Below are 55,438 nucleotides of genomic sequence, written 5' to 3'. Positions count from 1 at the left end.
CGTCGTCGAGGGTCAGCAGTTCTTCGCCGGTGACCATCGACACCGGGCAGCCGCTGGTCTGGGTCTGGGCCGCAGTGTCGGCGCTGTCGCCGTTGGGGTTTTTCGACTGGGCCGGGGCGTCGTCGTGGGGTTCGTGCTCGCTCAGGCGTGTAGAGGGCTGGGATTTTTCCCGCGCCACGGCGGCTGGATTGCTGACGGACAGGGGGGCAGAGTGTTCGGGGGTGATGTGCAAAGGTCCGACAGGCGTCGGTTTTAAAGGTCCGCGCTGGCTGACCACCAACGGTTTGAGCACATCGGCATGCTGATTGAGCCGGTCAGGGGCGAGTTGGCCCAATCTCAGGCTCGACGCCAGCAACCACTCCCGGGCCCGCTCGGAGCGGACCCGGCCCAGCACGTTTCCGCTCATGCGCAGCCCCAGGCCCAGCCCCCCGGTCAAACGCATCAGCAGGAAATTGATCAGTACCGAGGCGCGCAGCTCTCCGACAACTTCGGCCACGTACTGAGGCGGCAACATTCGCACCCAACTGGTGAACGCGGCCACGTGGACGAAGAGCAACGGCTCGTCGCTCAACACCATCAGCCCTTTGGCGATCGCCTCGGAGGACGCCCTCAGTAGCTGTTCAAGCTCGACTTGAGTCAGGTACTCCAACAACTTTTCGCTGTTGGCCTGCAAGTCGGCCAGCAGCCCGAAAACCTGTTTAACGTCGTCCCACAGCTGATGCAGGGCATTTTTGAAGCCGCGCCAATCGGCTTGCTGCAACGCGCTGTAACGCTCGAGAAACCCGGCCTCGGAAAACTCCGTCCACAGCGGTTGAAACTGCTCCCACTCCGCTTTCAGCCAGCCCTCGAGTTCGTCGATCACGCCTTGGTAAGACGCGTACAACGCCTTGACGTGATCAGCCGTGACATGGGGGAAAAAGGTGATGCGATAACGCTGGCCTCGCCAACACTCAGGGACTTCCAGAATGCCGCTGGGGCCGATTACGTGATGGATCGGCTCACCGAAAGTTTCCTGCCCTGGCTCGCCCCCAATGACCGGTTCCAGCATCACCGGCGTGTCGCCAATCGGCACGAAGCGCGCCGCCTGGAACATGTGCACCAGCGTCAGCGGCCCCTCCGCCGGACAAGCCACCACCGTGGCGCTGATGGGTTTATCCAGGTTTTTCGGCGCGGCCAGGGAAACCTCATTGCCGACCTTGAACACTTGCTCAAGATCCAGCGCCCAACCGGCCCAGAAGCTTTCAGCCCAAGAGTCGTAGTCGTTCAGGCAGGTTCGAAAATCCCGGAAAACTGCTTCGACATCCGGCTGCTCGGGGTCCATGACTGCCATCACCAGCGAACCAATGACGTTGCCTTGGGCAAGGGTTTTGTCGTAGTTGGGCATGCAGGCAGCTCGCGGCGCAGGAGTGGGCGCGAGACTCTGCCTGCGATGGCGAGAGAAATAAGTCAGGAAAAGAGGGAATGGATGTAGGGCGATTCGCTAAATTTAGACGCTTGGCGTGGAAAACCCGCCGATGACTATAAACACCGAGCCATCAGCCACTGCCCTTTCCCCCAAGCCTCAAAGCGCTCCAGCACGTCCCAACCCAGCTTGGCGTAATAATCACGTTGGCTGTGGGTGTGCAGGAACAAGGTGATGATTCCAGCCTCTCGCGCATGGTTGCATATGCCTTCGATCAACTGCGCTGCAAGCCCTCTGCGTCGAGCCTCTGGGGTGATGAACACACACGCCAGCCATGGGCCCAGCTCTGGCCGGTCAGGCAGGTCGTGGCCGGCCAGTGAAGCGCCGCCGAGCAACTGGTCGTGTTCCATGGCGATCAGGCACTTCCAGCGGCCATCGTGCTGCCCCGCAGCGAATTCCTGCTGCCAACTGGCGAGCGATTGCTGGGCAAATTCATAACTGAATTCCCGATGGAGCCACTCGGCCATCTGGTCGCTTTTATCCATGTGGTTAGTGAGCCAATCCATTTGCAGCATTTGAAACACTCCTTGTATTTAGTCAGCCGGCCACTGACCCGCTTTGCTCGAAAGAAGACACCCGCGTGCAGAATCCCTTAACCCGTTTATGATCCGAGAGTTTCACAGTGTCCGAATCAACGCTTCGGCGTGCAGACGAAACACGACATAAGCTTCATCAAAGCTCGGGCGGACATTGCCAAAAATCAGCGGCATGAGCTTCGCGTCGTACTGGCTACGAATCAGCGCATCCGAACTCGCCTGATGGAGAGCGCTCCGCATGACATCTCCCGGATCGTCAGCAAATGGAGGAAACTGCCGACCAAATTCGAGCGCATCAAACTCCACCAGACGTTTGAAACCGAGAGCGGCTCGTTCGCCAACAGCGGGATCGCCACGGCTTATGCAGTAAACATCATAGATATGCCGCACCAATGTATCGTCCCATGGCTGAAGCATGGCTCCGGCTTGGTGTTGGGCATAGCGGCGAAGAAACGAAATGACTTTCTCCGCAAGCGTTTCCTCGACCGCTACGCAGGCAATATCGTCCAATCGCCCAGACCTTGCGGCGAGTCGATTGACCAGGTATTCCAGCGGCTGCTGAGTCACTTCAAACTGTGGGATTCGCGCAGTCAGCTCAAGACTTAGATAAGGGCGCAAACTGGTGTCGTGAGGGTATTGCGGGGCATATTGCCAACGACTGGCGAAGTATCGGTTTTCATTCCGGGCAACACGCGCTTCCACGATTTCCTCAAAACCGAGACCGGCGAGGACATGACAGACCTGAGCTTTCAGGTTGCTGAGATGCCGCTTCTGAGCCGAGGCACTTAACGCATCAGGCTCGTCCAAAACGATCTTTAAGTCGACGTCCTCAGACATACGCTCGATCAGTTGGTAAGCCTTCGATAGGCTTGTACCACCGCAAAACACCAGGCGAACACCTGGAAACCGCATCCCCATCAGAGCTTGCAAAGCATCCGTCACGTGGACGTCTTTTTCAAGGATGCTAGCCGTAAGTAGTCCGACATCAACCTCAGCCAACACCGCATCGATTAACTCGACCTGTTCAGGCGTGATGATTTTCATAAACGACGTACCGACCACCGAAGCCGAGCTTGCGATTAATACGCCGTGACCCCGTGTCAAAAACGATGCCGGCGGGTAGCTGCAAGCTATCGCTGGCGTTGTATTCACGCACTGCGCGTCCCGCCGTGATCTTCACGCCAAGCTTTTGCAGAACCAAAGGTGCCAGGACTTCAAGGGGGCGAACCGGTATCGGCTTGCCCGTAAGGACACTGGCCTTGGCCTTTGCGAACACACCCACGCCGAGCTTGACCAGTACGCCGTTGGCCACCAGATGACGCAGCGCTCGGGATACCTGCGCGGGGCTGCCAAAGTCGGAAAACTCGGAGCGTAGAAACACATCGTCCTTTCGCAAGGCGATTGACCTTTTAAGCCGCTCTTCGATAACCATGACTTACCTCCCGGCAGCACCTAACAAAAATTAACTCTCAACAAATTGTTTTATAAGGAGATTTAAATACAAATAGTGCTCACAATTCGCTCAGTATAAATCAGAGTCAAAACATCGGCCAATGCAGCCTTGAAACAGGATCGCATGCACAGCGCACAATTCATTTCAGGCACAAAACCTGTGGGAGCGAGCTTGCTCGCTCCCACATTGGCTATTTCTTGCACAGGTCATTGGTTTTAGATGCCTACCCGCGCGCATTCTCGAGAAATACCCGCCTGCAACCCTTCAACCTATCGTAATCTCGCACCTGTATAAGCCCAGCCCCGCAACCGGCCGAGATCTCACCCCGATGCCCTCCATCTACCAACTCAAGCCCGCCTTTCAAAATCTGCTGCGCCCCATGGTTCAACGCCTCTACAACAACGGTGTCACCGCCAACCAGGTCACGGTGCTCGCCGGCATCGTTTCGGTATTGGTCGGCGCGGTCATCGCCTGGTTTGCCAACCATCCGTGGATCTTCGTCCTGGTGCCGATCTGGATGATCCTGCGCATGGCGTTGAATGCCGTGGACGGCATGTTGGCGCGGGAGTTTGGTCAGCAATCGCATCTGGGCGCCTACCTCAATGAGCTATGCGATATCATCGCCGACGCTGCCCTGATCCTGCCTTTTGCCCTGTTTGCCGATACCAGTCTGTTGCTCGTGTTGTTGGTCACGCTGTTGGCGCTGTTCAGCGAATACGCCGGCGTGCTCGGGGCGATGGTGGGGGCTTTGCGGCGGTATGACGGGCCGATGGGCAAGAGTGATCGCGCCTTTGTGTTGGGCGTGCTGGCGACCGGCATTGCCCTGGGTTGGCTCGGGGCGCTCTGGGTAGATGGTGTGATGGCGGTGGTTGCCGCCCTGCTGGTTTATACCTTGGTCAATCGGGTCCGTCATGGCCTGAGCCAAGTGAAGGAAAACGCTCCCTCAGCATAAAGGAACTTGCAATGCGCGAAGCCCAGGAACTGACGTTCACCACCCACGATGGCGTGGAGTTGTTCTACCGGCACTGGCCGGCTGTCGACGCGGCGGCGGGTGAGCCCCGCCAGGCTGTGTTGTTGTTTCATCGCGGTCATGAACACTCCGGGCGCATTGCGCACCTGGTGGATGAACTGGACCTGCCCGGGTTCGACTTCTTTGCCTGGGACGCACGCGGCCATGGCCAGTCGCCTGGCGAACGAGGCGACAGCCCGAGCTTTGCCGCCAGTGCGCGGGATGTGCAGACCTTCTGCGATCACATCGGCGTGGCGCATCAGATCGACGAAGCAAACATCGCCGTGGTCGCACAAAGTGTCGGCGCGGTGATCGCGTCCACCTGGGTCCACGACTACGCGCCGCGCATTCGCTCGCTGGTGCTGGCGTCGCCGGCGTTCAAGGTCAAGCTCTACGTGCCATTCGCCCGTCCGGGCCTGGCGCTGATGCGCAAGTTGCGTGGCAACTTCTTCGTCAACAGCTACGTCAAGGCGAAATTCCTCAGCCATGACCCGGAGCGCGTGGCGTCCTACGACAGCGACCCGTTGATCACCAAGGCCATTTCGGTGAACGTGCTGCTGGGCCTGTACGAAGCCGCCGACCGCGTGGTGGCCGATGCCCAGGCGATCCAGGTGCCAACGCAGTTGTTGATCTCCGGCTCGGACTTTGTCGTGCACCGCAAACCCCAGGAGCAGTTCTTCGAGCGCCTGGGCAGCCTGCACAAAGAGAAGCACATCCTGCCGGGTTTCTTCCACGACACCCTCGGCGAGAAGAACCGCGCGCCGGCCGTTGCCAGTGCCCGCCGCTTTATCCTGCAGAACTTTGCCCGACCGCTGGACCGCCCTTCCCTGCTCGACGCCGATCGCCTGGGCGCGACCTGCGCCGAAGCCGAAACCCTGGCAACGCCGCTGCCGCACAACTCGTTGCGCGACCTCTACTGGCGCATGACCCGCGCCAGCATGCGCTTTGGCAGCAAGTTGTCGGCCGGGGTGAAGCTGGGCTTCGACACCGGGTTCGACTCCGGCAGTACCCTGGATTACGTCTACCGCAACCGCCCCACCGGCACCTCGGCGCTGGGCAAGATGATTGACCAGAACTACCTGAACTCCATCGGCTGGCGCGGCATTCGCCAACGCAAGCTGAACGTCGAGGAATTGCTGCGCCTGGCGATGGCCGAATTGCGCGCCCAAGACCGCGAGGTGCGCATCGTCGACATCGCCGCCGGCCATGGCCGCTACATTCTCGAAGCGCTGCAAGGCGTCAGCCCGTTGCCCGAGTCGATCCTGCTGCGCGACTACAGCGACATCAACGTGCGCGACGGCAGTGCGCTGATCGTGGAAAAAGGCTTGGGCGATATCGCCCGATTCGTCAAAGGCGATGCCTTCGACCGCCAGGATCTGGCAGCGTTGGAACCGAAACCAACCCTCGCCGTGGTGTCGGGCCTGTACGAGTTGTTTGCCGACAACCAACTGGTCGGTGGCTCCCTCGCCGGCCTGGCCGAAGCCGTGGAGCCTGGCGGTTTCCTGGTCTACACCGGCCAGCCGTGGCACCCGCAACTGGAGCTGATCGCCCGTGCCCTCACCAGCCACCGCGCAGGTCAGGCCTGGGTGATGCGTCGACGCACCCAGGCAGAGATGGATCAATTGGTTGAGGCGGCGGGCTTCCGCAAGATCACCCTGCGGGTCGATGAATGGGGCATTTTCAGCGTTTCGCTGGCCCAGCGAGTGCAGTAATGAGCGCCGTCATCGCCTCGGCCCGCGAGCCCGCACTGCTGAAACCGGCGGTGCTGTGGCTGCTGTTGCTGGCGCCGCTGTTCTTCACCACCTATGGCTTCGCCACCTGGGTCACGTCCCAGCGTGACGACGTCGGCACGCTGGTGTTCGCCTGGGAAAGCCACATGCCGTTCATGGCCTGGACCATCGTGCCTTACTGGTCGATTGATCTGCTGTACGGCCTGTCCTTGCTGTTGCCCACCAGCCGCGAAGAACTCAAGCGCCACGCCTTGCGCCTGCTCACGGCCCAGGCGATTGCGGTCAGTTGCTTCCTGCTCTGGCCGTTGCGCTTCACCTTCCCCCGTCCGGAAATGGACGGGGTGTTCGGTTGGTTGTTCGAAGTGCTGGCGGGTTTCGACAAGCCGTTCAACCAGGCGCCGTCGCTGCACATCGCGTTGCTGGTGGTGCTGTGGGTCTGTTATCAGCGGCATCTGCAGGGCTTCTGGCGCTGGGTGATGCACGGTTGGTTCGCGTTGATCGGCGTGTCGGTGCTGACCACTTATCAACATCACTTCATTGACCTGCCCACGGGCGCGCTGGCCGGTTGGCTGTGTGTCTGGCTGTGGCCGCTGGACCGTCCGAGTCCGCTGCTGAGTGCGCGGCTGGCGGTAGATCCTGCCCGCCGACGCTTGGCCTTGCGTTATGGCTTGGGCGCGGCGGCGCTGTTCATCCCGGCGTTTGCCTTCGGCGGCGCGTGGCTCTGGCTGATCTGGCCGGCGGTCGCGGTGCTCATGGTGGCGCTGAATTACCTGTTGTTCGGTGCCGACGGTTTCCAGAAGCGTGCCGACGGCCGCTTGAGTCCGGCGGCGCGTTGGTTGCTGGCGCCTTATCTGGCGGCGGCGTGGATCAATTCGCGCAGTTGGACGCGCAGGCATCCGCAGCCGGACCAGGTGGCGGATAACGTCTGGCTGGGGCGCATCCCCACGCCGATGGAGCTGAAGGACAGTGCGTTTACCGGGGTGCTCGACCTCTGCGCAGAACTGTCCATGGACAGCACGGGCGTCGCCTATCGCTCATTGCCGGTGCTCGACCTGACCGCTCCGACCGCCGAGCAATGCCTGAAAGCGGCAGAAGCCATCGAAAGCCTGCGCCAGCACGGACCGGTGCTGGTCTGCTGCGCCCTGGGTTATTCGCGCAGCGCCACGGCGGTAGTTGCCTGGTTGTTGCACAGTGGGCGGGCAGCGAACGTTGACGCGGCGATCGTGCAAATCCAGCGCGCTCGACCGCGTATCGTCTTGCACGCGGCGCACCGTCGCGCGCTGGAACAGTTATCCACAGCACAGGGGGAATATCCATGATCACTGATATGGAGCTCCACACCGTGGCGAGTCTGTTGCGCCGGGGCCATTCGCTGGATCAGCTGTCCACCGGGCTGACGCTGCTGGCAGCGCTGGTAGGACTGGGCCAATGGCTGGTGGGCGTTATCGATCCGTGGTTGCTGCTGTTGAGTGCCGTACTGATCGTCCTCGGCGTGCTGGAGAAATACTGGGCGCTGCGCGTGGCATTCGATGCCGATCTGTTCCAGCGCATGGCTGACAGCACCCAATCCCTGGCCGAACGCACCTATACCTTGGACCAGGCCCTCACCTCGCTGGGCCTGCAACCGGCCGCACGTGCAGGCCGTCTGTGGACCGAACGCCGGCACGGCGCGTTGTTGCTGCTGCGCCGGCAATCGCGGTTGCTGGCTGCACAAGTTGTCTTGACGCTGGGCTTCATCCTGGCCAGTCCCTGGCTAGCTTTCTCAGGATAAGGAATCCTCATGTTCGAACCCGTGGTCGCCAACCTCATCACCTCCGCCGCCCGCATGGTCACGGGCGCTCGCAGCCTGTGGCTCGGCTGCGCGCCGACGCCGGTGCAGCGGATCTACTTCGCCAACCACAGCAGCCACGGTGACTTCGTGTTGCTCTGGGCCTCGCTGCCGCCGGCGCTACGCAAGCTCACCCGCCCGGTGGCGGGAGCCGACTATTGGCAAACCAGCCCGGTGCGGCGCTACATCATCAACCGGGTGTTCAACGGCGTGCTGGTGGACCGCGAGCGCAAGGATCCTTCCTACAGCCCATTGCAGCCGATGCTCGATGCGCTGGAAAACGGCGACTCGCTGATCATCTTTCCGGAAGGCACGCGCAATCCGGAGGAAGGCCTGTTGCCCTTCAAGAGCGGGATCTATCACTTGATGAAGAATCACCCCGAGGTCGAGGTGATCCCGGTGTGGATCGCCAACCTCAACCGCGTCATGCCCAAAGGTCGGGTACTGCCTCTGCCGCTGTTATGCACCACCAGTTTCGGCGCGCCGCTGTGCATCGAAGAAGGTGAAAGCAAAGAGCAATTTCTTGAACGCAGCCGCGCCGCGCTGCTGGCACTGGCCCCGGAGCACGTCTGACATGGATCGATATACCCTGATGTTGTTTGGCGGGATCGGCGCCATTCTGGTGCTGGCTTCGTTGATCGGTTTCATTCTCAGGCTGCGGACCAAAGGCGCGCCGAATTCCGTCATCGACAACCTCAATGCGCGGATCAATGCCTGGTGGATCATGGTGCTGGTGATCGGCATCGCGTTCTGGCTCGGCAACGCGGCGGTGATCCTGTTGTTCTACGCGGTGTCGTTCTACGCCCTGCGAGAATTCCTGACCCTGACACCGACCCGGCGCAGTGATTATCCGGCCCTGGTGGCCGCGTTCTACCTGGCGCTGCCGCTGCAATACCTGTTGATCTACTACGACTGGTACGGGCTGTTTTCGATCTTCATCCCGGTGTATGTGTTCCTGCTGCTGCCGATCCTGGCGTCTCTGGGCGGCGACAGCACGCACTTCCTGGAGCGCGCTTCCAAGGTTCAGTGGGGCTTGATGATCGCGGTGTTCTGCATCTCCTTCGTCCCGGCCCTGCTGACGTTGGACATCGCCGGTTTCGAAGGGCGCAACCTGTTGCTGATCGCGTATCTGGTGATCGTGGTGCAGCTCTCGGATGTGTTGCAGTACGTCTGCGGCAAGCTGTTCGGCAAACACAAGATCGCGCCGAACCTGTCGCCCTCGAAAACCGTGGAAGGGTTTGTCGGCGGCATTTTCCTGGCCTCGCTGATCGGTGGCGCGCTGTGGTGGATCACGCCGTTCAATCCCTGGCAGTCGTTCCTCATCGCCTTGCTGATCAACTTGCTGGGGTTCGCTGGCGGCATCGTCATGTCAGCGATCAAGCGCGACCGCGGCGTCAAGGACTGGGGCCATATGATCGAAGGCCACGGCGGCATGCTCGACCGGTTGGACTCGGTCTGCTTCGCGGCGCCGATCTTCTTCCACCTGGTGCGGTACTGGTGGACCTGAAAAAGCCTGTGACGAACACCTAAACCTGTGGGAGCGAGCTTGCTCGCGATAGGGCCAGGTCAGTCAACATCGATGTTGACTGGTCCACCGCCATCGCGAGCAAGCTCGCTCCCACAGGGGTTTGGGTGTGGAGGGAGAATCAGTCGAGGATCAGGTGCGGCAAGAACCGGCTTGAATCCTTGGTGATCAGGCTGTTGTCTTCCCGCACGCCAATGCCGGCGGCCTGGTCGCCGATGACCCAGGAGCCGATCAGGGTGTAGCTGTCGCCAAAGCGTGGCAGTGGCGCGAATTCCTGGAGGATGAATGGGGCGTCGGTGTAGGGGCCGTCTTCTTTTACGATCAGGCCATCAGCGGTCTGCAGCTCGATGTTGGCACCTTCCCGGGAAAAGAACGGCTTGCGCACCCAGCCCTTGGGCACCGCTTTGCTCGTGTCGGTATCCAGGTGGGCCGCGAGCAGGTTCGGATGGCCTTTATTGAATTCCCACAGCAGCGGCAGGATGCCTTTGTTCGAGATGATCGACTTCCAGGCCGGCTCGAAAAACTGCGTATCGCACTGGGCAATCGCTTCACCAAACGGCTCGTGGAAGATGAACTCCCAGGCATGCAGCTTGAACAGGTGCGGAATCCAGCGTTCTTCCAGGTCAACAAAACGCCCGTCACTGTTGAGGCCGATGTCTTCGATATCGATGTGCCGCGATTCAATGCCGACTTTTTCCGCGATCAGGCGCAAGTAGTCCGTGGTGCCCTTGTCTTCCACCGAGCCTTTCATCGAGGCGAAATAAAACGGCTCTTTGAGCTGTAACTGGGCAAAGGCCTGGTGCAGCTTGGTGTCGATGCTGTTGAACTGGTCGGCATGCTTGGGCAGCAAACCGCGCTCGATGCATTGCTCCAGCCAACCCCACTGGAACGCCGCGGCCTCATAGAGGCTGGTCGGCGTGTCGTAGTTGAGTTCCAGCAGCTTGGCCGGGCCCGTGCCGTTGTAGGAGAAATCCATGCGCCCATACAGGTGCGGGTGACCTTCGAGCCATGAAGTGCGCACCAGGTCGAAGAACGGCGCGGGAATGCTCAGGCGCTCCAGCAATTCTTCGCTCTGGACCACGCGGGCCACGAGGTCCATGCACATCTCATGGATCTCGCTGGTCGGGTCTTCCAGGTCGTCCTCGATCTGCTTGAGGGTGAACTGGTAGTACGCGCTTTCGTCCCAATAGGGCTCGTCGTCGATGGTGTGGAACAGAAAGCCGAGCTGCTCGGCGGTCTGTTTCCAGTCATGACGTTCTGCGCAATGGATCTTCTTCATGGCGCTGGTTCCTCAACCGCCGGAGCTGCTCGAACCGCCCCAACCGCTGCGGGCACTGGACTGGCTGCCGAAGCCACCGCGAGACGTGGACGAAGCGACGGACATCGCCTTGCTGCTCTTGACGGAGTCGGTGTAGCTGCCATACCGCGCCTGGTTGGACTTGGTAAAGGTCGAGCCACTGGACACCCGCTGGCTGAGCGTCGAGGACCCGAAGTTGCCGCGATCATCACGGTAACGGTAGACCGGCTCGGAGTAATAACTGCTGCGGTGGCCGCTCAACATGTTGCCGATCAGCATGCCGGTCAGCAGGTTGCCGAAGCCTGAACCACCCACGTTCGCTTCCGAAGCCGGCAATTGAGCCCGGGCGGCGTCGACCTCGGTTTGCGTGACCTCGCCATCGGCGCTCAACTCGAAACCGCCCAGCTTGGGGATGAACTTGCCGGCCGAGTCCTGCTGGCACCAATCGGGAACAAAGTCGGCATCGCAATCGGCCTGGCTGTCGTATACCGGGGCAATGCGACGATGCTCAGACAAGGCGCTCATGTAGGCGTTGGAACAAATGTCCACCGGCAGCTTTTCATCGACACATTGCTGGACGGACTGGAAGTTGTACTTCTTCTGCAACTTGTAGGTTTTTTCCGTTGGCCCGCAGCCGGATATCGCCAGGGCGACCGACGCGGCCAGCGAAAGCTGGACGTACTTGCTTCGTTTCATCGGGTTCTCCGTGGCGCAATCAGTTCGTGGAAGGCGTCATGCACGCGGCGTTCAACATGCCGACGCTGATGGCCACGGCAGCGATGTAGATACCGGCGGCGATTTCACCGTTCTTGATGCGCGCGGAAGCGCCCTTGAGCACCAGGCTGGTCACCAGGAACGCCAACAACTGAACGACAGCGGCGATCACTGCCCAGACGACGAAATCCAGCAGGCTGATCGAGTAGGCAATCACGTTGCTGGCCGGGATGGCGAAACCAATGAGGGCACCGCTCAGGGCGATGGCCGCAGCCACGTTGCCCGAACGGATCAGTTCGAACTCTTTGTGTGGCGTGACATGGATGTAGATGAACTGAAACAGCGCGAACAGCACCGCGGCGCCGAGGATGTACAGGACGAAGCCGAACACGGCGGCCTTGTTCAGGGAAATGGAGAGCGCTTCAAGCATGGACTTCTTCCTTATTCAAAGAGTGTTCAGGTCAGTGGTGTACAGCGAAATACCCAGCGAAGTGCTCAGGCTGACGGTGCCTTCGGCGTCCTCTTCGACAGAGAACAGCAGGAACTCCCGGCGATCCGTCAGGCCAGTGTCGCGGGCGTACAGCATCGAACGGTGCTCGACGCTGTAGGACTCATCCGGGTTGCTCACGCGCTCGCTCAACGTCACCAGTTCTGTCTGGCCAGCCTCGGTGCCCCACTCGCGGGTGTACTCGACGCCGTCGTGGGTGTAGGTCGGCAGGCCGATCAGGCTTTCGGGGCCGGCCAGGCGACGCAACTCCGCTTCACTGTTGATCGTGACGTAGCTGAGGTAGTTGAACAGGATCACCGACTCGACCTGCCCGGCGATATCGCCACTGGTGTGCACTTGCAGCCAGTAGTCCTCGTCGTTCATGTAGCAGCGCGACAGCCAGTTCGACTGCCCGAGGTCGACGATGCCCAGGCTCCAGATCTGTTGGGAGGCCGGGATGACCACGGTGCTGTTGCCGTCGAGCAACAACTTGAGCGTGGAGTCGAACATGACCTGCTTGCCGGAGGCCAGGCCCAGCGGCCCGGTGACAGGCGCGCTATTACCGGCTGCCGTGTTCGCGTTCGGGGCCTCAAGCCCCATCAACTGTTTAAACCACCCCATGGGAAATTTCCTTGAGACGCGTGGAGGCGATGTAGAAGAGTTCTCCGCCCACGACGCGGGTGGCGCCGGGCGGGTTGATCGACGGGTGTCGGGCGCCCTTGGCGCGGTAACCAATCAGCGTAGCGTTGTGCTGTTCTTTCATCCGGGCATAAAGGTCGCCGAACGTCGCTTCAAACGCCTCGGGTAGCTTCATCAGGTACTGGGTGGCGCCTTGGCCGACACAGAGCAATTCATTGATGACCACGGACGAGCCCGGGTCCTGGGAGGCACGCACCAGCATTTCGATGGCCATGCTGGAGGTGCATTCCAGGCTCGGCGCATAAGCGCTGGCGAGGGCGGCGATTTCGCTGTCATTGAAGTGCGCGACCACATGCCCGGCGGGCTCCAATTGATTGACCGCCAGCACGGTGGCCAGGGTCAGGTCGTCGGAATGAGTTCGCACCAGCACGCGTTCGGCACCCGGCACGCCGGCACGCTGCAACAGCGCGACGGAGGACAGGCTGTCGCCCTTGATGAACGAGGTCTTGCCGGGCATGGGGTTTTCTTCAAGATCGCAATCGCAGATGACGATCAGGTTGTCATTGGACGTTTCGTCCTGCAGCAGCAACTCAATGACCCGCTCGCTGGAGGCGCCCTCCCAGCCGATGAGAACCGTGTGGCCGACCTTGCCGGTGAAATCGCCTTTGCCCTTCATGCCTTTTCTCCATACATCAATGACGCTGCTGGTGGTTTTGCCGATGACCGTCGTCAACAGGGCAATGCCCCCGAGCATGATCCAGGTCGCCACAAAAATTCGCCCGGCGGATGTCTGTGGCAACAGATCGCCATAGCCGACGGTGAGCGTGGTGGTGAGATAGAAGTAGATAAACGTGGCGGCGGCGATGAGGTGTTGCTCGCCCAGCAGCACCAGGCCGATCCAGGCCGTGGACAGGTGCACGCCCAACGCTATGGCCAGGCCCGCCCAGCCGAACCGATGGAAGAAGGACGCAGCGTACGTGCGCAACAAAAGGAAAATCGACATTCGTCCCTGACTCCGTGGGGCTTCGTTCCTGGCGGGATCATCGCTCTGGCGTCTGAGGGCTCGAGCGTAGTGGCCGGACAGCATTAAACCTGCTGTGCGGCTTGGATAAAAGTGCTTTGGTGACAATAAATCGGACGATTTTCTGGAAAGCAGGACTCAGACACAAAAAAACCGATGCCGAGCACAAATCCCTCGCCACAAGGTCTGTGCCTGGCCTGGCTTGCCTTGGCGGGTCTTCACCAAGGCAAGCCCTATCCGATTACTCAGCCGATTTTTTCTTCAAGCGCTCCAGGATCGCATTGGCACTGCCTTCGTTCGGCGTGATGCCGGCGTCGCGCAGCTTGCGCTCCAGGTCGGAGCCGGTCGAAGCCTCGGCCAGTTCATCCTGGGCTTGCAGCTCGGCGGCGCGTTGCTGTTGCTTGGCCTGTAGGCGGTTGAGCGTACCGACGGCGGTTTCCAGCTTGCCATTGGCGCCGCCGCTGGCGATCGAAGCACTGACCTGGGCCTTCTGCACGCTTTCGCGGGCCTTGGCCATGTCCACTTGCTGACGCAGGCTTTTGATCCGGCTTTCGGCCTTGGTGATGTCTTTGCGCATGTTGTCCGCGTAACCGCCGAATTCGGTCGCGTGCTTCTGCTCGGCGTCCAGTTCGTTGGTAAGGGTCGAAATGGCTTCGGCCACTTCCAGCGCCAGGTCTTCGCGGTTGGCCTGGATCGCGGCCAGGGCCTTGGCTTCCAGGTCCTTGATCTTGGCGTTGTATTCGCCGACGCGATCAGTCGCCAGCTTGTGCTTGGCCATGATGGTGACCAGCTCACGCTTGGCGTTGGCCAGCGCGCTGTCGGCATCGCGAATTTCCTGGTCGAGGATGCGCAGGGCCTGTTGGTCGACGATCGATTCACCGACTTCGCTGGCACCGCCACGCAGTGCGGTGAACAATTTGCTCCAGATGGACTGAGTCATTGGATAGTTCCTGTTCGGTGAATTAAATGAAGAAGCGTTCGAAGGCTTCGCTGGCGCGCTGGACGTTGTCGACGAGGGTTTTGACCTCGGTCACGACGTTGGTCAGGCTGGAGTCGGAGCTCAACGCACCGAACATGTTGTAGACGACCTGTCCGTTGGGCATGGTCTCGATGCCGATGGACGACAGCGGGAACATTTCCCGGCTGCGCAGCACGGCATCGTTGAAGGCCGCGACGTCGCTGATCGATTCGACGTCCACCAGGACGGTATCGACGATGATCTGGTCGCCCACCACCGCGATGTAGATCGGCAGGCCACCAAAATCATTCATTTCCAGCTTGATGCTGGACTCGGAACCTTGAACGAGAGAAAGAGTGATGTCGTTCGCGACCACTTCGTCCAGGGCCTGAAGGGCGCTGTAGAGGCGATCGATGTTCCAGTTATTACCTGCGCTCATGTAATCCTCCGACATGAATGAGCCAGCCAGAATCGGTTGGCGTAGCTGTTTCTCCATCTGCTTGAGCAGGCTTCGGTTTTCGGGAAGCACCCAAGTCTCGTGTTTCACATACCCGGCGGCACTCAGGCCCGCGCGCATCTGCTTCATGTAGAAGCTCGACGGTTTTTTCGCGGAGGGTTTGGCGCGCTCTCCCGTGCGGCTCGCTGAATCGGTCACAGACCCGTCTGACGGATCTGATGGAGAGCTGGTTGACATGGTACTGACCCCACTGTGAAAAACTCACGCGTGAGAAACACTACAGGTACTTTCCAAACCTCACAATAGCTCACGCGTGAGATTTTTTTAGCGACTCATCCTCCCTGTGGGAGCGAGCTTGCTCGCGATAGCGACCTACCAGACACCTCGATGCCGAATGTGCCGCCGTCATCGCGAGCAAGCTCGGCTCCCACAGGTTTTTTGAGCGTTCACAGATCAGGCGTCCACCATCGATCCTCTGTGGGAGCTGAGCTTGCTCGCGATGGCGGTGGGTCAGCTTGCATTGATGCTGGATGCAAGACCGTCATCGCGAGCAAGCTCGGCTCCCACAGGTTTTTTGAGCGTTCACAGATCAGGCGTCCACCATCGATCCTCTGTGGGAGCTGAGCTTGCTCGCGATGGCGGTGGGTCAGCTTGCATTGATGCTGGATGTAAGACCGTCTTCGCGAGCAAGCTCGCTCCCACAGGGGGATCTCCCCAGGCGGCGACATCAGTTGTGACTGCTGATGGCGCCTTACGGATAGCTGAAGCTTTTGACCAACGTCAGCTCGCCCACCGCCCGCATCGGCACGACGAACGTTTCCATCTTCTCGTTCGGCGTGCCCTCTTCGGTGATCACGGTAACTTGTGCGGTGGTCAGGGCTTGTTGCGCTTGCTCTCCACCGCCCTCGCCCTCTTCGTCGACCTCCTCACTGCGATAACCGCCGCCGTAGTAGTTCACATACACCAGGTACTGGCCTTTGATCGGCGCGGGCATGGCGAAGATTTCCGGGCCGTAGCCGGTGGTGACGTCGACGTCGAGAGCGGCGCCGTTGGCGGCGGCGCGGTCGCCGTACCAGATGTGGGCGCCGTCCGGGGTGACCAGGTGCAGGTCCAGGTCGGTGCCGTCGCTGTCCCAGGTCAACAGGACCCGCAGCTTGGCCGGTGTGGCGCCGCCGCTGGTGTTGAGAAATTGCGTGCGGTGGCGCTGCTGGCCATCGGCGCTGCGTACTTCAACGCTGTTGCTGCCGTTGGGGAACGAGAACGGCCGGTCGAAGCGACCTTCCTCGTCCAGCTTCAGCGGCAGGCTGACGCCGTTGACGATGAGTTGGCCCGGTACGTTACTGTCCTTGGGTGCGCTTTTGATCTGCCCGGTAATGCGTGCGGTGTTGGCTTGGCCCGGGGGCGTGTTGACCGACGAAGCCGGGTAGTTGACGGTCTGGCTGAAACTTTCGCCTTCACCGCCCGGCGCACCGCTGCGCCAGCCGCCAATCGGAGTGTCGAGCTTGATAGTGTCGGCGGCCATGGCCGAGGGCAACGCGGTCAGGGCGCAGAGCAACAGCAAGACCTGTGGATAACGGAGTGTCATGGTCTATTCCAGCAAGAGGTGACGGGCAAGCCCTTCGATATAGGTTTCGTCCTGGCCGTTGGGATGAGCTTCGAAGGCCAGGTGCAGATATTCATGCGTCAGGTCGAGACGATCCTGCAGCGACAGCACGCCGCGCACGTAGATGCGCTGGCGCTCGCGGTCGACATAAGGCCGGCCAAAGGCGACGCGGCAGACGGCGAAAGCGCTGATTTCGTTGTAGCCCACTTCACTTTCCAGCCGCTCGCGCCAGCCCCGACGCTGTTTCAGCAACCAGTCCTGCGCGGCGGGCAGCGCCTCGCAGGATGCCACCGGGTTGTCCCAGCGGCTGAGGCTGGCGCGCGGGTAGGCGTGCAGCAGGATGGCGTCGTAGCGCTGGCCGGCGTTGGCTTGTTCCACCGCTTGTGCCCAGGACAGTTTGTCCGGCCCAGGCTGGTCGGAGTGGTAGGTAACATCGGTGCCGGCCAGGACCAGGTCGCTGGTCCAGGCGGCAATGGCGCGGGTTTCGGGCGCCGCCGGGCGTGGCGCGACGCGCTGGCGATGGCTGCTGTCGTCGATGCTCAGGCAATCGCCGTTACGCTGGGCGTTCTGCAGCAGGTAGGTGCGGATCGCCACGGCCAGGGCCTTGGCCGCCTCGGCAGGCTCGGCCTTGGCTTCGCGCTGCAAGACCCGGGCGACGTATTCCTCCCGGTCCAGACGCGCCACCAGCTTGCCGGGCATCAGGAACAGCTCGCCATCGCTGTGGATGTCCAATTGATTGCCATTGGTAAATTCGACGCGGTAGTCGCCGCGCAGTTGACCCGGCGAGGCCGGACGGTCACCGGACATCACCCGCTGCAACGGATAGCGGGCAAACAGGCCGACTTCCACGCAACGTCCGGTTTCCGCCGGCCAGCGCGCTGGCAATGCCGCCGCCAGACCTTCACCGTAGACCTTCAGGACCTGCTGGCTGGTGCCGCGGCCACCGGCCCACACCGGGGTGCCATCGGCCAGCCAACCGGCGAAACCGCCCTGTCGCGATGAAGGCCCCTGGTCACCCAGCCAGCTCCAGGTCTTGACCCGCAGGCGACTGCCCAATTCGCCGACCAGCCGCCCGTCGGCCGCGCTGAGCGCCACATCCAGCAGCACCCGTCGCGCCTGCTCCTGGGCCGGCAGCGTAGCCAGGGCCTTGAGTAACTGCACGACGGGCACTTGCGTCTGGGGTTGCAAGGTCGGCAGATCCAACAACCATGCCGGCGCCTGACGGGCCTGCCAGTAATCGCGCCAGTTCGAGGCCGACAGCCCGAGCCGCTGTGGCTCGAAATACAAGCCACAGGATTTCACCAGGGCCTGGTCACGACCGATGCTCTGCCCGGCGTTGCAGCAATAGACTTCTTCCTTCGACTCGCCGCGGCACTCATAGACCGGTTCGCGAGCGTCGGTGTCCACCAGCCAGGCGTAGACAAACAGCTTCCACAGGCTGCCCAGTGGCGCCTGCAAAGTGTCGGGCAATGGTTGGCGATCCAGCACCTGGGTCTGGCTCACGCGCAGCAATTGACCGTCGAAGGCCAGGCGCAACGGCTCGTCCTGCGCTGTTGCCAGCGCAGGGATCAAGCACAACAACCACCCAACCCACAGCCTGCGCATGTCAGTTGACCGTGATCTGACCGAGCGCCGGTTTCTGTTCCCGCGCCTGATGTTGCGGCGCGTAGACCTGGGTGAAGCGCACCGGTGGCAAGGTGAACTGGCCTTTCTGGGAGAAGCGCACCAAGTGCCGCAGGCGCAGCTCGCCACTGAGGGCATCCACCGGCACCGCATACGCCATCTGGCCGGGCTCGAAGCGGGCTTTTTCCAGGGACGTCGGCTCGCTGTCGGCCTTGCCCATCAACTGGATGCCCCAGGTAGTGCGCTCCACATCGGCGCCCGGCGGCAGCGGCACTTCGAGCATGCCGTAGCGCAGAGGCGTCGGCGCCTTGCTGTTGATGATCACTTCATCCAGGTAGAGGCTGTCGCTGGACAACGGTTTGTTGCCCACGGCTTCAAGCTTGAAGGTGAAGGCCTCGTCGCCCGGCACCAGACGCGACAGGCGACGGGTGATGGACACGGCCATCGGTGCTACCGGCGGTTGCTGGCTCTGGAAGCTCAGTGCCGCTTGCAATGGACGCTCCTGGGCGCCGGTCAGGGTCAGCATCGTTGGAAGCTGCGCGCCCTGCCACTGCCAGTAGGTTTCACCGGTCGCGCCCTGCTTGGCTACCCAGCCTTCGCCCGGTGCCAGGGCCACGGCCGGTGCTGCCTGTTCGATGCTGCGCTGCAACCAGGTCAGGGCCAGGGCCCGTTCCAGGGTGGACTGCTGCGGCAACACACGCTCCAGCAATGCCGTGGCGCGGGCCTGATCGAAGCTCTGCAACGACAGCACCAGGGCCTCGACGAACGGCTGCGAGCTGAGCTCCAGTTGCTGTTGCGCGGCATCGGCTTGACGACTGAAGGCCGCCGGCAACGGCACCTTGGCTTGTTTCGCCAGGGACGCGGTCAGGACACGGGCACTGGCCAAGCCAAGGGCCGAATCCGGGGCGTTCATGACCAGGCTGTCTTCGCCGCTGTCCAGCACGCTCTCGGTACTGTCTTCACTGGCCTTGGCCAGGTCGTCCATCAAGCCGCTGAGCAGGGTGTTCACCGGCAGTTGCATCTGCTTGGCGAACGACAGGATCAGCGCACGCTGCAGCAGCGGCGTATCGCCGGCCTGCTTGGCGTAGACCTCCAGCACCCGTTGCCAGTGTTCCGGCGGCAGGCTCAGGTCCAGGGCCTTGCTGGCGTGCCAGTCGGCGTAATAGGCATAGGCGGTGAGGAATGCATCCGGCTCACCGTCCTGGCCCCACCAGGTAAAGCTCGCCGAGGGGCCGGCCATCTGCACCAGGCGCAAGCGGCTGTTCTGCATGATCAACCGCAAGCGGTCGCGGATCTGCGGGTTCGACGCCAGGGTCGGATAGGCGATGCTCAATGGCAACAGACGGCTGGCGGTCTGCTCGACGCCACCGTACGGATAGCTCAGCAGGTCATCCAGGGCCGAACGGAACAACGCTTGCGGGCTGTCATCCAGGCGCAGGCGAATATCGCTGGCGTCGGCCGGCAGGGTCAACGGGGTGTCACCGCTCGCCACATCAAGGCGCTGGTTCTGGGTGACTTGCCAGCCATTGCCGCTGGCGTTCAAGCGCATGGCCAGGGCGTCCTGGGTTTCGCCGTTCAATTGCAACTGCACGCTCAAGTCGCCACTGCTCAGTTCCAGGGCCGGCAGCGCCACATAGTTGATGCCGTTTTTCAGGTCCACCGCCATGCGCTGTTCAGTGCCGGCGTAGCGGATCAGCAGCTCGGCCTTCAGTGGTTTTTCAGACTGGCTGAACGCGAACAGGCCCAGTTGCGGCTTGTCGCCCGTGCGGAAACGGGTCGGGCCGCTCCATTTCAGGTACAGCGGTTTTTCCGAGGCGATGAACTGCTTCTTCTGGCCCACTTGGCCGTCGTCGGCAATGGCCTTGGCCGTGATGCGCCAGCGAGTCAGCGAGTCCGGCATCTTGAAGGTGAAACGGGCCTTGCCGTTGGCGTCAGTGACCAGCTCCGGCTGCCATGCAGCGGTGTCGACGTCTTCACGACGTGGCCGCTCCAGTACCTTGACCCCGCGTTCGCTGCGGTTGGCCTTGCCCGGCGCGCCAGGGCTGCCTGGCAGTGCCACGTCGTAGCTGATGAACGACAGGCTGGCACTGGTGCGCACGTTGTTGCGACGCGGGTGATAGAAGAACTGATCGATGGTCGGGGCCACTTCCGGTTGCAGGGCGTAGACCATTTCGTCCACCACGCTGACCGTCAGGTGCGCCGGGATCGCCTTGCCAGCGAACTGGGTACTCAGGTCCACGGTCACCGTGTCGCCTGGGCGGTAGGTGGCTTTGTCAGTGACGACGGCAACGTCGATCTGCGGCGTGACCACCTTGATACCGGCGTTCTGGAAGCTGTACTGACCGCCTTTGGTGTACAGCACCGAGAAGGTCAGGTTCGGCGCGAAGTTATCCTTCACGGCAATGCGCGCGCGGTATTGGGTGTCGCTGAGCTTTTCCATCTTCAGCCAGTCGCCGCCCTTGGACAGCAGCGCCGTGGCCTCGACCTTGTCCCGCTCAAGCGACAGCAGCGCGTCGCTGACCGGCTCCGGGAAGGTGATCAGCGCCAGCGCTTCGTCACCGGTCTTGTATTCAGGCTTGTCGAAGACGATCTCGACAGTGCCCGGCACGGCCTTGATGCCTTCACCGGTCACTGCATGGGCGGCGGCGCCAATGACCCGGCCGTGGTCGTCCTTGAGCGTCAGGTTGTAGGTGCCAGGGCGATCGAAGGTCAGGCTGAAGCCCTTGTCCTTGGCCGCCAGTTTGCCTTCGCCGGTGCTCTGGTCTTCCAGGCGCACCCAGGCGTAGCTGCCTGGCGTCACGGCTTTGGCTTGTTCGTTGCCGCCTTCGTTGGCGTAGCTGAACGACACCTTCTGGCCGGTGGCGCTGAACCGCTGGGGAGCGCTCAGGCGGAAATTCGCCGCGCCACGGTCGATGAGGATTTCCTTGGTGGTCTTGACCCGATACGCCGCGCCATCGCTGGCAAACACGGTGAGCGTGTAGCGGCTCGGCTTGTCGGCGGCCGGCAAGTCGAGGGTCGCGTTGCCCTTGGCATCGGTGGTCACTTCGCTGCTGGTCAGCTCGACCGGGAATTGCCCCAGGTATTGCAGCTCGTTATCGACCATCGACAATTGCTGGGCGCGCAGGCTCAGGCTCACCGTGGCATTCACCACAGGTTTGCCGTCCGGGTACAGCAGCACAAGGTTGCCCTTGACCGGCTCGCCGGTGCGGTAGTCCTGCTTGGCCAGGTTCAGGGCGATCTCGAAGTGCGGCTTGATGTATTCGGCGACACGAAAGGCGCTGCTGTAGAGCTGGTCCTTGTAGCTGAAACGCAGCTCATAACCGCCGGCCACGGCGTTTTCCGGCAGTTGGAAACGGCCTTGGGTGCCGGCCTTGGAGTCGAGCTTCAGGGCCAGGGTTTGCAGCTCGGTACCGGTGGCGTCCAGCACGCTGACATTGACGTCGGCGGCGCTCGGTTGCACCGAATCACGGGCGTTCTTGAACTCACGACCGACGATTTTCAGCGATACCCAATCCCCTGGCCGGTATAGCGGCCGGTCGGTGAAGGCATAGAGCTTGGTGTCGTAGATTTCGCTGTCGTAGTAGAAGTTTTCCGAGACGAATACCCCGCCCTCCTCATCTTCACCGATGACGAAGGAACGCTCCGGGCTGACGTGCTTGAGGCGCAGCAGGCCGTCTTCATCGGTGGCACCGCTGCTCATCACGCCCAGGCCGTCGGTCCACAGCACGTTGACCTTGGGCACCGAACGCCCTTCATGCTTGCGTGCGGCCCAGACCAGCAATTCATCACCGGCAATCTTGCTTACCGCCACGGTGTTGGAGACGAAGACCATGGTGGTCGCGCGGTATTTGCCGATCAGCGCTTCCACCAGGTACAGGCCTGGCTTCAACTGGCCCAGCGGTACATAGACGTTGCCCGGCGCGACGCTGACGAAGTCACTGGACGAGCCGGCCAGGTTGACGCCCGCGGGCGGCTGGATCGGCTTGGCTTCCCAGAGCGGATAACGGAACTGGCTGACCACCGGCAAGCCCGGGATCAAGGCGAATTGTGGCGGTGCGTCGTACGGGGTCGGCGCGACCAGGGCATCACCGACACTCAGTTCCGGCACTTCTTCAATGACTTGCAGGCGCGACTCATAGGAAAACGCCCGTTGCATCACCCGACGAGACTTGCGGTACCAGTTGTCCCACAGGTACGCGAGGGTGTTCGACAGGCCTTCGCCCTTGAACTGGCCGTCGCTGACCACGCGGTGCAGGTTCTTCTGGCGCTTGAGGAAATCCAGCGGCTTGTCGATGCGATAGACGCGGATATCGGCGCCGCCGTAGGGCTCCATGCGGAATCGACGGTAGTCGCGGCCCGGCGCTTCGAGGCGAACCATGGCCTGCTCGTCGCTGGCAAAGCTGCTGTCGGCCAGCAGGAAGAAACTTTCACCGGACACCGGCGTGTAGCCGCTGGGCTCCACCGTATCTTCGGCGTTCACGACAGGTGCCAGCAACAAGACAAACAGCAGGGGCAATTTTGAACACAAGCGCAGCATGCGGGCACCGGTCATTGGGAGAGAAAGTTGAGTCGATAGACGCCGATGAAGTTGGGGTTGGCTGCGTCGGGTATCCATCGGGTGTCCTTCCAGTTCATGAGTTGTTGCAGGCTTGCGGAGCGCATGCCGTTGTCGGTAGGGGTTGTGGTGCCGGTGTGATAGGCGATGTAGCGGCCCATCCAGATCATCAGGTGCTGGTCGTCGCCCTGATCGAAGAACATCAGGTCGCCGGGACGGGCCTGGGCGACATCGCGGCCCACCAGGTGACTGTTGAACTGGATCAGCTTGATGGCGTTGACGTAGGGTCCGACCTTGCCGCCGCCCTGCTGCCATTGCTGGGCGAGGCGCCGTTGCGCATCGCTCAGTGGCAGTTCCGGCGGCAGGTAGCGATTGGACAGGCCATTGCTGCGCAGCCATTTTTCATCGTGGACCTTCAGCGCTTCGTTGGCGGCAAAGCGCACCAGCCCGGCGCAGTCCTGCTGATACCAGCGCGGGCTCGGGCCTTTGGTCAGCTGTTCCTGGGCGATGCGCACGAACCAGGCACGAAAGACCTGGGATTGCTGCACGTCCAACGCCGGCGCCTCGACGGCAAGCGCAGGCCCGCCGAGCAGCAACGCCAGCAGCAGCGTCAACGCGGGGTTGCGGATCAGTGCTGTCACAGCGCTTTCCATTCCAGCGGCAGCCACTGCCAGTGGCCATCCGGCTCGCTGCCTTCAGGCAACGTCAGGGCGTATTTGCCGTAGCCGCCGAGGGTGCGCAGTTTCGGGATCAGGTAGGTTTGCGCGGCGTTGTAGAACACCGGCTCCATGTCCTGGGGCAAGCTGTCGAGGGTTTCGCGCTGCATCAGTTGCGCCATGGAGTCCGGGCCGAAGTAGACCGGCATCAGCAGGTCCTTGGGCACCACGTCGGCCATGGGCGGGAAGCGTTTGTCGAGGGTGCCGAGGGCCTTGTCCACCAGTTTGTCATCGAGGGAGAACAGCAAGGTCGAACCGTGGCGCGCCAGGCTGACCCGCAGGAAGGCCTTGCCGGTAATCGCGTCAGGCTGTTCCGCTTCCTTGGCCAGGTAGGGACCGAAATTGGAGCTGACCTGACGCAGCCACTGGTGCGTCGGGCCTTGCTGCTTCTCGACCACCGGGAATGCATGCTCGGCAACGTTGTTTTCATAGGCACCGACCATCGAACCGAACAGGTTGCCCAGGTCGGCGTCGAGCTTGCCGTCGTCTTCATTCAGGCTCGCCACCAGCAGCGGCGTGTACAGGCGCGAATCGGCGTACCAGCACAGGCCTGCTGCGCCGGCCACATGGTCGACCATGGCCTGGGCGGCTTTTTCGTCGGCACCGAGTTTTACCAGCAACGGTTTCTGTTGCTCGGCGGCCAGGGGCAAGGCCACGCAGGCACTGGCGCCCATGGGCATGGCTTGCCAGATCGGCTTGAAGTCGAAGTCCGGCTGGTTTTCCAGCTCGTCCATCGCCAGGAAGCTGTGCCAACCCTTGTCGTCCATGTCGAAACGCAAGCCGGCGAAGTTCGGGATGAACCGCTGGTAGCCCATGGCGAGCACGCTGGCGTTGACCGAGATGCGTTGCTTGACCTCCGGCGCCTTGGGCGGCAGGCCGAAGGCTTCGGGGAACAGTTTGTCGCCATTGAGCAAGGCAGCCAGGGCGGTCGTCGAAACGCTGCCCGGCTCAACCGCGGAGCCGCTGGCTGGGTCATACAGCTTGGTCGGGTTGGACAGCACCACCAGCTTGTCGCCATGGGAGGCGAAGACCAGGGATTTGCTGGCATTGTAGCTGAGCTGGTAGAGCGCGACGTCGTCACCGCCTACCTTCAGGTCGCTGAGCTTGCTCAACTGAGTGTCGTCCAGGGCGACTTTCGCCAACGGCTCCAGGACCTTGGCCAGGCCACCACGATCCATCACCAACAGGAAATCCTTGAGGCGACCGTCCGCACCGCGCCACAGCGCGACATCGGCCGGCTGGTCGAAAAGTTCTTCGATCAGGCTGTCCTGCAGCTTGAGGTCATGCTCGTAGATGATCCGGCGCAGGCTGCCGATCAGCCCGAGACGGTCGGCATGGGCCTCGTAATAGAAGACGAAGTCCTCGGTGAGCGTGGCCTTGAGGAACGGCACCGCCAACAGGTCCTTGGGCAACTGGCTCAGGGAATGGGCCTCGAGCAAGCCGTCGGGACGGCTCAAGCCGAGTTTCTCCAGCGCCAACTCCATGGGCGGCGCCTTGGGCTTGTTCATGAACCAGCCCAGCCCGGCGGCCACACCGCCTACCAGGCACAGCCCGATCAGTATCGCCGGCCAGCGGCGCACAGGTTTGGCGACAGGTGTCGGCGTGGTCGGGGAAGCAGTGTTGTCGCTCATATTCACAAGGGCCTGTTCATCCGTGGAGCGGATACTTAGTAGTTGAAAGTCTTGACCAGCAACAGATCGCCAATGGCGCGCAGGGGCACGACAAAGGTCTCGCGTTTTTCATTGACGGTGTTTTCGTTGAGCACCAGGTTGATCTGCGAGGTGATCACCTCGTTCTCGTTACTGGTCTCATCGAAGTTGTAGCCACCGCTGCCGTAGTTGCCCCAATAGTTCACGTAGACCAGGTAGGTGCCGTGCATCGGCGCGGTCATGGTGAACATTTCAGGGCCGGGGCCATCGACGCCATCCGGGTCGAGACCACCGCCGTTGCTCAGCGCCGGTTGGCCGAAGAACGCATGTTGGCCGTCGGGTGTGACGATATGCAGATCGAGTTCGGCCTTCGGATCGTCCCAGCCCAGCACCACGCGGATCTGCGCCGGGGTGCGCAGGTTGTTGGCTTCATAGAATTGCACGCGCTTGAGGGACTGGCCTTCTGAGCTGCGCACCTCGACGCTGTTGGAGCCGGCGCCGAACGCATACGGCCGGGCGAAACGGCCGTCGTCGTCGGTATAGAGATTCAGTGGATTGCCGTTGACCGCCAGGCTGTGGGGCTGGCGAGCCGTGCCCATGGCCTTGAGCCGGCCCTCGATCATTGTGCGATTGCGCTGCACGCCCCGGTCGATGGGCGGTGTGGGATAGGCGACTTGCGGGTTTTCGGTGCGATCAAGCAAGCCGCTGTAGCGCCAACCGCCCACCGGCTCCGACATCTCGGCAGAAGGCTGCGCCCACGCCAGCGGCGCGCCCATCAGCACGATCAATAAAGAAAGAAAACGCACGTATGCCTCCTGCCATGCACGACGCAACCCGGCGCCAATCCTCAGCGCGCTTGTCATTATTCAGGTTTCGTCTGAAGGCCCCGTCGCAAGGGGGCCGTAGATGGCGCGAAGGTTAGCGATTCGGCGGATTATTAACAATCGGGGAACGCACGATTCTGTGTGGGAAATCACGTACTGAGGGGGGCGTGAGCCGAATAGAGGGTCTATTCGGCTCACAAAATGAGCCGAATAGCGCTATTATTCGGCTCATTCATCTTTGGACAGGCGCATGACACCCCATTGGATCTGGCAACAGCCCGACTGGCCCGACTTCCGCTGGCAAGCTGAAGCATTGGCCCCCCTGCTACGCGAATGCGTGCAGACACAAGGTCAATTGCTCGGAATGACGGGCGCGGTCACGGCTTCGCTCAGTGCCCAGAACGAACTGGATGCCTTGCTGCAAAACATCGTGACCTCTTCGGCTATCGAAGGAGAACAATTGAATGTCGGCTCGGTGCGCTCGTCCCTCGCTCGCCGCCTGGGCCTCGAGCACGTCGACGACACGCCGGTCAACCAACGCAGCGAAGGCTTGGCGAACCTGTTGCTGGACGCGACCCGGCACTTCAACCAGCCCCTGACGGTCGAACGCTTGCTGGAATGGCACGAGTGGTTGTTCCCTGATCAAACAAGCGACCTTGCCTATCGACAGATCCGCGTAGGCGCGCTGCGCGGTGACGAACCGATGCAAGTGGTTTCGGGCAGGCTGGACCGACCTATCGTTCACTTCGAGGCGCCGCCTCGCCAGGGCCTTGAACAGCAATTGCAAACGTTCGTCGACTGGTTCGAAGCCAGTCGCCATCAGGTCAGCCTCGATCCGCTACTGCGTGCCGGCATTGCTCATTTCTGGTTTGTTACTCTGCATCCATTCGACGATGGCAATGGTCGCCTGACCCGCACCCTGACCGATTTGGCATTGGCCCAGGGTGAGGCTCAGGCGATCCGTTTCTACGCCATGTCCGTGAGCATCCTGGACGACCGCGCCGGTTATTACCGAATCCTGGAAAACAGCCAGAAAGCCACGCTGGATATCACCGGCTGGCTGACTTGGTTCCTGCAGACACTGTTGCGCAGCCTGCATAAAGCGATGACACAGATCGAAAGCGTGCTGGGCAAGACCCGGTTCTGGCAGGCCCATCGCGCTTCGGCACTCACGCCTGAACAGTCCAAAGTGCTGAACCGGTTGCTCGATGGCGGCGAAAAAGGCTTCGGGCAGGGGATCAGCGCCACTCAATATCAAGCCGTGGCCAAGGTCTCCAAGGCGACAGCAACGCGACACCTGGCGGAACTGCTGGAGAAAGGTTGCCTGGAGCGGATGCCCGGCGGCGGGCGCAGCACCCGTTACCGAATAAACTATCCCGCTGATTGAGATCATTTGTGGCGAGGGGATTTATCCCCTCGCCACAGGTTCCGACATCCTTGCTGATCGGGGTGACGCCCGGCGGTCCTGATTTGCCCCAATACCCCATGTCTGCTAGTGTCGCGCCGGTTTAACAGTCAACCGGAATAGCCGCCATGGCCCGCAAAAAAGCTGCACTGGATTTCGAACAATCTCTGGCCGACCTGCAAACGCTGGTCGAACGCCTGGAGAACGGCGAATTGTCGCTGGAAGACTCGCTGACCGCCTTCGAGCAAGGTATCGGCTTGACTCGTGACTGCCAGGCAGCGCTGGCCCAGGCCGAGCAGAAGGTGCAATTGCTGCTCGAACGTGACGGTGAGCTGACCGAAGAGCCTTTCGACGCGGAACAGCCTGAATGATCGGCGCCTATCAGGCCAGCAGCCAGGCCCGGGTCAATGCTGCACTGGAGACGTTGTTCAGCGCCCCGAGCCCGGAGCTGGCGCGCCTGTACGAAGCCATGCGCTACAGCGTGATGAACGGCGGCAAGCGTGTGCGGCCGCTGTTGGCCTACGCCGCGTGCGAAGCCTTGGGCGGCCAGGCCGAGCAGGCCAACGGCGCCGCCTGTGCGGTGGAGTTGATCCACGCGTACTCGCTGGTGCACGACGATTTGCCGGCCATGGACGACGATGACCTGCGGCGCGGCCAGCCCACTACTCACAAGCAATTCGACGAAGCCTGCGCGATCCTGGCCGGCGACGGCTTGCAGAGCCTGGCCTTCACCGCCCTGTTGGATCCAGCCCTGAGCGATTGCCCGGCGCAGGTTCGCCTGGACATGGTCAGCGCCCTGGCGCTGGCGGCAGGCCCTGCCGGAATGGTCGGCGGCCAGGCCATCGATTTGGGCTCAGTGGGCCTGAAGCTGGACCAGAGCGCCCTGGAATACATGCACCGGCACAAGACCGGCGCCTTGATCGAGGCCAGCGTCCGGCTCGGTGCCCTGGCCAGCGGCCGGGCCACGCCCGCCCAGTTGCAAGCCTTGCAGACCTACGCCCGAGCCATCGGCCTGGCGTTCCAGGTGCAGGACGACATCCTCGACGTCGAAAGCGATACCCAGACCCTGGGCAAACGCCAGGGCGCCGACATCGCCCGCGACAAGCCAACCTATCCGGCCCTGCTCGGCCTCGACGCCGCCAAGGCCTACGCCCTGGAGTTGCGCGACCAGGCGCTGGCCGCGCTGCGACCCTTTGACGCGGCGGCCGAGCCGTTGCGCGACTTGGCGCGCTATATCGTCGAACGACGCAGCTGATACAGGGTCAACCCATTCATAAGTGCGTATCGGCCAAGTTCCGGCCTACGCGTGGGCAGCTTGCGATGCATAAGGTAAACTGCCGCCTCTTTCTATACCTATAACGATTCGCCTGATGCCCACGACGTTTCAAGAGATTCCCCGCAAGCGCCCGACCACGCCCCTGCTGGACCGCGCCAACACGCCGGACGGCCTGCGTCGCCTGGGTGAAGCCGAGCTGGAAACCCTGGCCGATGAGTTGCGCCTGGAGCTGCTCTACACGGTCGGCCAGACCGGTGGGCACTTCGGCGCGGGCCTGGGCGTCATCGAGCTGACGATCGCGTTGCATTACGTGTTCGACACCCCGGACGACCGGCTGGTGTGGGACGTTGGGCACCAGGCCTACCCGCACAAGATCCTTACCGGTCGTCGCGAGCGTATGGGCACGCTGCGCCAGAAGGACGGTATCGCCGCCTTCCCGCGCCGCTCCGAGAGCGAATACGACACCTTTGGCGTCGGCCACTCCAGCACCTCCATCAGCGCCGCCCTGGGCATGGCGATTGCCGCACGCCTGCAAAACAGCGAGCGCAAGGCCATTGCCGTGATCGGCGACGGCGCACTGACCGCGGGCATGGCCTTCGAGGCGCTGAACCACGCGCCGGAAGTCGACGCCAACATGCTGGTGATCCTCAACGACAACGACATGTCGATCTCGCGCAACGTGGGCGGGTTGTCCAACTACCTGGCGAAGATCCTCTCCAGCCGCACCTACGCCAGCATGCGCGAAGGCAGCAAGAAAGTGCTGTCGCGCCTGCCCGGCGCCTGGGAAATCGCCCGCCGCACCGAAGAATATGCCAAGGGCATGCTGGTCCCCGGCACGCTGTTCGAAGAACTGGGCTGGAACTACATCGGCCCCATCGACGGCCATGACCTGCCTACGCTGATCGCCACCCTGCGCAACATGCGCGACCTCAAGGGGCCGCAGTTCCTGCACGTGGTCACCAAGAAAGGCAAAGGCTTCGCCCCGGCGGAAGTCGACCCGATCGGCTACCACGCCATCACCAAGCTCGAACCCCTGGACGCTCCGGCGGCCGCGCCGAAAAAGGCCGGTGGACCGAAATACTCCGGCGTCTTCGGCCAATGGCTGTGCGACATGGCCGCCGCCGACCCGCGCCTGGTGGGCATTACCCCGGCGATGAAGGAAGGCTCGGACCTGGTGGCCTTCAGCGAACGCTACCCGCAACGCTATTTCGACGTGGCAATTGCCGAGCAGCACGCCGTGACCCTCGCCGCCGGCATGGCCTGTGAAGGTGCCAAGCCGGTGGTGGCGATCTATTCGACGTTCCTGCAACGGGCCTACGACCAACTGATTCATGACGTCGCGGTACAGAACCTCGACGTGCTGTTCGCCATCGACCGCGCCGGCCTGGTGGGCGAAGACGGCCCGACCCACGCCGGCAGCTTCGACCTGTCGTTCCTGCGCTGCATCCCCGGCATGCTGGTGATGACCCCGAGCGACGAAAACGAGTTGCGCAAGATGCTCACCACCGGCCACCTGTTTAATGGCCCGGCGGCAGTACGCTACCCGCGTGGCACCGGCCCGAACGCGACGATCTCGACCGACCTCGAGCCGATCGAGATCGGCAAGGGCGTGATTCGCCGCCAGGGCAAGCATACCGCCCTGCTGGTGTTCGGCGTGCAACTGGCCGAAGCCCTGAAAGTCGCCGAGACCCTGGACGCCACCGTGGTGGACATGCGCTTCGTCAAACCCCTCGACGAAGCCCTGGTGCGCGAGATGGCCGGCAGCCACGACCTGCTGGTGACCCTCGAGGAAAACGCCATCATGGGCGGCGCCGGTGCGGCGGTCAGCGAATTCCTGGCCCGGGAAAACATCCTCAAGTCGGTGCTGCACCTGGGCTTGCCGGACAGCTATGTCGAACACGCCAAGCCGGCGCAGATGCTCGCCGAATGTGGGTTGGACGAGGTGGGAATCGAAGCGGCGGTGCGCCAGCGGTTGCTGTTGCTGGGCCTGTAAGTTCAGCCCACACAAGCCCCTGTGGGAGCGAGCTTGCTCGCGATAGTGGAAGATCAGTCAATAAACCCATTGGCTGACACACCGCTATCGCGAGCAAGCTCGCTCCCACATTGGTTTTGTGTGAATCAAGCATGATTGGAACCCCATGAAACTCCGCCTCGCCCTCACCCTCTCCCTGCTACCCACCCCCGACCTGCTGGCCGACACCTTCGAGCGCGACCAGGCCCTGAAGCTGCCCGACATCGTGATCAGCGCCAACCGCCAGGTCGAGGCCCGCAACGACAGCAGCGCCGCCAACACGGTGTTCACCCGCGAGGACATCGAGCGCTTGCAACCGACCAGTGTCACTGACTTGCTCAGCCGTGTGCCAGGCGTGCAGGTGGCACCACTGGGTGGGCGCGGCAGCCTTCCGGGGATTTACATTCGCGGCACCAAATCGGCCCAGAGCCTGGTGCTGGTGGACGGTCAGCGCATCGGCAATGCCACCTCCGGCGACAGCAACCTGCAACGCCTGAACATCAACCAGATCGAGCGCGTGGAAGTGCTGCGCGGTTCGCGTTCGGTGATCTACGGTGCCGATGCGGTGGGTGGGGTGATTCAGATTTTCACCCGTCGCGGCAACGAGCAAGGTCTGCAACCGCGCCTGCATGTGGGCGTTGGCAGCCACCAGACCTGGGAACGCAGCCTGGGCCTGTCCGGCGGCGACGACCAGACCCGCTTCAACCTCGGCGCCAGCCTCGACGAGAGCGCTGGAAGCAATCGGACCCGCGAGTCCTATGCCAGCGACCGCGACGACGATGCCAACCGCAACCAGTCTTTCAGCCTGAGCCTGAGCCATGCCGCCAGCGATGACCTGGAAGTCGGCCTGAACGTGCTGGATAACCGCGGCAAAAGCGAATACGACAACCCGTTCGGCCGCTTCGACCCAGCCACCTTCGAATCCCTGCCCCAGCAACCCTACAGCGAGTTTGCGGTGAGCAGCTTCAGCACCTATGTGGACGGGCGAATCAACGAGGCCTGGAAGTCACGCCTGGAACTGGGCCACAGCGAGAACCGTGAAAAGACCTTCGACAAGCTCAGCGACGTCCGCGAAGTCTTTAACACCTACCGCGATTCAGTGACTTGGCAGAACGACGTGACGCTGGACGAGCGCAACAGCCTGATCGTCGGCGGTGACTGGTATCAGGACCGGGTCAACAGCAGCACGCCGTTCGACGAAGACAGCCGCTGGAACCGTGCCGCGTTCATCCAGCATCGCTTCCAGGCCGAAACCTTCTCCACCGAACTGGGCCTGCGTCGCGACCAGAATCAGCAATTCGGCGGCCAGAACAGTTGGAGCGGCACGCTCACTCTACCAATCAATCCGGACAACGACGTATTGCTGACCTACAGCGAAAGCTTCCGCGCCCCGACCTTCAACGATCTGTACTACCCGGACTTCAGCAACCCTGACCTGAAACCCGAAACGGCAAAAAGCTACGAGCTGCAATGGCGCAGCCAACTGAGCGAGAGCGCCCGCCTGGAGACCTCGCTGTACCGCACGGACCTGGAAGACGCGATCATCTTTGGCAGTAACTCACGTCCACAGAACGTTGCCTCGGCGCGGATCAACGGTTTTGAGATGGCCTACCTGCAGGATGTGTTCGGCTGGCAGGGCAACCTGGGCCTGGCCATCATCGACCCACGTGACCGCGACAGCGGCCACACCCTGGCCCGCCGCGCCCGGCGGACCTTGAGCCTGGACCTGGACCGGCAATTCGGCCGCCTGGGCCTGGGCGCCACCTGGCAAGCGGTGAGTGGCAGCTATGACGATGAAAACAACCGCCATGCCCTGGGCGGCTATGCCCTGCTCGGGTTGCGCGGCAACTGGTCGCTGACTCGGGAAGTGAAGCTGGAGATGAAGGTGGATAACCTGCTGGACAAGGGTTACAGCCGGGCGCTGTATAGCCATGAGGGTCAGCAGTATGGGTATCAGGAAGAGGGTCGGACCTGGTTGTTTGGGGTTACTTGGACCCCCTCTCTCTGATCCAGAACCTGTGGTGCCTGGACTGACCTCATCGCGAGCAAGCTCGCTCCCACAGTTGATCTTCAGTGGCCACAGGTTTTGTGTTCACAACAAAATCCCATGTGGGAGCGAGCTTGCTCGCGATTGCAGGCGCCACGGTCTAACGATCTGGCGCAATCAACTCGCACAACCGCGCCGTCGCCTCGATCATCTGTCCACTGGGCCGCTCCAGCCCCTTGTCATTGACCAGCAACAACCGCCCCTGCGCCACCGGCCAGGTTTTCCAGGCGTCGAGCTGCGCCTGTTCCGTGGCGAGGATGACCTGCGGATTACGTTGCAGCACCGCTTCCACACTCACCTGCGGGGCCGGCACGCTCAGGTCGGCAAAGACGTTGCGGGCCCCGCACACCGCCAGCGCATCACTGATGATCTGGCCGCCCCCGATGGTGTACAGCGGCCGGTCCCAGACCTGGTAGAACACCGGCAACGGCGGGTCCCGTCGATAGCGCTGGCGTAACGCCGCAAGACGCACACGCAACTGCGCCGCCCGTTGCACGCCCCGCTCCGGGCGGCCGAGCTGCGTGGCAATGTCTTCAATTTGCACGATGAGTTGGTCGAGGCTGCGGGGCTCGGCGACATAGACAGAAATGCCCAAGCCCTTGAGCTGCTCGCGCTGGGCCGGGCCGACACTGCCGGGCCAGAGCAGGAGCAGGTCGGGCTGGAGGCTGAGCAAGCGCTCCATGTCCAGCTGGCCGTAACGGCCTACGGAAGGCAGGTCTTTAAGGATTGGCGGACGATCACCGCCATCCAGCACGCCCACCAAGAGGTCGGCGGAGCCCAGCTCAACGACGATTTCCGACAGCGACGGCGCGAGGCTGACAACCCGCGAAGCCGCCATCGTCGAGGCGCTGACGGCCAGCAGCAAGACCGCCAGCCAGCGGTTCATCAGCCGAGTTGGCGCGGGATGCGGTACAGGTAGAACAACACGGCGGTCGACAAGGCCAGCAGCATCAACGGCACCGCCTCCAGGCCAACGAACACCGCAAGGGCACCGACCCAGGCCGGTAGCCCGGCCACCAGGAAGGCGGCGCGACGACGGGCCGCCAGGTCAATCCAGGCCTGGGGTTCTTCGGGCGTGTCGAGGGCTTTCTGGGTGGCGATCAGGGCTTGCTTGTACGGCCCGAAGAATCGCAGGCTGACGAACATCGACGCCATGCCGGCAATGAACAACGGCATCGCCAGCACCGGCAGAATCGCTTCGCCCTGGCCGAACACCGCGTTGATCACGAACAGTGGCAGCAAGGCCAGGGCCAGGTATTTCCACCAACTGACGGACAGCCGCCGCCGGACCTGACCGCGCGTCACGCCCGGTCAACCTCGCCTTGGTGCTCGTTACCCATCATGTGGTCGAGCTTGCTGGCCTTGGTCGCCAGGTAGAGTTTGTTGTGGGGGTTGTGACCGGTGTGCAGCGGCACACGCTCGGCCACCACGATGCCCATGTCGGTCAAGGCCTTGACCTTGCGTGGGTTGTTGGTCATCAACCGCAGGGACTTGATACCCAGGTGTTCGAGCATCGGCAGGCAAATGCTGTAGTCCCGCAGGTCGGCCGCAAAGCCCAGGCGTTCGTTGGCCTCCACGGTATCGGCGCCGCCATCTTGCAGTTCATAGGCGCGGATCTTGTTCAACAGGCCAATGCCACGACCTTCCTGGCGCAGGTACAGCAACACGCCACGGCCTTCACGGGCGATGGCCTGCAGCGCGGCCTCGAGTTGCGAACCGCAATCGCAGCGCTGGCTGAACAGGGCGTCGCCGGTCAGGCATTCGGAATGCAGGCGGCCCAACACCGGAGAACCGTCGGTAAAATCACCCAGGCTGAGCACGACGTGCTCGCGGCCGGTGGCCTCATCGAGAAAACCATGCATGGTGAATTGCGCAAACGGCGTTGGCAGCTTGGAAGCGGCAACAAAAACGACAGGCACCGGTGTGCTCCTGATCTAGTACTGGAGTTTCGCAGAGGCGGGCATTGTAACAGCACGCTCCTGTAGACGCTTAGGCTGAATTGTCGGCCATAACCATCGAAAAGTTTGATTACGGCTTCGGTGGATTGCCATTCTCGTCGAAAGGATAGGGTTGCTTCCAGCGTTCGAAAATCGGTTTCAACTCGCCGCTCTTCACCAGCACTTCCATGCGTCGGTCGAACAGCGCACGCAACGTACGGCCGTTTTCGTTGTTGGCGAAGCCCAGGTACAGCGGCAAATTGATCAGCGGCGAAAGTTTGAATTGCTTGGGATCGTCGGCCTTGGCGAGCACTTCTTCGATTTCCATCGATGCATCGATGTAAAAGTCCGCTCGCTCATGAATCAGCATCGGCAAGATACCCACCGACCGGTGAATCTCATTGAAACGCCGGATGTTGGGCAGGTAGTTGTTGTATTCGTAGCCGCGCATCCATACCAGCCGATAGCTGCCAATCGTCGCCAGCGTCGGTGACGGCTTGGACGCCAGCCCCAGAGCATAGATGTGATCGACGTCATAGTGCCACTTCGGGTAAAGCACGCCTTCGGACTCATCCCGATAGGCACCGACCTGCACATCGACCTCGCCGCGCTGCACCAACCCGATTGAGCGGGTGTAGGGCACACTGCGGATCTCCAGCTTGACGCCTTCAGGCTCGAACACTGCACGCAAGATGTCCCAGCCCATGCCCTGGCCATCGGCCTGGGTGTAATCGGCCCACTCTTCGCTGGCCGCACGGATCTTGTCAGGCAGCGGAGCCGACTCGGCCACCCTTGCACCCACACAGGCTCCTAAACACAGCAACAGCAGTAGTGCGCGGCTTACGCCCATGCCTGACTCCCTCAGGTGAAACACCACACCAATCCTTGCATTGCCAGCCAGGCGAAAACCCCGGCCAATACATCATCGAGCATGATGCCGACACCTCCGTGTACGTGCCGGTCGATCCAGCGGATCGGCCACGGCTTGAGGATATCGAAGAAACGGAACACCAGGAAACCCGCCAGCAACCAATACCAGCCTTCCGGTACCAGCCACAAGGTGATCCACATGCCGACCATTTCGTCCCAGACGATGCCTTCATGATCGTGCACCCGAAGGTCGTCCGCCACTTTGCCACACAGCCAGAAGCCAAACAGCATGGTGATGCCCAGCATCAACCAGTAGCCCCAGTCCGGCAACATCTGCCACAACGGTATGAAGGGTAGCGCAACCAGCGAGCCCCAGGTGCCCGGGGCTTTAGGCAAAGTACCCGAACCGAAGCCAAATGCCAGGAAGTGCCAGGGATTGCGCCAGACCGAAGGCGGAACGAATTCTGCCGGGACCTGGTTGGGATGATCTGTCACGGTGTCTCCCGAAAATGTTGATAGCCCCGCACTGGCGGAGTGATGTCGTGCCCGACGCTGTCGACCAGCGTGACGCCTTGCCCGGCCAGTACGCTGCCGATCACGTGGATCGGCCAGCCGGCGGCCTGCAACGTCGACAACCGGTTCGGTGGCACGGCGAATAACAGCACGTAATCGTCACCGCCGCTCAGGGCCACCTGCTCGGCATCCGCCCGGCCAAGAAACGCTACCAGAGCGTTGGACAACGGCAGTCGGTCCCGTTCAACCTGCAAGGCCACCCCGGACGCCAGGGCGATATGCCCGCAATCGGCCAGCAGGCCATCGGAAATATCCATCGCCGCACTGGCCTTGCCACGCAATGCCAGGCCCAGGTCGATCTGCGGACGTGGCGACCAGTAATGGGCCAGCAACAGCTCGACAATCGCAGGTTCGGCGCTGCGCTGGCCGAGCACCAGCGGCAGTGCGCCAGCGGCAGTGCCCAGCTCGCCGCCCACACACAGCAGGTCGCCGGGCCGTGCGCCGCTACGGGTCAGGGCCTGGCCGGACGGCACGTGGCCGAACACGGTCATGGTCAGGCTCAGGGGCCCACGTGTGGTGTCCCCACCCACCAGCGCCACGCCACAGGCCTGGGCCATCTGGTTCAAACCGCGGGCATAGGCTTGCAGCCAATCGGTGGTCACCGTCGGCAAGGTCAGGGCAAGGGTAAAGGCGTAAGGGTTGGCGCCCATGGCAGCCAGGTCGCTGACCGCCACGGCCAGCGAGCGCTGGCCGAGCAGGAACGGGTCGCACGGGTCTGGAAAATGCACACCGGCCACGAGCGTGTCGGTGGACACCGCCAGCTGTTCCCCGGGAGGAACGGCCAGCAAGGCGCAGTCGTCGCCAATCCCCAGCGCAACGCCCTCGCCGCCCTGCGCACAAGGCGCGGCAGCGAAGTAATTACGGATCAGCTCGAACTCACCCATGCGGATATCAAGCGCTGACTAGCGCTTGAACGCCTTCACTTCAGCTTCACGCAGACGTGGGGCGAGCTTGTCGAGCACACCGTTGACGAATTTGTGGCCATCGGTGGAACCGAAGACTTTCGCCAGCTCGATCCCTTCGTTGATCACCACGCGGTACGGTACGTCGACGCGCTTGAGCAGTTCCCAGGTGGACAGGCGCAGCACTGCCAGTTCAACCGGATCCAGCTCTTCGATGGTCAGGTCCAGGCAAGGCGTGAGCGCGGTGTCGATTTCAGTCTTGAACTGCGGGACCCCGTGCAGGATCTCGCGGAAGTAAGCGCCATCAACATCACTGAAGTCGTTGTCGACCCGAAACTGCGCTTCGATCTCGTTCAGCGATTGCTTGGCCATGTGCCATTGATACAGCGCCTGGGTCGCGAGCTGACGAGCTTCGCGACGCTTGACGCTTTTCGACGGCTTGCCGGCATCCGCAGGCTTTGGATCGCGCGGGTTGAAACGATCGCTTTCGTCGCTAATCACTTGGCCTCCAACTGCGCCAGCAGGCTGACCATTTCCAGGGCGGACAGGGCAGCTTCGGCACCTTTGTTACCGGCCTTGGTGCCGGAACGTTCGATGGCTTGCTCGATGGAGTCAACGGTCAGTACGCCGAAAGCGACTGGCACGCCGAATTCCATGGACACCTGGGCCAGGCCCTTGGTGCACTCGCCGGCCACGTATTCGAAGTGCGGAGTACCGCCACGAATGACCGCGCCCAGGGCGATGATCGCCGCATATTCGCCCTTTTGAGCGACTTTCTGCGCAACCAGCGGAATTTCGAAGGCGCCAGGGGCACGGATGATGGTGATGTCGCTTTCGCTCACGCCATGGCGAACCAGGGCATCGACCGCACCGCCAACCAGGCTCTCGACCACGAAACTGTTGAAACGGCCCACTACCAGAGCGTAGCGGCCTTTGGGGGCGATGAAGGTACCTTCGATGGTCTTCAGGGTCATTCGTCAGATCTCTTAAAGAGCCGGAGCACGTTCTATAACGCGCTCCTCAGTGATATTAGCCACGAATACAGGGCCGGAAAATCCCGGGCTATTATTCGGAGGGCACGTATTCTACAACTTCCAGATCGAAACCGGATATCGCATTAAATTTCATCGGCGCGCTCATCAGGCGCATTTTACGCACGCCCAAGTCACGAAGGATCTGCGAACCGGCACCGACAATGCTGTAGGTGGTCGGTTTTTTCACCGCCGCCTGGTCACCGGTTTCACGGATGTGCGCCAACAGCACGTCGCCATCGAGCGGGTGACCGAGCAGCAGCACCACGCCGCTGCCGGCCTCGGCCACCGCAGCCATGGCGGCCCGCAGGCTCCAGCGACCGGGTTGCTTGACCATCAGCAGGTCACGCAGCGGGTCCATGTTGTGCACGCGCACCAGGGTCGGCTCTTCGGCGCACACGGTGCCCAGGGTCAGCGCCATGTGCACGTCGCCTTCCACCGAGTCGCGGTAGGTCACCAGGTTGAACTGGCCCAGTTCGCTGTCCAGCGGCTGCTCGGCAATCCGCTGAACGGTACGTTCGTGGATCATCCGGTAGTGGATCAGGTCGGCGATGGTGCCGATCTTGATGTTGTGTTCGGCGGCGAAGGTTTCCAGCTCCGCACGACGGGACATGGTGCCGTCGTCGTTCATCACTTCGCAGATCACGCCGCTGGGTTCGAAGCCCGCCATGCGCGCCAGGTCGCAGGCCGCTTCGGTGTGGCCGGCGCGAGCCAGGGTGCCGCCAGCCTGGGCCATCAGCGGGAAGATGTGGCCGGGGCTGACGATGTCTTCGGCCTTGGCGTCCCGGGCGGCAGCGGCCTGCACCGTGCGCGCGCGGTCAGCGGCGGAGATACCGGTGGTGACGCCCTCGGCGGCCTCGATGGACACGGTGAACTTGGTGCCGAAGCCCGAGCCGTTGCGCGGCGCCATCAGCGGCAGCTTCAGCAGCTCGCAGCGCTCGCGGGTCATCGGCATGCAGATCAGGCCACGGGCGTGCTTGGCCATGAAGTTGATGTGTTCGGCCTTGCAGCACTCGGCGGCCATGATCAGGTCGCCTTCGTTCTCGCGGTCTTCGTCATCCATGAGGATGACCATCTTGCCTTGGCGGATGTCTTCAACCAGTTCTTCGATGCTATTGAGCGCCACGCGGCACCCCCTTGGGTCAGGATTTGAGGTAGCCGTTGGCGGCCAGAAAACTTTCAGTGATGTTACCCGCCCGCCGCTGTGAAGAGTCAGACTCTGCGGCCTTGTCTCCCATAAGCAGGCGCTCCAGGTAACGGGCCAGCAAGTCGACTTCCAGGTTGACCCGGCGACCTGGCCGGTACGAGGCCATGATGGTTTCGCTCAGGGTGTGGGGAATGATCGTCAGCAGGAATTCGGCGCCATCCACCGCGTTGACCGTCAGGCTGGTGCCGTCGACGGTGATCGAGCCTTTGTGGGCGATGTACTTGGCCAGTTCCTTCGGCGCGCGGATGCGAAACTCCACGGCCCGAGCGTTATCAGTGCGCGACACCACTTCACCGACGCCGTCCACGTGGCCGCTGACCAGGTGCCCGCCCAGGCGAGTGGTGGGGGTCAGGGCTTTTTCCAGGTTGACCGGGCTGCCGCTCTTGAGGTCGTTCATGGCCGTGCAGTCGAGGGTTTCGCGGCTGACGTCCGCCAGGAAACCGTTGCCTGGCAATTCGACGGCCGTCAGGCACACGCCGTTTACCGCGATGCTGTCGCCCAACTTGACGTCGCTCAGGTCGAGCTTGCCGGTTTCGACGTAGACCCGCACATCGCCGCCCTTGGGGGTGAGTGCACGGATGCTGCCGATGGATTCGATGATGCCGGTAAACATGGAGTCCTCCTCGAGAACAGGCCGCCGCTTGCGCGAAAGCCGGGAATTATACGCTCGCCTGCGCAACGGGAACGGCGATGACTCGCCAGTCATCGCCCACGGCGCGGATTTCGGTGATTTTCAACTGCGGGGCGTCTTTCATCTGCGCCAGCGGCCAGTCCAGCAGTGGCCGCGCCGAAGAACCGAGGAACTTGCCGGCGATGAAAATCTGGAACTCGTCGACCAGCCCTTGCCGGGCAAAAGCCCCCGCCAGGCGAGGACCGGCTTCCACCAGCACCTCGTTGACGCCACGGCCCGCCAGTTCCACCAGCAGGCGATACAGATCGACCTGGCCGTCATCGCCCGCCACGATCATGCATTCGGGACCGTTGGCGTACTGTTCTTCCACCGCCATGCAGGTAGCGACCAACGCCGGGCCGGCTTTGAAAAACGCGGCATCCAGCGGCACCCGCAGACGCCCGTCCACCAGCACCCGCAGCGGAGGACGGCTCATGATCAGCGCGGTCTGCTCGGCATCGAGCCCCAGTTCATCGGCGCGCACGGTCAGCCGGGCGTTGTCCGCCAGCACCGTGTCGGCGCCGGTCAATACCACGCTGGCCTGGGCGCGCAGGCGTTGGACCGCCGAGCGTGCGGCCGGGCCGGTGATCCATTGGCTTTCGCCGCTTTCCATGGCGGTGCGGCCATCGAGGCTCATGGCGAGCTTGACCCGCACGAACGGCAGGCCCTGCTCCATGCGCTTGAGAAAACCTTCATTGAGCTTGCGCGCTTCGCCCTCCAGCACGCCGCTTTCGGTGGCGATGCCGGCCTGGGCCAGCCGTTGCAGGCCACGCCCGGCGACTTCCGGGTTGGGGTCCTGCATCGCCGCCACCACCCGCGCCACGCCGGCGTTGACCAACGCATCGGCACACGGCGGCGTACGCCCGTGATGGCTGCACGGCTCAAGGGTCACGTAGGCCGTGGCGCCGCGGGCCTGTTCGCCAGCGGCGCGCAGGGCATGGACTTCGGCATGGGGCTCGCCGGCGCGGATGTGCCAGCCTTCGCCGACAATCTGCCCGTCACGCACGATCACGCAACCGACCCGGGGATTGGGGTGGGTGGTGTAGTGACCGCGCCGCGCCAACTCCAGGGCACGGGCCATGTAGTGGGCGTCGAGGATGGCCTGCTGCGCCGAGGCGGTCATTCTTTCACCGGTTCGCGGGCCAGGCGGTCGATTTCTTCGCGGAACTCGTTCAGGTCCTGGAAGCGCCGGTACACCGAGGCGAAACGGATGTAGGCGACTTCATCGAGCTTCTGCAGCTCGGCCATCACCAACTCACCGACCACCAGGGATTTGACCTCGCGCTCGCCGGTCGCCCGCAGCTTGTGCTTGATGTGCACCAGCGCCGCTTCCAGGCGCTCGACGCTCACCGGGCGCTTTTCCAGGGCGCGCTGCATGCCGGCGCGCAGTTTTTCTTCATCGAACGGCTGGCGGCTGCCGTCGGTTTTGATCAGGCGCGGCAACACCAGTTCAGCGGTCTCGAACGTCGTGAAACGTTCGCCGCAAGCCAGGCATTCGCGGCGGCGGCGGACTTGTTCGCCCTCGGCGACCAGTCGCGAGTCGATGACCTTGGTGTCGTTGGCACCGCAGAAGGGACAGTGCATGGTGGCAGGCAACAAAAAAAGGGAGGGCCATGGTAGCGCATCCCACTGGCAAGACAAGCCATAGGGTTTACGGTATACAGACGGGCCTACCGTCAGATCCATGGAATTCACCTTGCTGGAGCCACACATGCCGCTACGATCGCTCGTTTTGCTCAGTCTTTTCAGCCTGCTGATGGCGTGCAGCAGCGACGCCCCCAAGCCCGCGCCCCCCGCCCCGGCCCCAGCGCCGAAACAGGCCCAGGAAAAAGCCCGCCAGGCGGCCGAACTGGGACCTCTGCCGGCGTATCAGCGCGAATTGAGCGGCACCTTGCAAGGCGTGCCGGCCGGGGCCGAGGTCGAACTGGCGTTGCTGGTGATCGATGACAAGGACCGCCCACAGCAATTGCTCGCCAGCTCCAGCCTGATCGGCACCAACCAGGCCCTGCCCTTCCGCCTGCGTTTCAACCCCGATGCCTTCCCGGTCGGCGCCCGCGTCGAACTGCGCGGCCGCGCCAGCCAGTCAGGCCAGTTGATCCTGCACCTGCCGGAGCAACGCATCGGCCAACCGACCACCCAGGCCCTGGGCACCCTGCAATTCGTCAAAGCGCCATGAGTGCACCGCAAGACCTGCAACGGGCGTTGAGTGAATTACTCGGTGACGCGCGCCTGGTGGCCTGCCCGCTACCCGGCGCTGACTTGAAGTTGTGGCTGATCGACGGCGACAACATGGACCGTGCCTTCAGCCCGGAAGAAACCCGCCGCATTCTCCACGAGCCGCCCTATTGGAGCTTCTGTTGGGCCAGCGGCCTGGCGATGGCCCGCTACCTGGCCGAACAGCCGCAGTGGGTCGAGGGCAAGCGCATATTGGATTTTGGTGCCGGTTCCGGCGTGGCGGGCATCGCGGCGGTCAAGGCCGGGGCGCTGGAAGTGGTGGCCTGCGACCTTGACCCGCTGGCGATTGCCGCGTGCCAGGCCAATGCCGCACTCAATGGCGTGGAGCTGGGTTATTCGACGGACTTCTTCGCCGAGGCTGATCGCTTCGACCTGATCCTGGTCGCCGATGTGCTCTACGACCGGGCCAACCTGCCACTGCTCGATCAATTCCTCAGCCGTGGCCGTGAGGCGTTGGTGGCCGACTCTCGGGTACGGGATTTCCAGCATCCGCTGTACAGACGCATCGACATGCTCCAGGCCATGACCTTGCCGGACCTGGCTGAGCCTGAAGAGTTTCGGCATGTGAGCCTGTACCACGCGCGGCGCTAGCCTTAAAAGCATCGCGAGCAAGCTCGCTCCCACAGGGGTCGCCTGAACACTTGAGATCCCTTGTGGGAGCGAGCTTGCTCGCGAAGGCGTCCTATCGGACACCACAAGACGAAAGACCTCCCCGGCTTTCAGCCACCCCCACCAAGCCGTATAGTTGCCCCATTCAAGCGCTCTACGAGATTGCCCATGACTCAGGAAACGCCCTACATCTTCGACGCCACCACCGCCGATTTCGACCAGTCGGTGATCGCGAACTCTTTCCACAAACCGGTGCTGGTGGACTTCTGGGCCGAATGGTGTGCGCCGTGCAAAGCCCTGATGCCGATGCTGCAAACCATTGCCGAGAGCTATCAGGGCGAACTGCTGCTGGCCAAGGTCAACTGCGACATCGAACAGGACATTGTCGCCCGCTTCGGCATTCGCAGCCTGCCAACGGTGGTGTTGTTCAAGGACGGCCAACCCGTCGACGGTTTTGCCGGCGCCCAGCCGGAATCGGCGGTGCGGACCATGCTCGAACCCCATGTGCAGATGCCGCCTCCGGCTGCCGCCGACCCATTCGAACAGGCCCAGGCGCTGTTCGACGACGGTCGTTTCGCCGACGCCGAAGCCGTGCTCACGGTATTGCTGGGTGAAGACAACACCAACGCCAAGGCCCTGATCCTGTATGCCCGCTGCCTGACCGAGCGCGGTGAGCTGGACGAAGCGCAGACCGTGCTCGACGCGGTGAAAAGCGACGAGCACAAGGCCGCCCTCGCCGGCGCCAAGGCGCAGATCCAGTTCCTCGGCCTGGCCAAGCACCTGCCGGACGCTGCCGACCTCAAGGCGCGCCTGGCGAAAGACCCGCAGGACGATGAAGCGGTGTACCAACTGGCGATCCAGCAACTGGCACGCCAGCAGTACGAAGCGGCCCTCGATGCACTGCTCAAGCTGTTCATGCGTAACCGCAGCTACAGCGAAGGCTTGCCCCACAAGACCTTGCTGCAAGTGTTCGAACTGCTGGGCAACGATCATCCGCTGGTGACGACTTATCGGCGCAAGCTGTTTGCGGCGTTGTATTAAGCCTCAGCCCCAACCCAGCTATAGAGCGGCGTATCGGCGCCGCTCAGTACCTTGACCTCGGCACAGTGGCGCAAGCGCACCAACAGGCGCTTGCCCGCCGAGGCGCTGCCGCTCAGGCCTTCGAGCTGTTCCAGCAAGTCCGGGCCGCTCAGTTGCCCGGCCTTGCGCAGCAGTTCCTTGGCAATCTGCCACTGGGCATCGTCCTGACTCACTGGATTGGCCACCGGTTTGGTCGCCGGTACCGCCACACCTTCTGACTTGGCCACTTGCAACTGCGCGCCGAGCTGCGCCCAGTCGCCCTCATCCATTTCGATCGACAAGTCCACCGGCCAATCGCCGACGGTTCCGCGTATCCGCAACATCACCGTGCTCCTGAATATTTCATGTTCGCATGCTCCCATGGCCCTTGCGCGACGCCAAGCAGACGGTCAAACTCTCCGCACTTTCGTTATAAGATTACATAACCTTTTCGGAGACTCGTCATGCGTCGTCTGCTTCTCGCTTTGCCGTTCGCCCTGCTGCCATTGGCTGTCGCTCACGCGGCGGTCGAGCATGATCATGACCACGAACACGGCAGCCTCGGCGCCCATGAACACGGTGTGGGCCGGTTGAACGCCGCCCTGGACGGCCAGACCCTGGAGCTGGAACTGGAAAGCCCGGCGATGAACCTGGTGGGCTTCGAACATGCCGCCACCAGCGATGCCGACAAGGCCAAGGTCGCCGCCGTACGGGCGCAGCTGGACAAGCCGCTGGCGCTGTTCAACCTGCCCGCTGCGGCCAAATGCACCGTGGCCCAGCAGGAACTGGAAAGCCCGCTGTTCGGCGATGAACCGGACCACGAAGACCATGACGACGACGGCGATGGCGACGAGCACCACGGTGAGCACAGTGAGATCCATGCCCACTACCAGTTCACCTGCGCCGCCCCGGGTGCACTGAAGAACCTGGACCTGGCGACCCTGTTCAAAACCTTCCCGGCCACCCAGAAAATTCAGGTACAACTGATCAGCCCGAGCGGACAGCAAGGCGTGGAAGTGACGGCCAAGGCGCCAGCCCTGAAATTCTGATCCACCGCAAAACCCAATGTGGGAGCAAGCTTGGTGGGAGCAAAGCTTGCTCGCGATAGCGGTCCGACAGTCAACATCCAAGTTGAACGTGATGGCCTCATCGCGAGCAAGCTCAGCTCCCACAGGTGTTCCACAGGTTCCACTATTTGAAGCGGCAAACATGACCCAAGCACTCATCGAACTCTCCGACCTGGGCTTCAGTTGGCCCGGGCATCCGCCGTTGCTGGATATCCCGGCGTTTCGCCTGGAGGCCGGTGAGACGCTGTTTCTCAAGGGCCCGAGCGGCAGTGGCAAGACCACCTTGCTGGGGCTGCTGGGCGGTGTGCAGACGCCGGATCGCGGCAGCATCCGCCTACTCGGCCAGGAACTCACCGAACTGGGCGCCGGCAGTCGCGACCGCTTTCGCGTCGACCACACCGGCTACATCTTCCAGCAATTCAACCTGCTGCCGTTTCTCTCGGTACGCGAGAACGTCGAGCTGCCCTGTCACTTTTCCAAGCTGCGTGCGCAACGGGCGATCCAGCGCCACGGCAGCGTCGATCAAGCCGCCGCCACGCTGCTGGCCCACCTGGGGCTGACCGATCCAAACCTGCTGGAGCGGCGCGCCGACTCGTTGTCCATCGGCCAGCAACAACGGGTCGCCGCCGCCCGGGCGCTGATCGGCCAACCGGAACTGGTAATCGCTGACGAACCGACCTCGGCCCTGGACTACGACGCCCGGGAAAACTTCCTGCGGCTGTTGTTCGCTGAATGCCGCGAGGCCGGGTCGAGCCTGTTGTTCGTCAGCCACGACCAGAGCCTGGCGCCGCTGTTCGACCGCAACCTGTCGCTGGCCGATCTCAATCGCGCCACCACGCCACTCGAGGTTTGAGATGTATTTGTTCCGTCTAGCCATGGCCAGCCTGGCGAACCGCCGTTTCACCGCGATCCTCACCGCGTTCGCCATCGCCCTTTCGGTTTGTTTGTTGCTGGCAGTGGAGCGGGTACGTACCGAGGCGCGGGCCAGTTTCGCCAGCACCATCAGTGGCACCGACCTGATCGTCGGCGCCCGCTCCGGCTCCGTGAACCTGCTGCTGTATTCGGTGTTTCGCATCGGCAACGCCACCAACAACATCCGCTGGGACAGCTTCGAACACTTCGCCAGCAACCCGAAAGTGAAGTGGGCGATCCCCATGTCCCTCGGCGATTCCCACCGCGGCTATAGGGTGATGGGCACCACCGAGGCCTACTTCGAACATTACCAGTACGGCCGCCAGCAGCATCTGGAACTGGCCGACGGCCGGGCTTTCGCAACCGATCCGTTCGAAGTGGTGCTCGGTGCCGAAGTGGCCGAGGCGCTGCACTACAAGCTCGGCGACAAGCTGGTGCTGGCCCACGGCGTGGCGGTGGTCAGCCTGGTCAAGCACGACGACAAGCCCTTCACCGTGGTCGGGATTCTCAAGCGCACCGGCACGCCGGTGGACCGCACGCTGCACATCAGCCTCGGCGGCATGGAGGCGATCCACATCGACTGGAAGAACGGTGTGCCGGCCCAGGGCAATGGCCGCATCAGCGCCGACCAGGCCCGCAACATGGACCTCACGCCCCAGGCGATCACCGCGTTCATGCTCGGCCTCAACAGCAAGATTTCGACCTTTGCCTTGCAACGCGAGATCAATGAGTTTCGTGGCGAACCGCTGCTGGCCATCCTGCCCGGCGTGGCGCTGCAGGAGTTGTGGAGCCTGATGGGCACGGCGGAAAAAGCCTTGTTCGTGATTTCGTTGTTCGTGGTGCTCACCGGGTTGATCGGCATGCTCACGGCGATCCTCACCAGCCTCAACGAGCGTCGTCGGGAAATGGCGATCCTGCGTTCGGTGGGCGCGCGGCCGTGGCACATCGCGACGCTGCTGGTGCTCGAAGCCTTCGCCCTGGCGCTGGCCGGGGTCACCGCCGGGCTGGCCTTGCTGTACATCGGTATCGCCGCCGCCCAGGGTTACGTGCAGTCGGCCTACGGCTTGTACCTGCCGCTGAGCTGGCCGAGCGAATATGAATGGACGCTGCTGGCTGGCATTCTAGTCGCTGCCCTGCTGATGGGCAGCGTGCCGGCCTGGCGCGCTTATCGCCAATCGCTGGCCGACGGCCTGTCGATCCGTTTATGAGGACGTTGAAGATGCCCCGCGCCCTGCTTGCGCTGTTGATGATGGTCGCCCTGCCGCTGTGGGCGGCCGAGCCGAGGGACCTGGCCTGGTCGGAAATGATCCCGCCGGACGCGCCGCCAGAAGTGCCGAACATGACCCCGCTGCACGACTTGTCGAAGATGAGCGACGCCCTGGCCGCCGAGTCCGCGCCAGCCGCCAAGCAGGATTTGCCCAACGCCCCGGTAGTCAAGGCCCTCGATGGCCAGCAGATTCGTTTGCCGGGCTACATCGTTCCGCTGGAAGTCAGCGAGGAAGGTCGCACCACGGACTTCTTGCTGGTGCCCTATTTCGGCGCCTGCATCCACGTACCGCCACCGCCGTCCAACCAGATCGTGCATGTGAAAAGTGAAGTCGGGGTCAAGCTCGACGAGTTGTACCAGCCGTACTGGGTCGAAGGGCCGATGCAGGTCAAGCCGTCCACCAGTGAACTGGCCGATGCCGGGTATCAGATGGAGGCCGAGAAGATTTATGTGTATGAGCTGCCGGAGTGAGTCCGGTAGTGATGTGTTGTTGATGAGATAGCTATCGCGAGCAAGCTCGCTCCCACAGTTGATCGCGTTTCTTCAGAAAGAATACGGTCGAATAATGTGGGAGATAGCTTGCTCGCGATGGTTCCCTCAAATTTTCCCATCAGCGCTTTTATTGAGCTGAGTCAATTAAACACCCCCTGACTCATTGAGCTGTGTCAAAAGACCGGAGCAGACGGCTTCGTACCATGGGACATCAAATTTCGATGCCCTCTGGAGCCCTCATGAACAAGTCCTTGCTCTGCGCTTCCCTCGCGGCCCTCGCGCTCGCTGCCCCACTCGCCCAGGCCCACACCGCTGGCGATATTATCGTTCGCGCCGGTGCCATCACCGTCAACCCGGAAGCCGACAGCTCCAGCGTCAAGGTCGACCGTGGCCCGCTGGCCGGCGCCGACCTGGGTGGCAAGGCGACCATGAGCAGCGACACGCAGTTGGGCTTGAACTTCGCCTACATGATCACCAACAACCTGGGCATCGAACTGCTGGCGGCCTCGCCGTTCGAGCACGACGTGAAAATCAAAGGCACCGCCCTGGGCGCGGCCAATGGCAAGCTCGGCACCCTCAAGCACCTGCCGCCGACCTTGAGCCTGGTCTACTATCCGCTCGACGCCAAGTCGGCGTTCCAGCCTTATGTCGGCGCCGGCATCAACTACACCTGGATCTACGACGAACACGTCGGCAGCGAAGCCAGCGCCAACGGCTTCAGTAATTTCCGTGCGAGCAACAGCTGGGGCATGGCGTGGCAAGTGGGCGCTGACTACATGTTGACCGACAACATCATGATCAACGGCCAGATTCGCTACATCGACATCGACACCACCGCGTATGTGGACAACAACGCCGTGGCCGGCGGGACCCGGGCCAAGGTGAATGTCGATGTGGACCCATGGATCTACATGGTGGGGTTGGGCTACAAGTTCTAAGCCGAACCTGAAGGTACGAAAATCCCTGTGGGAGCGAGCTTGCTCGCGATGACGGTGGATCAGCCAGCAATCACGTTGACTGACCCGCCGCTATCGCGAGCAAGCTCGCTCCCACAGTTTTTGGGCGGTGAGAATCTCAGCGTCCCAGCAACCGCGCCAGCCCCACGCTCATCGGGGTTTGCGGGGGAAAGCTGAAGCGCTGCAACAGCCGATGATTGTCGGCCCGCGAATGGCGGATGTCGCCGGAGCGTGCCGGGCCGTAGCTGATCGGAGGCAGATCGCCCACCACGGCGGCCAGGGCCTGGAGCATCTGCTTGAGGGTCGTGGCCTGGTTCCAGCCGACGTTCACCGCGCCCACTTCCACCTCGGGCTTTTCGATGGCCTGCACCAGCAAATCCACCAAATCTTCGACGTAGACAAAATCCCGAGTCTGCTCGCCATCACCGAACACCGTGATCGGCAGGCCTTTCTGCGCCCGTTCGCTGAAGATACTGATGACCCCGGAATACGGCGAGGACGGATCCTGGCGCGGACCGTAGATGTTGAAGAAGCGGAACACCACCGGCTCCAGGTCGTGCTGGCGGCGATAGAAGTCGAAGTAGAACTCGCTGGCCAGTTTGTCCGAGGCATACGGCGTGAGCGGGGCCTTGGGGGTTTCTTCGTCGATGGACTCGCCTTCGCCGTTGTTGCCGTAGACCGCTGCGCTGGAGGCGAACAGCACCCGTTTCACACCGCTCTGGCGCATGGCTTCGCAGACATTCAGGGTGCCGATGAAATTGCTCTGGTGGGTGCGCACGGGGTCGTCCACCGAGGCTTGTACCGAGGCCACCGCCGCCAGGTGCGCCACGGCGCTGCAACCGGCCATGACCCGCGCCACCAGCGCGGCATCGGCGACGTCACCTTCGATCAGTTCGAGCGCCGGGTTGTCCAGCGGCAGGTTGCTGCGCTTGCCGGTAGACAGATCATCGAGGATGCGCACCGAATGTCCCTTGGCGAGCAAGGCGTCGGTCAGGTGCGAACCAATGAAACCCGCGCCGCCGGTGATTAAAACAGGGCCTTCAGCCATGGCGATAAAACCTATCCAGTAAGCTTGGGAGTGCCGCGCGCCAGGCGCGGGGCTTGATCCCGAAAGTGTGCAGAATTTTCTTGCAGGCCAGCACCGCGTGCTGCGGTTCTTCCGCGGCGTCCGGCCGTGCGGCGTGGGCCTGGGGGGTGGGCGACTCGATGGCCAGCGGATGCAGGGCGCGGGCTTCGGTGAGGATCGCCTGGCCCAGCGCCAGCGGCGTAGTCGCCTCGTGGCCGGCGTAATGGTAGGTGCCCCACAGCGGCGCCGCGCAATCGAGTTGCTTGAGCACCGAGATGATCACGCGCGCGGCATCGTCCACTGGCGTCGGGTTACCGCGGCGGTCGTCGGCCAGCAACAGCTCTTCGGGCTGTTCGGCCCGGGCCAGGAAACGCCCGAGGATGCCATCGGCGCTGTCGTCCAGCAGCCAGCCGAACCGCAGCAGCACGTGTTGCGGGCAAGTGGCGCGCACGCTTTGCTCGATCCGCCACAGCGCCTGGCCGCGCACGCCCAGGGGCACGGGCTCGTCTTTCTCACTATAGGCCGTGGCGCGGGAGCCATCGAACACGCGATAGCTCGACGGTTGCAGCAAGACGATGTTGTGATGCTGGCACAGCTCGGCCAGGCGCTCGACAGCGCGCTCCTGGCTGGCCAGGCGCTGCTCGCTGACGGCCTCGGCCTGGAACCAGTCGAAGTAGTACGCCAGGTTGATCAAGGCGTCCGGGCGAGTGTCGTCGAGCAGTTGCGTCAGGCTCGCGGCATCCCAACCGTCTTCGGGCGGGCGGGGGGCAAGAAAACCGATGTCTTCTTCTGCACCGAGGCGAATCAGCGCCTGCCCAAGGGCATTTCCGCCGCCCAGTAACATAAGGCGCATTCGCATAAAGTCAGCAGGCCCAGTCTATTGGCACAAGAATTTGGTCGACAACACCCGCAGGCGTTGTCGGAATCGTTGCATTTTGCGGGTTTAGTGCGCAACCGTCATCCGTAAAGTGCAGATCGCCGGGTTTGGGTGGGACTTGAGGCCGCTATCGCGAGCGAGCTCGCTCCCACAGGGGATCTCAGGTGCCCATGCTATCCCTGTGAGAGCGAGCTTGCTCGCGATGGCATTCTGGCAGGCAATGAAGGTCTCAAGTGGTACTTGCATCTTGCCCAACCCACCCGCATAACTGCCCCATGAATCTGCCTCTCCCAGCCAACCACGCCATGGCCGGCTTTCACCCCGCCGTTCGCGCCTGGTTCAGCCAGACCTTCCCGGCGGTCACGGCCGCCCAGGCCCGGGCGTGGCCGTTGATCGGCCAGCGTCGTTCGACCCTGGTGGCGGCGCCTACCGGCTCGGGCAAGACCCTGACGGCTTTTCTCGCCGTGCTCGATGACCTGGTGCACCGCGGCCTGGAACAGGGCGGCCTGCCGGACCAGACGCTGGTGGTCTACGTCTCGCCGCTCAAGGCCTTGAGCAACGATATCCAGATCAACCTGCAAAATCCCCTGGCCGGCATCACCGAACAGCTGCGGCAAATGGACCTGCCGCCCCTGCACATCACCACCGCCGTGCGTACCGGCGACACGCCGCAGAAAGAACGCTCGGCGATGCGCAAGACCGCGCCGCACATCCTGGTGACCACTCCCGAATCGCTCTACGTGCTGCTCGGCTCCGACTCCGGCCGACAGATGCTCGCCAGCACCCGCACGGTCATCGTCGACGAAATCCACGCCATCGCCGCCAGCAAGCGCGGCAGCCACCTGGCCTTGAGCCTGGAGCGTCTGCAAGCCCTGTGCGCCGAACCGCTGATGCGCATCGGTCTGTCCGCCACGCAAAAGCCCATCGAAGCGGTTTCACGTTTTCTCGTCGGTGAGGGACGCACCTGTGAAATCGTCGACATCGGCCACGCCCGCCCCCGGGACCTGGACATCGAAGTGCCACCAGTACCGCTGTCGGCGGTGATGGCCAATGACGTATGGGAACTGGTCTACAACCGCCTCGCCGAGCTGGCCGGGGAACACCGCACCACCCTGGTGTTCGTCAATACCCGGCGTTTGGCCGAACGCCTGAGCCGTCATCTGAGCGAGCGCCTGGGCAAGGACGCCGTGGCCGCTCACCACGGCAGCCTGGCGAAGGAGTTTCGCCTCGACGCCGAACAACGCCTCAAACGCGGCGAGCTGAAGGTGCTGATCGCCACCGCGTCCCTGGAGCTGGGCATTGATATCGGCGATGTCGACCTGGTGTGCCAGATCGCCTCGCCCCGCTCGATCTCGGCGTTCCTGCAACGGGTCGGTCGTTCCGGCCACCAGGTCGGCGGCACACCCAAGGGGCGCCTGTTCGCCACCACCCGCGACGACTTGATCGAGTGCGCCGCCCTGCTCGACTGCGTACGCCGTGGCGAACTCGACATCCTGCACATCCCCAAGGCGCCGCTGGATGTACTGGCCCAGCAGATCGTCGCCGAAGTCAGTTGCCAGGAATGGTCGGAGCAAGCACTGCTGGAAACCTTGCGTCGTGCCTCGCCCTACGCCGGGCTGGACGAAGGGCATTACCAGGCGCTGTTGCAGATGCTCGCCGAAGGCCTCAATGGTCGCCAGGGCGTACGCAGCGCCTACCTGCACCGCGATGCCGTGACCCGGACCTTGCGCGGGCGCCGCGGCAGCAAGCTCACGGCGGTGACCAGCGGCGGCACCATTCCGGACAATGCCGACTACGCCGTGCTGCTCGAACCCCAGGGCTTGAACATCGGCAGCGTCAACGAAGACTTCGCGGTGGAGAGCATTGCCGGCGACGTGTTCCAGTTGGGCAATACGTCGTATCGCATCATTCGCGTCGAGACCGGCCGCGTGCGGGTCGAGGACGCCCAGGGACAGCCGCCGACCATCCCGTTCTGGCTCGGCGAAGCGCCGGGGCGCAGCGCCGAACTGTCCCTGGCCGTGGCGCGCCTGCAAGCCCAGCTCGATCAACTGCTCGGCGCCACGCCGGGCAACCTGCAACCGGCCCTCGATTGGCTCACCGGCACCCTGCAACTGAACCTGGCCAGCGCTGAACAACTGGTGGATTACCTGGCCCCGGCACGCCTGGCCTTCGGCGCCCTGCCGTCCCAGGACACGCTGCTGATGGAGCGGTTTTTCGACGAGTCCGGCGGCACGCAACTGATCATCCACACGCCCTTCGGCAGCCGTATCAACCGCGCCTGGGGCCTGGCCTTGCGCAAGCGTTTCTGCCGCACCTTCAACTTCGAATTGCAGGCCGCGGCCAGTGAAGACGCCATCGTGCTCTCGCTGTCCACCAGCCACAGCTTCGAACTGGACGAAGTGTGGCGCTACCTCAACAGCCACAGCGCCGAGCAGATCCTGGTCCAGGCGGTACTGGATGCGCCGCTGTTCGGCGTGCGCTGGCGCTGGAACGCTGGCGTGGCCCTGGCCTTGCCGCGTTACGCCGGCGGACGCAAAGTCGCCCCGCAGATCCAGCGGATGAAAAGCGAGGACCTGATCGCCAGCGTGTTTCCGGACCAGATCGCTTGCCTGGAAAACCTGGCCGGCGAGCGTGAGATCCCCGACCATCCGCTGGTGGAACAGACCCTCGACGATTGCCTGCACGAAGCCATGGACAGCGAAGGCTGGCTGACGCTGTTGCGGCGCATGGAAGCGGGCGAGATTCGCCTGATCAGCCGCGATCTGCCGGCGCCCTCGCCGTTGGCGGCAGAAATCCTCAGCGCCCGCCCCTACACCTTTCTCGATGACGCGCCGCTGGAAGAACGGCGCACCCAAGCGGTGATCAATCGGCGCTGGAGCGATCCACAGGCCACCGATGACCTTGGCGCACTGGACGCCGAAGCCATTCAGTCGGTCCGCGATGAGGCCTGGCCGACGCCGGCCAATCTCGATGAGATGCATGAAGCGTTGATGAGCCTGGCCTGCATCGCCGACAGCGAAGCCGACGCCCACGCGCCGTGGCTGGATTGGTTGCAGGCATTGGCCGCCAGTGGTCGCGCCAGTCACCTGCAGATCAGTGCCGAGCGGGGTCTGTGGGTGCCGCTGGAGCGCCTGACCTGCCTGCAAGCCGTTTATCCACAGGCCCGCTGGCAACCGCCGCTGACGCCCCTGGCCGGTTTCGATGAAACCTGGGACAGCGACGAAGCCCTGGTGGAAGTGCTCCGCGCCCGGCTCAGTGCCTTTGGCCCGCTGCCGTTGAAGGCCATCGCCTACCCGCTGGGATTGTCGACCCCGCAGGTCACCCAGGCCCTGGCGCAGCTTGAACAACAAGGCTATGTGCTGCGCGGGCGGTTCACGCCGGGCACCGGCCAGGAGGAATGGTGCGAGCGGCATTTGCTGGCGCGGATCCATCGCTATACGGTCAAGCGTCTGCGCCGGGAAATCGAGCCGGTGATGTTGCAGGACTTCATGCGCTTTCTGTTCGACTGGCAACACCTGTCATCGTCCACCCAGGGCCGGGGCAATGCCGTGCTGCCGTCGATACTCGGCCAGTTCGAAGGCTTCCCGGCCGCTGCGTCAGCCTGGGACAGCGACCTGTTGCCAGCGCGGATCAAGGACTACTCGCCCAGTTGGCTCGATGAGTTGTGCCGCAGTGGCAAGTGGGTATGGACGCGCCTGAGTGCGCGCCAGAAGCCTTCCGCCAGCGCCCTGCGCAGCACGCCGGTGGTGTTGTTGCCGCGCAGTCAGGTGGCGCTGTGGAGCAGCCTGGCCGGGCAAACGGCCCTGGATGAGTTGTCGCCCAAGACGCAAAAAGTCCATCAGGCCCTCAGCGAACACGGCGCGCTGTTTTTCGACGAACTGGCCCACGAAGCCCACCTGCTGCGCAGCGAACTGGAAATCGCCTTGCAGGAACTGGTGGGCGCCGGGTTGGTGAATGCCGACAGCTTCGCCGGCCTGCGCGCGCTGATCACCCCGGCCAGTAAACGCCAGGCCCGCAGCAGCCGGCGCGGGCGCGGAGCGTTTGTCGGTGGTATGGACGACGCCGGGCGCTGGGCCTTGTTGCGCCGCAGTCAACCGGCGCCCGTGGACGGCAACCGCGCCGCGCCCACACCGCCCGACACCCTGGAGCACATCGCCATGACCCTGCTGCGCCGTTACGGCGTGGTGTTCTGGCGCTTGCTGGAACGGGAAGCCGATTGGTTGCCGAGTTGGCGCGAGCTACTGCGCACCTTTCATCGCCTGGAGGCGCGGGGCGAGATTCGCGGCGGGCGTTTTGTCAGTGGGCTGGCGGGCGAACAATTCGCCCTGCCCGAAGCCATCCCGCTGCTGCGCGAAACCCGCCGCCGCCCCACCGATGGCAGCCTGGTGGCGGTGTGCGGCGTCGACCCGCTGAACCTGGCGGGCACCTTGCTGCCGGGGGCGAAAGTGCCGGCACTGGCGAGTAATCGGCTGGTGTATCGCGATGGTTTGCCGGTGGCGGCGCAGATTGCCGGCAAGCAGCATCTTTGGGTGGAGTTGGATGCTCAAGGGATGGCTGAGGTCAGGAACAAGCTGATTCAGAAAGGTTGAGGGCGTCTGGGCCGGCCCTATCGCGAGCAAGCTCGCTCCCACAGGGATTGTTCATTCACCACAAACCTACTGTGGGAGCGAGCTTGCTCGCGATGAGGCCATAAGCCCCACCACAGCCCCAGGCAATCATTGAGCTTGATCGGGCAGTTCATCCCCCGCTTTTTGCTCCTCGACCAACCGCTTGGGCAACACCACCTGCTGTGGATAAGTCTGCGCGAAGTGCACCGCCGGATGGTTATCCACAAGCTTCTTCAACTGCTGGTTGAACGCCCGGCTCACCGCATACTGCCCGCC

Annotated in this window: 52 protein-coding genes and 1 pseudogene (1 of these 53 running past the window's edge); 20 read left to right on the top strand and 33 right to left on the bottom strand. The window is 62.8% G+C overall.

Annotation, left to right across the window (positions count from 1 at the left end; translation table 11 throughout):
• The 4 genes and pseudogenes from F7R20_RS28825 to F7R20_RS28810 form a co-directional block, all read right to left on the bottom strand.
• Window positions 1-1,384, bottom strand: a pseudogene (locus F7R20_RS28825) (type IV secretion protein Rhs); the annotation flags it as partial.
• Window positions 1,385-1,518: 134 nt separating this feature from the next.
• On the bottom strand, window positions 1,519-1,977 hold the full coding sequence (locus tag F7R20_RS28820; protein ID WP_003205959.1) for a GNAT family N-acetyltransferase: 459 nt from the start codon (window positions 1,975-1,977) through the stop codon (window positions 1,519-1,521).
• A gap of 102 nt (window positions 1,978-2,079) precedes the next feature.
• Window positions 2,080-3,042: a nucleotidyl transferase AbiEii/AbiGii toxin family protein gene (locus F7R20_RS28815; protein ID WP_027912225.1), complete on the bottom strand. Its 963-nt coding sequence runs from the start codon at window positions 3,040-3,042 to the stop codon at window positions 2,080-2,082.
• The gene (locus F7R20_RS28810) at window positions 3,023-3,430 is read right to left on the bottom strand and encodes a DUF6088 family protein (RefSeq protein WP_003205962.1); all 408 of its coding nucleotides are present in this window, start codon (window positions 3,428-3,430) and stop codon (window positions 3,023-3,025) included. Before F7R20_RS28810 ends, F7R20_RS28815 begins: the two co-directional genes overlap by 20 nt.
• Window positions 3,431-3,779: 349 nt before the next feature.
• Between F7R20_RS28810 and F7R20_RS28805 the strand changes: the two genes are divergently transcribed.
• From F7R20_RS28805 to F7R20_RS28780, 6 genes are read left to right on the top strand one after another with little or no spacing between them, the layout of a single operon-like run.
• Window positions 3,780-4,403, top strand: coding sequence for a CDP-alcohol phosphatidyltransferase family protein (locus tag F7R20_RS28805; protein WP_003205964.1), 624 nt, complete (start codon window positions 3,780-3,782; stop codon window positions 4,401-4,403).
• Between the two features lie 11 nt (window positions 4,404-4,414).
• Window positions 4,415-6,172 (top strand): bifunctional alpha/beta hydrolase/class I SAM-dependent methyltransferase, encoded by a 1,758-nt coding sequence (locus tag F7R20_RS28800; RefSeq protein ID WP_003205966.1) that lies wholly within the window; start codon window positions 4,415-4,417, stop codon window positions 6,170-6,172.
• Window positions 6,172-7,509, top strand: a complete 1,338-nt coding sequence (locus tag F7R20_RS28795) for a phosphatase PAP2/dual specificity phosphatase family protein (RefSeq protein ID WP_003205968.1) — start codon at window positions 6,172-6,174, stop codon at window positions 7,507-7,509. The genes F7R20_RS28800 and F7R20_RS28795 overlap by 1 nt, the downstream gene beginning before the upstream one ends.
• Window positions 7,506-7,961, top strand: a complete 456-nt coding sequence (locus F7R20_RS28790) for a hypothetical protein (protein WP_013694301.1) — start codon at window positions 7,506-7,508, stop codon at window positions 7,959-7,961. Before F7R20_RS28795 ends, F7R20_RS28790 begins: the two co-directional genes overlap by 4 nt.
• Window positions 7,962-7,970: 9 nt before the next feature.
• Complete coding sequence (locus F7R20_RS28785) at window positions 7,971-8,591, top strand: lysophospholipid acyltransferase family protein (protein WP_003205972.1); 621 nt, start codon at window positions 7,971-7,973, stop codon at window positions 8,589-8,591.
• A gap of 1 nt (window position 8,592) precedes the next feature.
• Window positions 8,593-9,525 carry a phosphatidate cytidylyltransferase gene (locus tag F7R20_RS28780; protein WP_003205974.1) on the top strand — a complete coding sequence of 311 codons (933 nt, stop codon included), beginning with the start codon at window positions 8,593-8,595 and terminating at the stop codon, window positions 9,523-9,525.
• 139 nt (window positions 9,526-9,664) lie between these two features.
• On the opposite strand, the gene F7R20_RS28775 is transcribed toward F7R20_RS28780, so the two are convergent.
• The 13 genes from F7R20_RS28775 to F7R20_RS28710 form a co-directional block, all read right to left on the bottom strand.
• Window positions 9,665-10,822, bottom strand: a complete 1,158-nt coding sequence (locus tag F7R20_RS28775; RefSeq protein ID WP_003205976.1) for a glutathionylspermidine synthase family protein — start codon at window positions 10,820-10,822, stop codon at window positions 9,665-9,667.
• Between the two features lie 12 nt (window positions 10,823-10,834).
• Complete coding sequence (locus tag F7R20_RS28770; RefSeq protein ID WP_003205979.1) at window positions 10,835-11,536, bottom strand: DUF1190 domain-containing protein; 702 nt, start codon at window positions 11,534-11,536, stop codon at window positions 10,835-10,837.
• A gap of 19 nt (window positions 11,537-11,555) precedes the next feature.
• Window positions 11,556-11,984 (bottom strand): DUF350 domain-containing protein, encoded by a 429-nt coding sequence (locus tag F7R20_RS28765; protein WP_003205981.1) that lies wholly within the window; start codon window positions 11,982-11,984, stop codon window positions 11,556-11,558.
• A gap of 15 nt (window positions 11,985-11,999) precedes the next feature.
• Window positions 12,000-12,662, bottom strand: a complete 663-nt coding sequence (locus F7R20_RS28760) for a DUF2491 family protein (protein ID WP_003205983.1) — start codon at window positions 12,660-12,662, stop codon at window positions 12,000-12,002.
• On the bottom strand, window positions 12,649-13,683 hold the full coding sequence (locus F7R20_RS28755) for an ion channel (protein ID WP_003205985.1): 1,035 nt from the start codon (window positions 13,681-13,683) through the stop codon (window positions 12,649-12,651). The genes F7R20_RS28760 and F7R20_RS28755 overlap by 14 nt, the downstream gene beginning before the upstream one ends.
• A 259-nt stretch (window positions 13,684-13,942) precedes the next feature.
• Window positions 13,943-14,641: a PspA/IM30 family protein gene (locus tag F7R20_RS28750; RefSeq protein WP_003205987.1), complete on the bottom strand. Its 699-nt coding sequence runs from the start codon at window positions 14,639-14,641 to the stop codon at window positions 13,943-13,945.
• Window positions 14,642-14,663: 22 nt separating this feature from the next.
• Window positions 14,664-15,245 (bottom strand): YjfI family protein, encoded by a 582-nt coding sequence (locus F7R20_RS28745; RefSeq protein ID WP_003205989.1) that lies wholly within the window; start codon window positions 15,243-15,245, stop codon window positions 14,664-14,666.
• Window positions 15,246-15,867: 622 nt separating this feature from the next.
• Window positions 15,868-16,701, bottom strand: a complete 834-nt coding sequence (locus F7R20_RS28735; protein ID WP_003205991.1) for a YfaP family protein — start codon at window positions 16,699-16,701, stop codon at window positions 15,868-15,870.
• Window positions 16,702-16,704: 3 nt separating this feature from the next.
• Window positions 16,705-18,324 carry a DUF2300 domain-containing protein gene (locus tag F7R20_RS28730; protein ID WP_003205993.1) on the bottom strand — a complete coding sequence of 540 codons (1,620 nt, stop codon included), beginning with the start codon at window positions 18,322-18,324 and terminating at the stop codon, window positions 16,705-16,707.
• A gap of 1 nt (window position 18,325) precedes the next feature.
• The gene (locus F7R20_RS28725) at window positions 18,326-22,894 is read right to left on the bottom strand and encodes an alpha-2-macroglobulin family protein (protein ID WP_003205995.1); all 4,569 of its coding nucleotides are present in this window, start codon (window positions 22,892-22,894) and stop codon (window positions 18,326-18,328) included.
• Window positions 22,891-23,550, bottom strand: coding sequence for a DUF1175 domain-containing protein (locus F7R20_RS28720; protein ID WP_003205996.1), 660 nt, complete (start codon window positions 23,548-23,550; stop codon window positions 22,891-22,893). The genes F7R20_RS28725 and F7R20_RS28720 overlap by 4 nt, the downstream gene beginning before the upstream one ends.
• Entirely contained in the window at window positions 23,535-25,244 is a 1,710-nt protein-coding gene (locus F7R20_RS28715) for a DUF2138 domain-containing protein (RefSeq protein ID WP_013694308.1), read from the bottom strand. The genes F7R20_RS28720 and F7R20_RS28715 overlap by 16 nt, the downstream gene beginning before the upstream one ends.
• Window positions 25,245-25,279: 35 nt before the next feature.
• Complete coding sequence (locus F7R20_RS28710) at window positions 25,280-26,038, bottom strand: YfaP family protein (RefSeq protein WP_049798063.1); 759 nt, start codon at window positions 26,036-26,038, stop codon at window positions 25,280-25,282.
• A gap of 298 nt (window positions 26,039-26,336) precedes the next feature.
• Here F7R20_RS28710 and F7R20_RS28705 point away from each other — a divergent pair, with 298 nt between their 5' ends.
• From F7R20_RS28705 to F7R20_RS28685, 5 genes are all read left to right on the top strand, one after another.
• Window positions 26,337-27,473 (top strand): Fic family protein, encoded by a 1,137-nt coding sequence (locus F7R20_RS28705; RefSeq protein ID WP_003206003.1) that lies wholly within the window; start codon window positions 26,337-26,339, stop codon window positions 27,471-27,473.
• Between the two features lie 146 nt (window positions 27,474-27,619).
• Window positions 27,620-27,862, top strand: a complete 243-nt coding sequence (locus F7R20_RS28700; RefSeq protein WP_003185917.1) for an exodeoxyribonuclease VII small subunit — start codon at window positions 27,620-27,622, stop codon at window positions 27,860-27,862.
• Complete coding sequence (gene ispA, locus F7R20_RS28695; protein WP_003206005.1) at window positions 27,859-28,746, top strand: (2E,6E)-farnesyl diphosphate synthase; 888 nt, start codon at window positions 27,859-27,861, stop codon at window positions 28,744-28,746. The genes F7R20_RS28700 and ispA overlap by 4 nt, the downstream gene beginning before the upstream one ends.
• Window positions 28,747-28,861: 115 nt before the next feature.
• Window positions 28,862-30,760: a 1-deoxy-D-xylulose-5-phosphate synthase gene (dxs, locus tag F7R20_RS28690; protein WP_003206006.1), complete on the top strand. Its 1,899-nt coding sequence runs from the start codon at window positions 28,862-28,864 to the stop codon at window positions 30,758-30,760.
• Between the two features lie 145 nt (window positions 30,761-30,905).
• Window positions 30,906-32,786, top strand: coding sequence for a TonB-dependent receptor domain-containing protein (locus F7R20_RS28685; protein ID WP_003206008.1), 1,881 nt, complete (start codon window positions 30,906-30,908; stop codon window positions 32,784-32,786).
• 139 nt (window positions 32,787-32,925) lie between these two features.
• Here the strand turns inward: F7R20_RS28685 and F7R20_RS28680 are convergent, their stop codons facing one another.
• The 12 genes from F7R20_RS28680 to nrdR form a co-directional block, all read right to left on the bottom strand.
• Window positions 32,926-33,711 (bottom strand): cobalamin-binding protein, encoded by a 786-nt coding sequence (locus tag F7R20_RS28680; protein WP_003206011.1) that lies wholly within the window; start codon window positions 33,709-33,711, stop codon window positions 32,926-32,928.
• Window positions 33,711-34,130, bottom strand: a complete 420-nt coding sequence (locus F7R20_RS28675; RefSeq protein WP_003206013.1) for a hypothetical protein — start codon at window positions 34,128-34,130, stop codon at window positions 33,711-33,713. The genes F7R20_RS28680 and F7R20_RS28675 overlap by 1 nt, the downstream gene beginning before the upstream one ends.
• Window positions 34,127-34,744 (bottom strand): GTP cyclohydrolase II, encoded by a 618-nt coding sequence (gene ribA / locus F7R20_RS28670; protein ID WP_003206015.1) that lies wholly within the window; start codon window positions 34,742-34,744, stop codon window positions 34,127-34,129. The genes F7R20_RS28675 and ribA overlap by 4 nt, the downstream gene beginning before the upstream one ends.
• Before the next feature lie 109 nt (window positions 34,745-34,853).
• A complete protein-coding gene (locus F7R20_RS28665) occupies window positions 34,854-35,612 on the bottom strand; it encodes a substrate-binding periplasmic protein (protein ID WP_027912096.1) in 759 nt (252 codons plus the stop codon).
• An 11-nt stretch (window positions 35,613-35,623) separates the two neighbouring features.
• The gene (locus F7R20_RS28660; RefSeq protein ID WP_003206020.1) at window positions 35,624-36,127 is read right to left on the bottom strand and encodes a phosphatidylglycerophosphatase A family protein; all 504 of its coding nucleotides are present in this window, start codon (window positions 36,125-36,127) and stop codon (window positions 35,624-35,626) included.
• Complete coding sequence (gene thiL / locus F7R20_RS28655; protein WP_003206023.1) at window positions 36,124-37,089, bottom strand: thiamine-phosphate kinase; 966 nt, start codon at window positions 37,087-37,089, stop codon at window positions 36,124-36,126. Before thiL ends, F7R20_RS28660 begins: the two co-directional genes overlap by 4 nt.
• 18 nt (window positions 37,090-37,107) lie before the next feature.
• Complete coding sequence (gene nusB / locus F7R20_RS28650) at window positions 37,108-37,608, bottom strand: transcription antitermination factor NusB (protein WP_003185935.1); 501 nt, start codon at window positions 37,606-37,608, stop codon at window positions 37,108-37,110.
• Window positions 37,605-38,081, bottom strand: coding sequence for a 6,7-dimethyl-8-ribityllumazine synthase (gene ribH / locus F7R20_RS28645; RefSeq protein ID WP_003206025.1), 477 nt, complete (start codon window positions 38,079-38,081; stop codon window positions 37,605-37,607). The genes nusB and ribH overlap by 4 nt, the downstream gene beginning before the upstream one ends.
• Window positions 38,082-38,172: 91 nt before the next feature.
• Window positions 38,173-39,264, bottom strand: a complete 1,092-nt coding sequence (gene ribBA, locus F7R20_RS28640; RefSeq protein ID WP_003206026.1) for a bifunctional 3,4-dihydroxy-2-butanone-4-phosphate synthase/GTP cyclohydrolase II — start codon at window positions 39,262-39,264, stop codon at window positions 38,173-38,175.
• A 16-nt stretch (window positions 39,265-39,280) separates the two neighbouring features.
• A complete protein-coding gene (locus tag F7R20_RS28635; RefSeq protein ID WP_014340443.1) occupies window positions 39,281-39,958 on the bottom strand; it encodes a riboflavin synthase in 678 nt (225 codons plus the stop codon).
• A 46-nt stretch (window positions 39,959-40,004) separates the two neighbouring features.
• On the bottom strand, window positions 40,005-41,138 hold the full coding sequence (ribD, locus tag F7R20_RS28630; RefSeq protein ID WP_003206031.1) for a bifunctional diaminohydroxyphosphoribosylaminopyrimidine deaminase/5-amino-6-(5-phosphoribosylamino)uracil reductase RibD: 1,134 nt from the start codon (window positions 41,136-41,138) through the stop codon (window positions 40,005-40,007).
• A complete protein-coding gene (gene nrdR, locus F7R20_RS28625) occupies window positions 41,135-41,599 on the bottom strand; it encodes a transcriptional regulator NrdR (RefSeq protein WP_013694316.1) in 465 nt (154 codons plus the stop codon). Before nrdR ends, ribD begins: the two co-directional genes overlap by 4 nt.
• Window positions 41,600-41,726: 127 nt before the next feature.
• Here nrdR and F7R20_RS28620 point away from each other — a divergent pair, with 127 nt between their 5' ends.
• From F7R20_RS28620 to trxA, 3 genes are all read left to right on the top strand, one after another.
• Window positions 41,727-42,191, top strand: coding sequence for a YbaY family lipoprotein (locus F7R20_RS28620; protein ID WP_003206033.1), 465 nt, complete (start codon window positions 41,727-41,729; stop codon window positions 42,189-42,191).
• A complete protein-coding gene (locus tag F7R20_RS28615) occupies window positions 42,188-42,841 on the top strand; it encodes a class I SAM-dependent methyltransferase (RefSeq protein WP_003206035.1) in 654 nt (217 codons plus the stop codon). The genes F7R20_RS28620 and F7R20_RS28615 overlap by 4 nt, the downstream gene beginning before the upstream one ends.
• Before the next feature lie 186 nt (window positions 42,842-43,027).
• Window positions 43,028-43,900, top strand: coding sequence for a thioredoxin (gene trxA / locus F7R20_RS28610; RefSeq protein ID WP_003206037.1), 873 nt, complete (start codon window positions 43,028-43,030; stop codon window positions 43,898-43,900).
• On the opposite strand, the gene F7R20_RS28605 is transcribed toward trxA, so the two are convergent.
• Entirely contained in the window at window positions 43,897-44,262 is a 366-nt protein-coding gene (locus F7R20_RS28605; protein WP_003206039.1) for a hypothetical protein, read from the bottom strand. The genes trxA and F7R20_RS28605 overlap by 4 nt on opposite strands.
• 120 nt (window positions 44,263-44,382) lie before the next feature.
• Here F7R20_RS28605 and F7R20_RS28600 point away from each other — a divergent pair, with 120 nt between their 5' ends.
• The 5 genes from F7R20_RS28600 (at window position 44,383) to F7R20_RS28580 (ending at window position 48,594) form a co-directional block, all read left to right on the top strand.
• On the top strand, window positions 44,383-44,967 hold the full coding sequence (locus tag F7R20_RS28600; RefSeq protein ID WP_003206041.1) for a DUF2796 domain-containing protein: 585 nt from the start codon (window positions 44,383-44,385) through the stop codon (window positions 44,965-44,967).
• Window positions 44,968-45,127: 160 nt separating this feature from the next.
• Entirely contained in the window at window positions 45,128-45,838 is a 711-nt protein-coding gene (locus F7R20_RS28595) for an ABC transporter ATP-binding protein (protein WP_003206042.1), read from the top strand.
• Between the two features lies 1 nt (window position 45,839).
• Window positions 45,840-47,105, top strand: a complete 1,266-nt coding sequence (locus F7R20_RS28590; RefSeq protein ID WP_003206044.1) for an ABC transporter permease — start codon at window positions 45,840-45,842, stop codon at window positions 47,103-47,105.
• Between the two features lie 11 nt (window positions 47,106-47,116).
• Window positions 47,117-47,635, top strand: coding sequence for a DUF3299 domain-containing protein (locus F7R20_RS28585; RefSeq protein ID WP_013694320.1), 519 nt, complete (start codon window positions 47,117-47,119; stop codon window positions 47,633-47,635).
• Window positions 47,636-47,895: 260 nt separating this feature from the next.
• On the top strand, window positions 47,896-48,594 hold the full coding sequence (locus F7R20_RS28580) for an OmpW/AlkL family protein (RefSeq protein ID WP_003206048.1): 699 nt from the start codon (window positions 47,896-47,898) through the stop codon (window positions 48,592-48,594).
• Between the two features lie 136 nt (window positions 48,595-48,730).
• On the opposite strand, the gene F7R20_RS28575 is transcribed toward F7R20_RS28580, so the two are convergent.
• Window positions 48,731-49,660 (bottom strand): NAD-dependent epimerase/dehydratase family protein, encoded by a 930-nt coding sequence (locus tag F7R20_RS28575; RefSeq protein ID WP_003206051.1) that lies wholly within the window; start codon window positions 49,658-49,660, stop codon window positions 48,731-48,733.
• Complete coding sequence (locus F7R20_RS28570; RefSeq protein ID WP_003206053.1) at window positions 49,653-50,537, bottom strand: sugar nucleotide-binding protein; 885 nt, start codon at window positions 50,535-50,537, stop codon at window positions 49,653-49,655. Before F7R20_RS28570 ends, F7R20_RS28575 begins: the two co-directional genes overlap by 8 nt.
• A gap of 293 nt (window positions 50,538-50,830) precedes the next feature.
• Here F7R20_RS28570 and F7R20_RS28565 point away from each other — a divergent pair, with 293 nt between their 5' ends.
• Window positions 50,831-55,144, top strand: a complete 4,314-nt coding sequence (locus F7R20_RS28565; protein ID WP_003206055.1) for a DEAD/DEAH box helicase — start codon at window positions 50,831-50,833, stop codon at window positions 55,142-55,144.
• A 126-nt stretch (window positions 55,145-55,270) separates the two neighbouring features.
• Here F7R20_RS28565 and F7R20_RS28560 read toward each other — a convergent pair whose 3' ends face one another.
• On the bottom strand, window positions 55,271-55,438 hold the end of the coding sequence (locus F7R20_RS28560) for a mechanosensitive ion channel family protein (protein ID WP_003206057.1). The gene runs 1,920 nt beyond the window's last position; 168 of the gene's 2,088 nt are visible here — the last part of the coding sequence; the start codon falls outside the window, past its right edge; its stop codon occupies window positions 55,271-55,273.

Origin of the sequence: Pseudomonas brassicacearum subsp. brassicacearum, from assembly GCF_008801605.1 — a bacterium.
Lineage (GTDB): Bacteria > Pseudomonadota > Gammaproteobacteria > Pseudomonadales > Pseudomonadaceae > Aquipseudomonas > Aquipseudomonas brassicacearum.
This window is presented reverse-complemented; position numbering and strand designations above follow the sequence as displayed.

Coding starts and splice junctions, on each gene's coding strand:
- F7R20_RS28745 (WP_003205989.1), bottom strand. CDS start 15,245: ATGAAGCAGATGCGCGCGGGCCTGAGTGCCGCCGGGTATGTGAAACAC.
- F7R20_RS28575 (WP_003206051.1), bottom strand. CDS start 49,660: ATGGCTGAAGGCCCTGTTTTAATCACCGGCGGCGCGGGTTTCATTGGT.
- F7R20_RS28570 (WP_003206053.1), bottom strand. CDS start 50,537: ATGCGAATGCGCCTTATGTTACTGGGCGGCGGAAATGCCCTTGGGCAG.
- F7R20_RS28790 (WP_013694301.1), top strand. CDS start 7,506: ATGATCACTGATATGGAGCTCCACACCGTGGCGAGTCTGTTGCGCCGG.
- F7R20_RS28700 (WP_003185917.1), top strand. CDS start 27,620: ATGGCCCGCAAAAAAGCTGCACTGGATTTCGAACAATCTCTGGCCGAC.
- F7R20_RS28665 (WP_027912096.1), bottom strand. CDS start 35,612: ATGGGCGTAAGCCGCGCACTACTGCTGTTGCTGTGTTTAGGAGCCTGT.
- F7R20_RS28735 (WP_003205991.1), bottom strand. CDS start 16,701: ATGACACTCCGTTATCCACAGGTCTTGCTGTTGCTCTGCGCCCTGACC.
- F7R20_RS28775 (WP_003205976.1), bottom strand. CDS start 10,822: ATGAAGAAGATCCATTGCGCAGAACGTCATGACTGGAAACAGACCGCC.
- F7R20_RS28770 (WP_003205979.1), bottom strand. CDS start 11,536: ATGAAACGAAGCAAGTACGTCCAGCTTTCGCTGGCCGCGTCGGTCGCC.
- dxs (WP_003206006.1), top strand. CDS start 28,862: ATGCCCACGACGTTTCAAGAGATTCCCCGCAAGCGCCCGACCACGCCC.
- F7R20_RS28780 (WP_003205974.1), top strand. CDS start 8,593: ATGGATCGATATACCCTGATGTTGTTTGGCGGGATCGGCGCCATTCTG.
- ribD (WP_003206031.1), bottom strand. CDS start 41,138: ATGACCGCCTCGGCGCAGCAGGCCATCCTCGACGCCCACTACATGGCC.
- F7R20_RS28750 (WP_003205987.1), bottom strand. CDS start 14,641: ATGACTCAGTCCATCTGGAGCAAATTGTTCACCGCACTGCGTGGCGGT.
- thiL (WP_003206023.1), bottom strand. CDS start 37,089: ATGGGTGAGTTCGAGCTGATCCGTAATTACTTCGCTGCCGCGCCTTGT.
- F7R20_RS28600 (WP_003206041.1), top strand. CDS start 44,383: ATGCGTCGTCTGCTTCTCGCTTTGCCGTTCGCCCTGCTGCCATTGGCT.
- F7R20_RS28705 (WP_003206003.1), top strand. CDS start 26,337: ATGACACCCCATTGGATCTGGCAACAGCCCGACTGGCCCGACTTCCGC.
- F7R20_RS28755 (WP_003205985.1), bottom strand. CDS start 13,683: ATGTCGATTTTCCTTTTGTTGCGCACGTACGCTGCGTCCTTCTTCCAT.
- F7R20_RS28685 (WP_003206008.1), top strand. CDS start 30,906: ATGAAACTCCGCCTCGCCCTCACCCTCTCCCTGCTACCCACCCCCGAC.
- F7R20_RS28680 (WP_003206011.1), bottom strand. CDS start 33,711: ATGAACCGCTGGCTGGCGGTCTTGCTGCTGGCCGTCAGCGCCTCGACG.
- F7R20_RS28795 (WP_003205968.1), top strand. CDS start 6,172: ATGAGCGCCGTCATCGCCTCGGCCCGCGAGCCCGCACTGCTGAAACCG.
- F7R20_RS28785 (WP_003205972.1), top strand. CDS start 7,971: ATGTTCGAACCCGTGGTCGCCAACCTCATCACCTCCGCCGCCCGCATG.
- ispA (WP_003206005.1), top strand. CDS start 27,859: ATGATCGGCGCCTATCAGGCCAGCAGCCAGGCCCGGGTCAATGCTGCA.
- F7R20_RS28730 (WP_003205993.1), bottom strand. CDS start 18,324: ATGCGCAGGCTGTGGGTTGGGTGGTTGTTGTGCTTGATCCCTGCGCTG.
- F7R20_RS28635 (WP_014340443.1), bottom strand. CDS start 39,958: ATGTTTACCGGCATCATCGAATCCATCGGCAGCATCCGTGCACTCACC.
- F7R20_RS28765 (WP_003205981.1), bottom strand. CDS start 11,984: ATGCTTGAAGCGCTCTCCATTTCCCTGAACAAGGCCGCCGTGTTCGGC.
- F7R20_RS28810 (WP_003205962.1), bottom strand. CDS start 3,430: ATGGTTATCGAAGAGCGGCTTAAAAGGTCAATCGCCTTGCGAAAGGAC.
- F7R20_RS28710 (WP_049798063.1), bottom strand. CDS start 26,038: ATGGGCGCGCCGCTGGCGTGGGCGCAGCCTTCTGCCGAGATGTCGGAG.
- F7R20_RS28615 (WP_003206035.1), top strand. CDS start 42,188: ATGAGTGCACCGCAAGACCTGCAACGGGCGTTGAGTGAATTACTCGGT.
- F7R20_RS28720 (WP_003205996.1), bottom strand. CDS start 23,550: ATGGAAAGCGCTGTGACAGCACTGATCCGCAACCCCGCGTTGACGCTG.
- F7R20_RS28815 (WP_027912225.1), bottom strand. CDS start 3,042: ATGAAAATCATCACGCCTGAACAGGTCGAGTTAATCGATGCGGTGTTG.
- nrdR (WP_013694316.1), bottom strand. CDS start 41,599: ATGCACTGTCCCTTCTGCGGTGCCAACGACACCAAGGTCATCGACTCG.
- F7R20_RS28605 (WP_003206039.1), bottom strand. CDS start 44,262: ATGTTGCGGATACGCGGAACCGTCGGCGATTGGCCGGTGGACTTGTCG.
- F7R20_RS28760 (WP_003205983.1), bottom strand. CDS start 12,662: ATGGGGTGGTTTAAACAGTTGATGGGGCTTGAGGCCCCGAACGCGAAC.
- F7R20_RS28595 (WP_003206042.1), top strand. CDS start 45,128: ATGACCCAAGCACTCATCGAACTCTCCGACCTGGGCTTCAGTTGGCCC.
- F7R20_RS28580 (WP_003206048.1), top strand. CDS start 47,896: ATGAACAAGTCCTTGCTCTGCGCTTCCCTCGCGGCCCTCGCGCTCGCT.
- F7R20_RS28800 (WP_003205966.1), top strand. CDS start 4,415: ATGCGCGAAGCCCAGGAACTGACGTTCACCACCCACGATGGCGTGGAG.
- F7R20_RS28620 (WP_003206033.1), top strand. CDS start 41,727: ATGCCGCTACGATCGCTCGTTTTGCTCAGTCTTTTCAGCCTGCTGATG.
- F7R20_RS28805 (WP_003205964.1), top strand. CDS start 3,780: ATGCCCTCCATCTACCAACTCAAGCCCGCCTTTCAAAATCTGCTGCGC.
- F7R20_RS28590 (WP_003206044.1), top strand. CDS start 45,840: ATGTATTTGTTCCGTCTAGCCATGGCCAGCCTGGCGAACCGCCGTTTC.
- F7R20_RS28715 (WP_013694308.1), bottom strand. CDS start 25,244: ATGAGCGACAACACTGCTTCCCCGACCACGCCGACACCTGTCGCCAAA.
- F7R20_RS28725 (WP_003205995.1), bottom strand. CDS start 22,894: ATGACCGGTGCCCGCATGCTGCGCTTGTGTTCAAAATTGCCCCTGCTG.
- F7R20_RS28820 (WP_003205959.1), bottom strand. CDS start 1,977: ATGCTGCAAATGGATTGGCTCACTAACCACATGGATAAAAGCGACCAG.
- F7R20_RS28565 (WP_003206055.1), top strand. CDS start 50,831: ATGAATCTGCCTCTCCCAGCCAACCACGCCATGGCCGGCTTTCACCCC.
- F7R20_RS28585 (WP_013694320.1), top strand. CDS start 47,117: ATGCCCCGCGCCCTGCTTGCGCTGTTGATGATGGTCGCCCTGCCGCTG.
- ribH (WP_003206025.1), bottom strand. CDS start 38,081: ATGACCCTGAAGACCATCGAAGGTACCTTCATCGCCCCCAAAGGCCGC.
- trxA (WP_003206037.1), top strand. CDS start 43,028: ATGACTCAGGAAACGCCCTACATCTTCGACGCCACCACCGCCGATTTC.